Consider the following 57,370-nt stretch of genomic DNA (forward strand, 5'->3'; position numbering starts at 1 on the left):
TCTCGCGCCAGCCAGATGCACGCGATTATTCGGAGTGAAACACCGGATCTTTCTGGTGGCATCCACTTTTTGAAGACGGACCGTCATGCGGGATATTGTGATGCCACAGCGCACACCAAGTATGTGAAGAAGCTTTACAAGCGGATGGGCTGGACCTTCCCTGAGGATATTCGCTTCAAGCGCGCTGCGCCCAAGCCAAAGGGTTCGTCGAGCGCAAAGAAAGCGGAGGTTGCTGCATGAGCACCTATCGTTTTCACGGGCGCACGGCGGTGATAACCGGTGGTGGGGGTGACATCGCCGGGCACATCGCCAAACGCCTGCACGAGCGAGGGATGAATCTTGTTCTGGCAGACAAGAACGGCCGCGCCGCGCGGGAGCTCCAGGCGCAACTGGACAGTTTGCGAGTGCATGTGTTCGAAGGAGATTTGACACAACGCGAGGAGATGACCCGACTTTTACGCGAGGTGGAGGAGAACTTTGGTGTTTTGGATGTGCTGATCAACAACATGGCGATCACCAAAGTGGATCGGTTTCATGAACGCACACCAGAAAGCATTGAAGAAGAGATCACCATCAACATGATCTCCCCGTTGGTCTTGAGCCGATTGGCGGTGCCTTATCTGCTGAAAGGTGATGATCCACGCATCATCACGACCACTTCGCTTGGCGGCATCCAGCCACTTCGGGAAACCCCGATTTATGCGGCGACCAAGTTTGGCCTACGCGGTGCCATGCTTTCCTTTGCACTGGATGAAGACTTGCACGGCATCAAGGTGAGCTGCGTTTTACCGACAGCCACGGACACCTACATGTTGCGTCAGGAAGCGTTGGAAGGTGGCAGCGTGCTCAACTTCATTGATGAGCCGCAGTCGCCGAGCGTGGTGGCTGATCAGTTCGTGAAGCATCTGGAAAAGCCATGCCTGGAGCGTTACCCAAAAGCCAGTGACTCCTGGCTGACACGACTGGCCATGGTGCTGCCCAATATGATGCCGCGCATTTTGCCGTTCTTTGAGAAGAAAGGCCGACGGGGCATGGCAAAATATGTGGCCTCGCTGCGCAGGCAAGGATTGCTGGTGGAAGTTGACGGCAAGCTTTATCAACGGCAACGGCTGTATCTGGACAAACCTGAAATGGAGCAAGAGCTGGAGAAAAGCTGAGTGCCAACGACATACCGCTAAGAATGAATGCAAGACGCTCAGTCCTTTAAGACAAAACGCCAATCACATAACTTAAAGACCTGAATGTCCTTATTGGCCCCATCGCCACATGCAGGATGTCTTAAATGTTACAGTACACGCATAAGTAGGCATCTATGGTTGGTATCAAATTTATAACATTGGTGCCCCATGTCTATTTCGAACCTAGCTTCATCCCCAATCCCCGCTTCCAGCGGACAGGTGCAAAACACCTCTGATGTTCGCGCTGTGGAAACTCAAGACATCTCTCAGCAGAGTTCTGATCCAAAACCTGCAATAGACAACAAAACCGGATATTTTTATGCTCCGTTCGTCTCTGATGACGTCCTCAAAATGGTTTCTGGTGCTAACTTATCACGCTTCACCGCAAGCAAAGAGCTGCGCCCTCTCATTGTCGCAACCAATGCTGACAAGGCGAGGTTTGAAGCACTCAAGCATGAGCTTGCTGAGCAGAACTATAAAGAGGCTGGCGATCTTGTCTCTGGTTTTAACTCTTACATGGCAGCGAATGATCTTTCAGAAACAGGCTTCATAACCGCAGTCGGCCCAATAAAATTTGAAGATATGCTCAAGGCTGCAAGTGACCATGCATGGCGGGCAGATGCTCTACTGCGTGTGAAGGTTATCAGTAATGAAGAGACCGGAATTCTTGGAAATCTGAAAAGAGAAGAAGATAAGCTTTATATTGCAGGACATGGGCGGCAGGGCGAAGATGGCATCACCTCAAAGACAGGTTCTGAGGAGAAAGGCTGGGAAGTCGCATGGTCGAAAGACATAGCAAAGCAACTTGCTCAAGGAGGGTTGGACAAATCCTTCTCGGACATTCGCGTCACATCCTGTTTCAGCGCTGATGCCCGAATACCCAAATCTTTTGCACCTGAAGATTTGAAGGCCGCCTCTGAGACAAAAACGACGAGCTTCCTGTTCTTTGAAGTTGAGCGAGAGCAATCCTTTGCTCAGTCCTTGGCGAATGATCTAAAAAAGGCTGGCTTCGAACAACCTGAAGTTTCCGGATACCACGGCCTCGGCAAAGTGTTCTCCGGCGACACCCATCAATACCGAGCTCTTGGTGAAGCAGATGGCGCTGAAACCGTCAGAAGTTCATCGGTGCGGGAGGTCTTCATACCGGTCTGAACTTGCTCTTAAAGCCTGTCCCGCAGGCTGTAGTAGAGCATGCCGAGGACCATCAGGGGCCATCGTAAATGGCGACCACCGGGGAAGACGTGGGTTGGGACTTTTTCCATCACGTCAAACCTGCTGGCTTGACCATCAATGGCCTCTGCCATGAGCTGACCTGCCAGTGTTGCCATGGCGACACCATGACCAGAGAAGCCGCTGGCGTTGAGCATGTTGGGGGCGAGTTTGGCAAAGTATGGCATGCGGTTGAGTGTGATGCCCAGCGTTCCGCCCCAGCCATATTCTATGGGTACGTCCTTGAGCTGCGGGTAGACCTGCAACATGGGCTTACGGACGAAAGCTTTGATATCGCGCGGGAACTGGAAGCTGTAGCTTTCCCCTCCGCCGAACAAGAGGCGATTGTCAGCGGACAGGCGGTAGTAATTGATCACAAACCGAGAGTCTGCCACAGCCACATCATTGGAGATCAAGGAACGAGCCAGATCTTCGCCCAAAGGTTCGGTGGCAATGATGTAATTGTTGATGGGCATGACCCGCGCTGCCACACGCTTTTCAAGGCTATCAATGTAACCGTTGCAGGCGAAGACCACGTAGCGTGCTGTGACTTGTCCATTGGCAAGCTTCAACTTAGCTGGCTCGCCCTTTTCGACCTCCAGTACTTCAGAGTTTTCAAAGATCTGCACGCCAGCATTCTTGCAGGCGTCAGCAAGGCCCAGCACGAAGTTGAACGGGTGTAAGTGAGCTGCCCCCATATCCAGCGTGCCACCGTGATACGCCGTTGTATCTAGCATCTCTTGTATTTCGGCAGTGCCTACAAAGCGGATATCTGCATAATTATAAGTGTTTGCCAGCTTTTCTGCATAGGCCTTGCTATGTTTCACATAGCTTTGTTTGTGATCGGCATGGAGGATACCCGGTTTCAGATCACATTGGATCTGGTATTTGGCAATAAGGTTTTTCGTCAGGGATTTGGCGGTTTCAGCAAGGCCCCAGAGTTCTTTGGCGCGCTCCAGCCCGACAAGACTTTCCAGCTCGTCCTGGTCTTTCCGCTGGCCACTGCCGAGTTGACCGCCGTTGCGGCCTGAGGCTCCCCAACCAACACGGTGAGCGTCTAGGAGATGAACTTTGTAGCCACGCTCGGCCAAATGCAAAGCAGCAGACAGCCCCGCGTAGCCAGCGCCGATGACACAGACATCGCAGGTATGCTCACCTTCCAGCGTTGGAAAGGAGAGTTGCTTGTTTGCAGTAGCGGTGTAGTAGGAGGCAGGGTATTGCCCTGCCTTATCATTGGCGTGAAGAAAACCTTGCGAAATAGCCATGTACATCCCTGAGGAGGCTCATGGCCTTTACCCGAGCCTCTGAAACACTGCAGGACAGGAGTTAGTGCCCTTCTTGCTTTTCTTTAACTGCTGCCTGCTGAATGAAGTTTACGATCATGTGTGCGACCTCTCCAATTTGCATTGGCGCTTCCGAGGAGGCGATTGCATGATCGGCAATGTCTTCAGGCAGTGTGTCACCGCGGCGTTCTTTAAACAGGGCTACAGAGTAGTCCTTATTGAACTCAGGGTGCCCTTGGAGGGTGAGTGCCCTGCCCTTGTAATCAATCGCAGCAAACTCGCAGAAATCAGATGATGCGATGACTTCACCATCTTCCGGCAGTTTTGTCACCTGATCCTGATGATAAGCTTCAATGGAAAAGCTGGTCAGGCCTTCTGGCACCCAATTGGGGTTTTCCAGAACATAGTAAGTGAAGACGCCGCAGCCCCAGCCTTTGTTGGACTTTTCAGCTTTACCGCCCAGCGCTTCTGCAAGGATCTGATGCCCGAAGCAGATACCGACAATCGGCACATGCTCGTCATAGGCGTTTTTCAGAAAAGTCTTAAGCCGGTCAATCCACTCAAGATCATCATAGACACCGTGTTTGGAGCCTGTGATCAGCCAGCCGTCGCAGTCATGAACGTTTTGAGGCAGTTGGCCATCCACCACGGGGTAAGACATGTAATGCCAGTCGCCCCCCTGATCCTTCAGGAGCGTTTCGAACATTGACGGGTAATCACCGAATGTCTTGCTCAGGTTTTCGGGTGGTCGGCCAACTTCCAGAATTCCAAGTTTAAAGGTCAAAGAGCACTCCAAAATTCAAAGAGGCAAATGCCGCATAATACATCTGATTGGACTGCTTAGTTATATCCTGTCGGCTTTGCCTCTGTAAACTCTTGGAGGCCACATCTGGCAAAATCTCATGCTGCACTTTTGTGCTGCCTCGCCGAGATCGGTTTGCTCAGCTGGAAGGCAGGCAAGTGACTGATCGCATGCTTCAGGGCTTCCTGCTCTGGCGTTGCTTCAAAGTCAGGTAGCAGTTCGTCAAAACGGGTTGTGTCCATCCAGTGCGGGGTCTCCCAGAGATATCGCATCTCCAAAAGGTGTTTTGCCAGGGACCAGAAAGGCTGGCTCAGGCGGATCATCCACCAGTTGAACTGTTTGATGGTCACATTCTGTTTGGTGACAGTCGTGAGCGCTTTGCTGAGTTCGTTGCCCGTCCAAGTGTAACCGGGGAAGGAGATGTCCTCGTAAGCGTTCAACTGATCTCGCATTTCCAGCAGTTGAACGGCAGCACGTGCCATATCCGGTAGATAGGCCCAGGCATGAGGAACATCGGTTTTGCCAGGGTAGATGAGCTTCCCCTTCTCCAGCTTGGTGGTCATGATCAGATCAAACCAATTACCGCTGGCGGAGATGTCGATGAAATCCCCGGCTCTGAGCAAAATAGTCCGAACGCCAGATGTCTTATAAAGGCGTTCCAGTTCTATTCTGATCACGCCCAGTTCATTGGTTGCATTGTGGGGTGTATGGGGGCCGATGGGTGAGTGCATGCCTGGGCCAAAACAGTAGTTGTTTCCCGGGATGATGACCGTGGCATTGGCATGTTTGGCTGCTTCTATCACTTGGTGGGTAAACGGCAGCACATCCCGCTTCCATTGCGGGTATTGCGGGTTTGCACCATTGACGATGACATCAACGCCTTCTGCCGCCTTTTTCATATTTTGGTTTGCACGATCAAAGGCTCGGGTTTCACAGCCAGCAGCTTTCAACTGCTCAATCATGTTTTTTGAAAATCTGCCAGAGGCACCTAAAATCAAAGCTACGGGTCTCATGACCGCTCCTGTCCAACACACTTTTCTAAATTGCGTATTCTTATCCGAAGACCGGCAACCACTTTTCGGAAATACGCTTTACGCATGATAGTAGGCGCTTCATTTTCTATGTAAATTCGAATGAATTGCAGATATGATATTCAATTATGAATAGTAGATTACATCATCTTTCCTGGGATTTGATCGGTGTTTTTGTGGCCGTTGCGGAGACGGGCAGTCTTTCGGCTGCAGCCAAGCAGATGAACCAGAGCCAGCCGACAATCGGGCGGCAGGTGAAGGCGATTGAGGCGGAGCTGGGCGTCTCTTTGTTCTACCGTCATCAACGCGGGCTTGGCTTGACTGAAGATGGCCAAGCATTGCTGCCACACGCCAAGGCTATGCATTCAGCAGCAGCACAGTTTCTGCTTCATGCAGAAGAGCGCAAGCAAAGCGGGTTTGCTGGGCCTGTGCGCGTCACGGCCAGTCAGGTGATTTCTAACTACGTGTTGCCAAAGCTGATCGCTGAGTTTCGGCAGAGCTATCCTGAGATCCAGATTGACCTCCTCCCCTCTGACGATGCGCAAAACCTGTTGTTTCAGGAAGCTGACATCGCGGTGCGCATGTTTACGCCGACACAGCTGGACATCGTTGCCAAGAAGATTGGTGAGACGCCGCTAGGGTTATTTGCAAGTCGCGCGTTTATTGAGCGGGTTGGTATGCCGACAACGCGAGAGGAGCTGTTTGCGCTGGACTGGATCGGCTATGACCAATCTGACCTGATCCTGCGCGGGATGCAGGAAGCTGGCCTGAACGTCAATCGGGACTTCTTTAGTGTGCGCTGTGATGACAGGGTGGCTTATTGGGAATTGGTGCGTGCCGGATGTGGTGTTGGCCTCGGTCAGATCGGAATCGGCCTGGAGGATGACAGCCTTGTACGCCTCGATTTGGAGGATCCATTGCCTGCTTTGCCCGTCTGGCTGGCTTCGCCGCATACTCTCAAACAAATTCCACGCATAAAGCTTCTTTTTGACTTTTTAGCCGAGAAACTGCCTAAGCTATTGTGATTGAGAGGTTCTGGGTGCTGAACCTCACGGGTCTCGTCTTTTACCCCTAAGAATGCATGGGATAACTTGCCGTAGGGGAAATTATCCCACTATCCCCTTTCGTACACATGCTCACTCTCAAACTTTTGGATATGTCGGTTGGGGGAGAAATGCTGTGTTCATTGGGAAACTTGCGATTCCGAACAATCAGAATTTTAAGGCGCTGATCTTATAGCGAATGCCTTGGCAAATACACTCCTGCTATTTTTGCCCCTTTATTTGACAGTACAAGTTCCCGAGATTGCCACATTTTACTCAGGGTGTTTTCTTAGATCTCACAAGAACACCGAAACTTCTTAGCGAGAACTGAGAGACTTATTGATACTAGTAATGCGTTGTATCTCTTAATCTTTCTGCTTCTCGCAAGAAGACCAAACAAAGCGTGGCCCCTCGAAAAAATCACAATAATGAAACTGCGATTACTGTCATAAATCAAGGGAACACGCCGTGAGTGATTTTCGCTTGTCCAGCCCTCATGCCCTCAATCCTGAGGAAGGTAGCCATCCAATGCATGAGGTGCTGGACGCCCTGCTTGAAAGCGTCGCTTATGTCTCCCGCGCCCATGGGAACTTTCTCAGTAAAACAGCGGTGACCGCCGGGCTTCCGCTGATCAATGGGCGGTTACAACTCTCTCAGGTTGAAAAAGCATCAGAGAATTGCGGGTTACATGCCAACAAGCAACAGCTTGCTCTTAGCAAGATCTCCAACAGCAGCCTTCCCTGCTTGTTGGTGTTTCATGACAAAGCCTTGCGCCTGCTGGTGGGCTATGACGCCGCCACACGGCAAGCCAAGCTGCTGGATCCGTTGGACTTGGAAAGGCCGCAGTATCTCAGCTTAGATATTTTACAGCGGGCGTACTCCGGGTATGCGATCTTGTTTTCATCTCTTCATGCCCGAGACAGCAGTGGGCAGGTTCACCAAGACAACAAGCATTGGTTCTGGTCGGAGTTCACACGGTTCTGGCCTGACTATGGTAACGTCGCGCTTGGGACCTTGCTGATCAACTGCCTTGCCCTCGCCTCTCCACTTTTCATCATGAATGTTTATGACCGCATTCTACCCAACTTTGCGGTCGCATCCTTATGGGCATTGACCATTGGTGTGGCATTGGCTCTGGCGGGAGATAGTTTGCTGAAGGTGGCGCGATCGTCCATCCTCAACAGCCTTGGTAAAAAGGCAGATCAGCGGCTCGCTTCCAAGATCTTCTCTCATGTGCAGAACATTGACTTTTCTGCCAAAACCAAGAGTGCCGGAGAATATGCTGGGACTGTTCATGACTATGAAAAGCTCCGTGAGTTCTTCAGCTCAACAGCCTTGATCGCCCTGCTGGACTTCTGCTTTGTCGGGCTTTTCATCTGTATCCTGTTTTTCATCGTTGGCCCCATTGCCTGGATCCCTCTGCTCGCTGTGCCCTTGGTTTGCCTGCTTAATCTGGCTGCTCAATTGCCTTTGGAGCGAACTGTTCAAGCCTCAAGCCTTGAAGGGAACAAGCGGCAGAACATTTTGATGGAGACATTGAGTGGGCACGAGACGGTGCGTGCGCTCAATGCAGAGGCCCACATGCAATCCCGCTGGGAGCAGTCCGTTGACCGCAGCAGCGAGATCCTGTTGCAGAGCCGTCATTGGTCCAATCTGGCGATGGTGGGAACAGGGCATGTGCAAGGCATGGTGTCGGTGCTGATTATTGTCTGGGGTGTCTATCAGGTTGAGGCAGGTGCTGTGAACATGGGCGGCCTCATTGCTGCGATGATGCTGTCATCCCGTGTATTGGCGCCAATCTCTTCTATTACCAATGCGTTGGTCCGGTTTCGTCAAGTCCTGCACAGCTATCGTCAGCTTGGAGATCTCCTAAGCCAGCCAACAGAACGCAAGACAGGTAAAGCAACTGCGAACCTGCGTCACTGTCGTGGTGAAGTCCAGTTTCAAAATGTCAGTTTCTCCTATCCGCTCAGTGAAAAAGCCAGCCTGACCCGCTGCAATTTCTCGATTGAACCGGGAGATACGATTGGGCTGGTTGGGTGTGTCGGGTCCGGCAAATCGACTGCGGGGCGGCTGATGAGTGGGCTTCGGTATCCTTCAGAGGGGGCTGTTCTCATCGATGGAATTGATACGCGCCAGTTTGATCCCACAGACCTGCGCCATTTTGTTGGATACCTGTCTCAGGACAACACGTTGTTTCAAGGCACGTTGAGAGACAACCTTTGCCTTGGGTTGCCACACCTTTCCAACGAGGAGATTGAGGAAGTTTGCCATGTAACGGGGCTGCATAGCCTCGTGAACAAGCATCCGGCTGGTTACAATCTGATTGTAGGTGAAAACGGGGCTGCGCTTTCTGGAGGGCAGCGGCAATGTGTGGCTTTGGCTCGTGTTCTTTTGCGCAAACCTAAGATCCTGTTTCTGGATGAACCCTCCAGTCAGCTGGACCTTTCCGCTGAGCAGCGGTTGCTGCGTGGCTTGCGGCGTTATAACAACGGATCACTGACGCTCATTATCAGCACGCACCGTCCGTCCCTCCTGAAACTCACCAATCGGCTGATCGCTCTGGATCAAGGCCGTATCATTGCAGATGGGCCGAGCGAGGAAGTGAAGCAGTCCATGCAGCAACCGCGTCTGCATGAAGTGCCGCAGCCTGCACAGGTGCCGATTGAGGAAAGGCTGAGAGCATGAAGGGCTGGTCGCTTCCCGTTACACCACTGCATTTGCCGGAGTTTCACAGCCCAAAGCAGTCCAGGGTTCTGATCTTCACGTGTGCCGCGATTATGCTGCTGTTGTTCGTCTGGTCCGCGTTTGCACATGTGGAGGAAGTCACGCGAGGCAACGGGCGCATCATCCCTTCGCGCCAGATGCAGGTTGTGCAAGCACCCGAGCGCGGGATTGTCTCTGAGGTATTGTTCTATGAGGGTGAAATCGTAGAACAAGGGGCTGTTCTGGTGAAGTTGGACAATACCGGCTTTTCCTCGCAGCTGGGGGAACTTCAACAGAAGAAATATGCATTGCAGGCTCGCCTTGCACGGTTGACCGCTGAGGCTCGTCAGGCAAATCTGGCTCTTGATCTTTCAAATACGCCTGCCGACATTGCCGCGTTTTTGCAGCGGGAACTCGCGGTTTACAAGGCCCGCAAAGAGCAGCTCACCGCAGAAGTTGCGGTGCTTCGAAGTCAGTTCAGCCAGAAAGAGCAGGATCTCAAGCAGCTTGAAGCTGAAGCGCAGATGCTAGGTGCCAACCTCACCCTTATTGCGCGGGAGCTGGAGATCAACCAGCAGCTCTATAAACGTGGTGTGCTGCCTGAAATCGAGTTTTTGCGGCTCAAGCGGCAGCACACAACTCTGGAGGGGGAGCGGCAGATGCTAGTGGCTTCTCTTGCTAGTGCTCGCTCCGCCAAGGAAGAAGTTCTGCAGAAGGTTGCGTCTGCACAAACAGCATTTGCCTCTCAAGCACAATCAGATCTGGTGGCAACCAAAGCAGAGCTTGCGGTGATTGAGGAGCGGCTGCGCGGGGCGGAGGATCGGGTGCATCGCAGTGCGTTGGTGGCACCGGTGCGTGGGGTGATCAACAAACTCAATGTCAGCACCATTGGAGCGGTTGTTCAAACAGGTGAGCCATTGATTGAGATTGTTCCGCTGGAAGACACGCTGCTGATTGCGGCTAAAATCCAGCCGCAACATGTGGCCTTCCTTCATCCCGGTCAGGATGTGAGCGTGAAGATTACGGCCTATGATTATTCTATCTATGGCGGACTGGATGGTGTGCTGGAGCGGATTAGCCCGGATACATCAGAGGACGAGCGGGGACAGGCGTTTTTCAAGGTGATTGTGCGGACCAAGCAGAACCATCTGGGATCAGAAGAGAACCCACTGCCCATCACGCCGGGCATGACGGCCAGTATTGACATCCTGACAGGCGAGAAGAGCGTGCTGAGCTACATCGCCAAACCGCTGCTCAAGGTGAAGGCAGAAGCACTTCGCGAGCGGTAATGCGAAGGGTTCCCCCGCAGAAAACTAGAGCATATGCGAGAGGAACGAAAAGGATTTGTAGTCTGGTGCGATCAGCAGCATATCACCTAGACCGGTGTTTTGCAGAGAAGCCACGGACTGTTGAAGTCCCATCAGGGCAGCTGGATTGGACAGGCTCATGCGCAGCACTTCTTCTGCCGGGAACTGAAGCTCAGTTATCATGCGAGCTACAGAGTCCAGCATGGTGACATGTGCCCCCGCCAAAGATCCGGCTTTGTTGATGAGCTTGCCGTCTTCCAGATAGACCTGATGACCGTAAAGGTTGAAGTTTTCCGGTCCGCCGACAGTTGGCATAGCATCGCTGATGATGATCATGTGATCTTTGACAGGACGCGCACGTATGGCAAGGCGAAGCATGTCGTCTGCCACATGGTGCCCGTCTACGATCAACGAGCAATAAGCGGTGCTGTTGATGCCGGTTCCAACTGCACCGGGCTCGCGGTTAACCATCTGGGACATGCCGTTGAACAGGTGTGTGAAGAGGTTTGCCCCCTCTTCCAGAACTGGTTTGATTTGCGCTGCGCCTGCATCGGTGTGACCGATAGAGACCACTGCACCCATCTCAACCAGTCTGGCAACATCACCTTTTGCAACACCTTCTGGTGCGACTGTCATCAAGACAGGAATGTCCCGATCCCGCAGATCGCGGACCAGTTGTAAACTGCGCTCGTTGAGTGGGCGAACCCAGCTCGCTTCGTGGGTGCCTTTGCGTTCCACACTGATGTGCGGGCCTTCGATGTGAATGCCTTTGATGCCATGGGTGCCGTAAGCATCCTTCATGGCTTCAACAGCTTCCTCCAGCACATTTGGTGCATCGGTGATGACTGTTGGCAGCAAGGCTGTGGTACCGAACTGACGGTGCGCATCCGCAATGGCAGCCAGACCTTCTGGAGTTGGAGAGGTGTTGTAAAGAACCCCGCCGCCGCCATTGATCTGGATATCAAAGAAACCCGGAGTGATGAGGCCAGAGAGTTTTTTCACGGTCGCATCGGCGGGCAACTGGTCTGCTGAAGACAGGCCAACGCATTTGCCATTCACGAGATGAATGGCGGTATCGGTCAGCAGGTTCTGGCCGTCAAACAACTGATCTGGACACAGCCAGATATCTTGGTTGCCCGGTGCGGTGCTCATAGAGCCTCCTCAAGCTGAGGTGCCTCAACTCTCTCAAAGAAATATGGGTCCAGTGCCTGCTGGATTTCAGCAAGCACCAGCGCCTTCTCTATGCCAAAACCGTGGCTCTGCAAAGCCCGTGCACGTTCAACAGTGCGAGATGCAAACAGTTGAAGCAGCAGTACCTTTGGAATCTCATGGGTTTGTAAGGCAGCAAAGAGTGCCTTAAGGGCATCCTGCACCTTCTCCTGAGGCCAGTAATACCGGATGCGATCTGCATAACTGAAGTGGCGCAGCAAGCGCAGTTCCTGATCAGATCCCTGATAGTGAGAGCGCCAATATTTGGGTTCTGACAGCATTTCTGTTTCCAAAATCTTCGAGATTTTTGGTGCTGTTCGTTTGTCTTCTTCCAGCCAATCCAGCATCTGGTCCAGCGCGTAGATGGCCTGCCTGTAGGCGAAAGTGAGCGCAGGCCCGACTTTCAGGATCGCAAAGCCCTTGTGGGCAAGGCGTGGGAAAGCGCTATCCAGCTGGTAGTCGGTGCTGTGCGCTTCGAAGACTACATTCTGGAACGGGTCAAGCGCTGCTCGCAGAGCTTTGCCGTCATCTGCTGGTAGATGGTCGATGTGGAAGGGTGAGAACTCGACGCCCGGCTGCACGACAAGGCCGCAGATGCGGTCTTTGGCATCCTGCAGGCCCAGCTCGTCGAACTTATCAAAATGCATTTGCAAGGTACGGGAGGCACGCGCGGGTGGGGTTGGCTCAATGCTATGAGCCTCGCCTTCTTCACGCGCGCCTCCGGGAGGAGGAACTTCCGTACCGACGATGTAGTTGAGACGGCTTGGATCTGGTGCATATTCTTCACAAACCGCTGCCAGTTCCGCAGCACGACTGGCGCTCAGTTCGTCACCGACCTGAGCCTCTTCGCCTGCGCACCCTTCTGAGCAATCCAGATGGATTTTAGTGAAGCCAGCCTGAACGTAGGCTTTCATCAACTCCCTGGCTTTGGCCATGGCCTGATCAGCTGGCATGGAGCGCCATGCTTGCGGGCCGAGATGGTCACCTCCGAGGATGAGTGCGCTTTCCGGCAATCCGGCAGTGGTGCAGATGCTTTTGACGTAGCTGACGAAATCGGCTGGCTTCATACCTGTGTAGCCGCCGTCCTGATTGACCTGATTGCTGGTGGCTTCCAGCAGCAGAGTCGTGCCTTGTTCTGCTGCGAGCAGAGCAGAGGCGAGGATAACGTCCGGCTGCGCGGAACAGATGGAGGGAAGCGCGGCCCTGGCGCCTGCACGGTTGGCAGTGATCACCTCAAGCAAAGGGTTGCTCATGACGGCTCCTCCAGTATTTGATAGTTTTGGACAGCAGCAAGCGCCGCCCCACGTGTACCGCTGCTGTCGCCATATTCCGCAACACGGATTTCCGGTGGCTCAGTTTGGTCCAGCAAGTGGCCCGGCAGAGCTTGCGCAATGAGACGATCAATGTTCGGGATCTTAGAAAGGCCACCACCGAGCACAATGCAGTCCGGATCTACCGTGCATTGAAGCGCCGCGACCAGTTCAGCCGCGATGTGTGCCCACATGCGTAAGACCTCTTGCATCTGCGGATCACCAGCAGCCGCTGCCGTGGTGATGGTCTTCGCATCAACGTCTTTGCCTGTGACGTGTTTGGCAAGGCGGCGCATGCCGGGGCCTGCCAGATACGTCTCAAAGCAGCCTGTGCGACCACAGCCACATTGGATGCCGTCGAGCCCGAGTTCCTTCATGGTCATGTAGGGAATGCCGAGATGACCAAACTCACCAGCTGCACCGTTGAGACCGGAGATCAACGTGCCGTTGGAGCAGTAGCCTCCACCAACACCTGTGCCGATGATCAGGCCGAAGACGCTGGCATAGCTGCGCCCAGCGCCGAGCATGGCTTCAGAGAGGGCAAAGCAGTTGCAGTCGTTTTCAAACGCGACGGCTCTGCCCAACTTGTCAATCAGGTCCTGATGGACGGTGCGGCCTGAGGCCAGCAGGTTGGCGGTGAGGAACTTGCCGGTTCGTTTGGAATGGAAACCGGGAATACCGACGCCAACCGGCAAGCCTTTTGAGCCTGCGGTTTCTTCCAGCCACACGACCATCTCGCAGAGAGCATCAACCAGATTTTCGTAGGAATCCTGAGGGGTTGGGATGCGTTTGGTTTCAACTACAGCCCAATCACTATCAAAAGCGGTTGCCTCGATTTTGGTGCCGCCCAGATCAATGCCGCCAGCTCGAACCATATCAGGCCTCTTCCAATGCATAGAGCTTGACGCCCGAGACAACGCGGGTCAGCGTGCCCTGCCCTTCAAACGGATTGTCGACGTTGAAGCCAAGCTGATCAGACCATGCCACACCCAGCCATTGGGCAATGAGTACATGGAGCACAGACATCCAGCCATCCTCCAGTTTGCATGGAATGTGCACATCTGCCTTTGCAGAATTGCCAATGGCGATGACCGTGTGCTCGCCAAACTGCGCCCTCACCTCGTCTGCCAGATCTTCGTCATAGCGGCGGGAATGCAGGCTGTTGGAGAGGAACACGAAGACCTTGGTCTGTGCATCAACAAAAGACTTTGGTCCGTGACGGAAACCGAGGGAACTGTCCCAGATAGACGGGATTTTTCCTGCAGCCAGCTCCATCACTTTGAGCGCACTTTCGCGGGCAACGAAGGCAAGCGGGCCGGAGCCTACGAAGACGGCGCGCTGGGGGATGGTGAGTTTGTCTGCCAGTTGATCCGCTTGCGCCAGAACAATCTCAGCTGCATGGCTGATCTCATTCATGTTGGCGGTGAATTCTTCCGGCGTTTCCTGCCCGAAAACTGCCATGGCTGTCAGGATCATGGTGGTGAAACTGGAAGTCATAGCGAAGCCGCTGTCGTGGCATTCATCTGGCAGAACGATCACGCGTTGGCTGGCCTTTGAAGCAGGCTGGCGGGTTGCCAGAGCGCTGTCCTTGTTGCAGGTGATGTTCAGCCGTGGGGCTTCGGGGAAGATCGCATCCAGCAGGTCCAACGTGCCGATGGACTCGGTAGAGTTGCCGGAACGACCGAAGGAAACGACCAGCGGAATGACACCGTTGCGTTTAAACGCGTGCGGGGCACTGACAAGATCTGTTGAAGGAACTGAGCGCATTGGCAACACGGAGGTTGCATCCAGTGCTCTGCACAGAAGGTCGCCGATATAAGCGGATGTGCCTGCCCCGCAGAACCAGACTTCCGTGGCCCCGGAGTTGGCCACCCACTCGCTCAGCTCACTTAAGGATGCAGCGAGTTCCTGTCCCCAATTTGCCCAGATTTGCGGTTGCGCCTGAATTTCGCGCGTAGTTGCCCATTTGGTCAGATCGACCATCGCAGCATTCCTTCATAAAATCAAATAGTTACAGTTATCTTAGAAAGTGTTTCCGGTTGGTCTGGGTCCAGACCCAACTGGAGAGCAGTTTCTAAGATCACTGGGTACAATGCACGCAGCAGCATGGCCGAGCTTGCTGCGGGGGTAAGGCCCTGCGCACCAACGGTTTCTGGTGTCAGGCGGAAAACATTTGCGCCGACAGAGCGGAACCGCTCTTCTGCCAGGCTCAGACTCTGGTTGCTGACAGTTTCACCTGTATCCAGAATGAGGACACACAGCGGTTTTGTAGCCAGTTGCAGAGGGCCGTGCAGCACTTCAGCGGCGGAATACGCTTCTGCATGAATGGCTGTTGTTTCCTTCAGCTTCAGCGCCACTTCCTGCGCTGCCCCGAAGCCGCAACCGCGTCCGATCACATACACATGCGGCGTGGACTTCACGGCTTCGATGATCTCGTCAGCCTGTTCGAGCTTAGCCTCAGCGCTGGCCAGCATGGCCTTTGCTGCTGCTTCACAGGCTTTGGCATAGTCCGGTTTGAGCGCGGCCAGAAGCGCCATTCCGGCTGCTATGGTGCAGATAACTGTTTTGGTGGCTGGAACGGCTTGTTCCAGACCTGCTTTGATATCGACACAGGCGTCCGTCTCAGTTGCCAACGGAGAACCCGGTGTGTTTGTGATGGCGAGCGTTTTACCGCCGCCGCTTTTAAACCCGATTGCAGCACTGACCAGATCCTTACTTCCTCCAGATTGGGAGAAAATAAGTGCGCCAGCATTGCCCAACTGCAATCCATTCCCCAGGCTGAACACAGAGGGCGGCAGTGTTGTTACCGGCTTTTGCAGTTCGGCCATCAGTTCATAGGAGATCAGGTTGGCGGCGGCGTCTGAGCTTCCACGTGCAATGGTATAGAACGTGTCGAGCTTGTCTAAGGCGGCTGCTTTCACACTCTTCGAGAGGTCCTGACGGACCCCTTCAGCGAATGCCGGAATTGCCTGATCTATCTCAGCACGCATGTACGCGCCGGGGTGTTTGGTCACTGTATTGATTCCATCTTTTTTGTTGTTGCTGCGGTTTCCCGCAGGTTGAAACTATCGAATTTTTGCCAATAGGACGTCAGGTCCACGACCTGACCAGTTGTGCGCGCCTGATCGAGTGCCAGTGCGGCAACGCCTGCTTCCAGCGCATCCACGACGGAAACTGGCAGGCTGTCCATTTCACCGCGCAGATAGGCGCAGAGGTCCTGACACATCATGTCATCAGCGCCGTAGTGCGCGCCGGGGCGGTCAATGGACTTGTTGTAATCTTCGTCCACCAATGTGCCGCGGGTGTGGGCATCAGTCACTTTCAAGTAACCGCGCACGAAGTCACCTTCTGCCATACCCTTGGTGCCAATCACGCAGAACCGGCGGTGTTCGTCCGGTACGTTGATGTTGGTGTGGAAGGCCATGGTGGCCCCGCTCTCGTATTCGAGGATCGCGGTCTGGTGATCGACGATATCGCCATCGGAGAGGAACGGGTCATCCGCAGCTTCCCAGATGGACTCTTTAACATGATACACTTGCGTATCTGTTTCTTTTGCTGGTGCATTGCTTGGGACAAAGGATTTTCTGCCACCAAAGCTAGCTACACGACTTGGGCGTGAGCCGGTCACCATGTTGTAGATATCAAGATCGTGGCAGCATTTTTCCAGCATAAAGCCGCCGGAGTATTTCTCGTGACGGCGCCAGTCGCGCATGAAGAAGGCCCCATGATATGGCGCGATATGCTCGTTGGCTTCAATGGAGACTACATCGCCGATCTGTCCGGCCGCTTGGGCGTCCCTCAAGTCTCTTGCATGCTGGGCATAGCGAAGAACCAGACCGATGAGCACCTGATCCGCACCATGTTTGGAAAGCAGCTCTGCCAGTTCCATGGTCTCGCTCATGGAGATCACGACTGGCTTTTCTGCGAACATGCGGATGCCAGCTTCCAGCCCGAGGCGGATGTGCTCAAGATGCATATGGTTGGGAGAGCTGACGAACAGAAGGTCCGCTTTCTCATTTGCCAGCATCTCTTCCAGAGTATCGTAGGGTTTGATCGCCTCATGATTTCTGAGGCGTTCAATCTGGTGCGGTTTTGGGTCTACATAGGCCACCACTTCCGCTTCACTCATGTGCGCCTGCAGTCTTTCCAAAACACTGACAGCCCGCAAACCCAAGCCAACAACGATGATACGCATGTGTTTCTCCTATGCCAGTTCCAGAGCGCCAAGGCGTTGCAGTGCAACACCTTTTTCGTCAAAGACGTAGGCATCTTCCGGCTTGATGTTGAGTTTGATGGATGTGCCTTCCGGGATCTCTGCCATGCCAGGCAAAGATGCACAAAACGCGCCGTCACCTTCGACTTTACCGTAGGCGATGGAATGCGCTCCCAAGCGCTCCAGCACTTCTACATGCATGGAAACTGGTCCATTCTCATCAAGCTGCATATGCTCAGGGCGGATGCCGATATCCACGTTGTCACCCGCTTTCACGCCCTCAGAAAACACTGGCATGCTCATGACGCCACCACTTTCGAGCTTTACGTGCAGCATGCGGTCTTCAACACGGCTGACGATAGCGGGCAGGAAGTTCATTTTAGGATGGCCGATGAAACCAGCTACGAACTTGTTGCGTGGGTGCAGGTACAGGTCCATCGGGGTGCCGCACTGCTCCACCACACCGCCGTTGAGCACCACGATGCGGTCAGCCATGGTCATGGCTTCCACCTGATCGTGGGTTACGTAAATCATTGTGGTGTCGAGGCTTTTATGGAGCTTTGAGAGTTCCACGCGCATGTCCCCGCGCAGCGCTGCATCAAGGTTTGAGAGCGGCTCGTCAAACAGGAACACTTTTGGATTGCGGACAATGGAACGGCCAATGGCAACGCGCTGGCGCTGACCGCCAGAGAGCTGCCCCGGCTTATGGTTCAGGCGCTCTTCGAGCTGCAGGATTGCAGCGGCCTTGTTGACGCGATCTTTAATCTCCTCTTCCGGGCGTTTTGCAACGCGCAGCGGAAAGGCGATGTTTTCAAAAACTGAGAGGTGAGGATAGAGCGCGTAGCTCTGGAACACCATGGAGATGCCACGGTCAATAGGGTGGTCATCGGAAACGTCTTTTCCATCAATGATGATGGAGCCTTCGGAGGCAATCTCCAAACCTGCCACGATGCGCAACAAAGTTGTTTTTCCGCAGCCAGAGGGGCCAACGAATACGACGAACTCCTTGTCCTCGATGGACAGGCTGACGTCCTTCAATACGGTTGTTGGTCCAAATGATTTTACGATGTTCTGTAGCTGAAGCGTGGCCATAATATTCGTCTTCTCGCACTTGATAACGGGGAGAGGCTGCAGGCAGCCTCTCCGGGTTTGGCTCAGAAAAGTCGTTGCCGCGTCTTCTTTTTTCGAAAACCGGTATCCACTTTTCGGGAGTACGCTTACTTGAACTCTTCGAGTTCTTCAGCGGCGATTGCCACCAGGTTTTCAGCAGTATCGTCTTTCAGGATGATGCCCTGAATCATGGAGTTGATGGTTGTCTGCATCGCTTTGTAATCAACAAAGAGAGGCTCCGGACCACCTGTTGGGATGGAGTCCACGAAGACTGCCCAGTATGGATCATCCATGTAGTAAGGCTTCTCGTAGCCCAGCTCTTCGTATTTCAGGATTGGTGTCAGACCCCAACCGTCTGGTTTGTCCAGCGTGTACTGAGAGTCGCCTGTGGTCATCATGCGCGCAAATTCCATCGCCAGATCTTCATGGCCAGAGCCTTTGAAGACAGCGAGGGAGTCAGTAATGAGAAGCGTACCACTTACACCACTTGGACCTGCCGGAATTGGTGCAGTCTTGGTGTTGATACCTTCTTTATGCTGACCGTGTGCCCAAGGGCCGTCGATGTACATGCCGACTTTGTTGTCGTTGAACAGATCACGGACCTGCGTACGCTCAAATGCGGTCGGGCCTTCCTGAGCAACTTCCACCAGTTTGCCGTAGAACTTCAGAGTTTCCAGAGTGTTCTTGGAATCCAGAGTGATTTCGTTGGTGGATGGATCGATGACCTGACCGCCGTTGGAATACAGGTAGTTCAGGAACTGGTGCATGGTGTTGTCGAAGTCTTTGCCCGTCAGACCCACACCTGCTTTACCGGTTTTGTCTTTGATGGTCTTCGCCGCTGCGTACATTTCGTCCCAGGTCTTTGGTGCTTCGCATGCAAGACCGGCTTCCTCGAAGATGTCACAGTTGAGGAACAGACCCTTGGTGGAAAACGCACGTGGGAAGCCCCAGAACTTGTCGCGGTAGCTCACGGTGTTCAGAACGCCCGGCTGATAGGCTTTCTGCTGATCTTCCGAGATCTTCACATCAACAACGAGATTGTTGTCTGCCAGCTGCTTGAGCGTACGAGAGCCCATGTAGGACACAGATGGCGGGCTGCCTGCGGATGCAAGTTTCAGAGACTTGTCCTGACATGTGCCCCATGGAAGGCTTTCCATGTTGACGGTGTTGCCTGGATGGGCGGCTTCGAATGCAGCGATAACCTTGCGATCTTCATCCAACCCGTTGTCCCCACAACGGATGAAATGTAGCTCAGCTGATTGTGCAGATGCTGCTGCCATCATTGCGCCTGCCCCTGCAGCCGCTGCAAATAGTAGTTTGGTTCTCATGGTTTCTCCTCCCAGTAGTAACCATTGACACTTTTGAAAATCACTCCTTGATTGCACCGGCTGTGAGGCCGGCCACCAAGTAGCGCTGTAAAAATAGGAAAATTACGAGTACGGGCAGTATTCCAACAATGCTTGCTGCCATCATCTGGTTCCATTTGACTGACTGATAGCCAATGAACTCAAGGATGCCCGCTGGCAGAGGCATGAACTCCTTGACGCTGTTGAACGTGATCGCGAACAAGAACTGCTGTGCGTAGGCTGACAGGAACACAGCCACACCCACCACAATGAGACCGGGAACCGCCAAGGGCAGAACAACGCGGCGCAGAGTGTACAGACGGCTGGCGCCATCCATGAAAGCTGCTTCTTCCAGTTCGCGCGGGATTTTCTCCAGATAGGATTTCAGGAGCCAGATTCCCATTGGCACCAGAAACGCTGCACCGGGAACAATCATCGCGAAGTAGGTGTTCAGCAGGCCGTAGTTTCTCAGGAGCTTGTAAAGCGGAATGAGCAGAACAGCACCGGAGAACATGTTAACCGCCAGAAAGATGCCGAGGCTGAGTGATTTGCCTTTGAAGTCAAACCGGGCATAGGCATAAGCGGCGGGAATGACGAACGCCAAAGCCAGAGCTGTCACCGAGATGGAGATCAGCATGCTGTTTGCGATGTAGCGCGGCAGCATTGGCACTGTCTCCCACATCTGGGAGTAGGCTTTGAACGAGAAGTCGTCTGACCAGAACTGGTAGGGCGAGCGGAACAGGTGCTCCAGTGGCCGCAGTGAGGTCATGAACATTTCGAAGAACGGCAGCAGAATGAAGCCGAGGAAAAGCACCACGCAGAAGTAGAGAAATACTTTATGTGGCAGCGAGTAACGATCCATCATTTTAGGCTGCCTCGAAACGTTTTTTGATCTGGTGAAGAGCGAACAGATAGACCAGTGAGAACACGCTGAGCAGTGTCACCACGATCACAGCACGTGCTGCCCCCTGCCCGAACTTGAAGTTTGCAATGGCCATCTTGTAGGTGTCGATGATCAGCGTTGTGGTTGCGCTGCGTGGTCCGCCTTCCGTCAAAATCCAGATGATTTCGAAGGAGTTGAAGGTCCAGATGATCGACAGGATCGACATGGTGATGATCACCGGCAGGATTTGCGGAATGGTGATGCGGCGGAAGCGATACCAACGGGATGCCCCGTCCACATAGGCTGCTTCATAAAGATCGCGCGGCACGCCCTGCATGGCGGCCAGCATGAAGATGGTCACCATGGGCAGGCCGACCCAGACATCGGTGACAACGGCGGAGTAAAACGCGCTTTGCTTGTAGGCGAGGAACTCAAACGGGCCATCCAGAATGCCGATATATTGCAAGGCACCGGAGATGATGCCGAAGTGGCCGTTGTAGAGCCACAACCAGCCGAAACAGCCAATCGCAACAGGCACGATCCACGGCGGCATGACCAGCATACGGAACAGAGCCCGTCCCGGGATTGCAGCGTTGAGCAGCGTTGCGCCGATCAGACCGAAAATGATTTTGAATGAGACAGACAGGAACATCCAATAGAACGTTCTGGAAACTGTCTGGCCGAATTTGCGAGAGCTGAGCAGCTTCTCATAGTTGGCAGTGCCGATGTAGGCTTCGCCGCCAATGTTGGCGTTAGTAAAAGACAAACGGACTGTCTCAACCAGCGGCCAGGCCACGACTAATACGAGATACAATGCTGCCGGAGCAATCAGTAGCCATGCAAAGGTTGCCTGTGAGCGCATGAGCCCTTGCAGCATCCCCTGTTTCTTTTGTGCTGAACCGCCGCGCTCGCCCTGATAAGGCAGCAGGTCCTCTGACGCATGTGTCATGCGCTCTCCCCAATTCCCAAAGGTGATCGCTTGTCACTCGCCGCTTGCGTCTTGTTATCGCCAGGGAGACGAACCGCGTGTTTTTTGCGAGCACCAAAATAATACCAAAACAAATCCATTTGTCTACCATTTCAGTACCTCCTGTGAAATATTTCTGTTTCAGGCGAAAAAACTTCGATTTTTCAAGAAAATCGCGAGGGGATAAGCTTTATTTCTTTCATTGGTATCCCATCGGTATTGTTTTGCATTGGTATCAAAAAGGTATTATAGATAATACGGATTCACATAAAGATGAGCAGAATGAGCGCACAAGAAGATACCCATACCGATCTGTTCTCAACGACATCCTGGCAGCAGAGGAGTGGCGGTCCACGCTACTTACAACTTTACCGACACCTTGAATCTGCCATTAAAGATGGGCGGTTAGCAGCAGCGACCACTCTGCCTGCCGAGCGTGAGCTGGCGACATTGACCGGCTTGTCCCGTGTGACGATTCGCAAAGCCATTTCGCAGCTGGTGGTGGATGGTCTGGTGATTCAGCGCCGGGGCTCGGGCTCTTATGTCGCCCCTCAGATGAAGCGCATGGAGCAGTCATTATCTGCGCTCACCAGCTTTACCGAGGACATGCAGCGGCGCGGGAAAACATCTTCCTCCGAGACGCTGTCCTGTGGGATCTACCTTCCCTCACCTGAGGAGATTGTTGCGCTTGGGCTTGCGTCTGACGGTCAGGTTTCGCGGATTACCCGTCTGCGCCGTGCGGATGGTATTCCTCTGGCGATCGAGACCAGTTCGCTCTCAACCGAGTTTGTGCCTGATCCGTCACGGATTGAAACGTCGCTCTATGAGAAATTGTCGTTGGAAGGGATGCGCCCTTCCCGCGCTATTCAGCGCATTTCGGCCTGTAAACTGACAGAAGAACAAGCTGCCTTGCTGGAAGTTTGTGAGGGGGATGCCGCGCTTTACATTGACCGCACGGCCTACCTGCCGAGTGGTCGGGTGATTGAGCTGACAACGGGCGTGTACCGCGGTGATATCTATGATTTCGTTGCAGAATTGCGCAACGCGTAAAATGCAAAAAGCCCCGCTGCCAAGGTTTGGAGCGGGGCTTTTGCTGTTTAGTCTCTTACATCCTGACGCCACCCGATAGCCGAGAACAGCTTGCTGTAGCATGCCGCCTTTTGCGTGATCGTCTCTGCATCCGGCTTGTTGGCGCGGGCTGCCCAGCCAATTTCTGAAATACCCAGAATGCGCGGGGCCATCATGGTTTCCATGTTGGCATCCCGTAGGACGACCTCTGACCACAAGCAGCCCTGGGCGCCAATGATCTTGCCTTCCAGCTCTGGTTCATTTTCCGGCACCGGATCCCAGTTCACACTGTCTGCAAGGCTGGTGATGCCTGCCCAGTTGAGGCCGATCTCGTTGAAGTTGCTGGAAGGTGCAATATCCCAATAGGCGTGCGCAGCTGGGGTCATAACAACCGAGTATCCTTTACGAGCTGCTTCCAGCCCCGGTCCCTGCTGGGTCCATGAGAACAGGATGGCGTTGTTGTTGATGCCGCCATTTGCACCTTTGGCAGCTTCTTCCCAAGCGGCGGGACGTACGCCCAGCGCACGGACGTAGGACGCCAGCTTGTCCATCATCCAGCCCTGCACATCATCAGCAGTTTTAAGGCCTTGCTCTGCTTTCAACTTATCGATGGTTGGAGATTTGGTCCACGCAGCAGGCGGGCGCTCATCACAACCGAGGTGGAGGTGAGAGAACGGGAAGATGCCGGAAATTTCTCTGGCCAGAGCTTCCATGTAGGTCCACGCTTCTGGCAAGGCTGGATTGATGGTGTTGTTCAGGTAGCCATGAACAGAGATCTCACCGCTTTCATCCGCTGCATCGCGCAGTTCCGGGTGGATTTGAAGCACAGCCCAGGAGTGAGCAGGCACTTCGATTTCCGGTAGAATTTCGATGTTCAGCTCTTTTGCGTGGGCGACCAGTCGCTTGGCAAAGGCAATGGAGTAAGTACCGCCTTGCGGACCATCTGCTGCTCCATAAATGCCGGGAACGATACGTCCTTCGCCGCGCATGCCAGACTTCTTCCAGAGCTCAGGATAACTCTCCACCTCAAGACGGAAAGCCTCATCATCGCAGAAGTGCCAGTGGAAGCGGTTGAGCTTGAACAAGGCCATCATATCCACCAACCGCAGCAGGGTTTCCGGCTCGTAGTAGTGGCGTGCACAGTCCAGATGCTGGCCGCGCCACTCAAAGCGGGGAGCATCTGCGATATGGCCACAAGGAATGGTTCCACCATAAATCAGCTTGAGATTGAGGAGTGTGATCGCGCCATAGAATGCACCAGCAGCGGCGGACGCGGAGAGTGTGATGCCCTCTGGCGTAATTGTGAGCTCATAGGCATCCTCCGCAAGATCTTCGTTTATGGCAAAGCGGAGGATGACGCCATCCTCGTGCAGGAATGGTCCGATGTTGTTACGCTCTGCGAGAGCTTCAACGGAGGCAGCACTGTCGGTTTCGCCGTCCCCCTCCCATGAGCGATCCAGCTTAAAACCGGCACTCACGTCCAACTGATTGCCAGAGGGTTTCCAGCTTTGCGGGGCTGGGACGAGCATGAGTTCATCTGAAGACGGGTCCGCTTGCTGCTCTGGCAACTTGGTGCTGAAAGCCTGATCGATGCCGCGTGGTGCAATCTGCACTGGCAGGATGCTGCCGTCCTCCAGACGCAGATAGGCGCCTTTTGGAAGCCAACTGCGGTTGGACGGGTTCATATTGCGCTTGTACTTGAGTGTAAACGCGAGTGCTTGGCCTGTTCCAAGAACATCTCTGTCGAAGCCAAGCTCAATGTAGCCCGCCGTTATTTTCTTGGAAGTGGCGCCTTCAACTACTTCGCAAGGAGCCAGCATGCTGAAGCACAGGGTGTAATTGGAGATGGGCGCATCACACTTGGCAGAGAGAATGCAGTTGACCTGCCGGTCCTCCGTTCTCCATGTTTCCATTCTGATTGTAGTATCAGCACAGGTTACAGCTTCCATGCCTGCGACTCCTCACCAATTTCTGGATGTTGCAGTGAGCACGCCGAATGCAACGGGTTGCCTGAGTGCATGTGCTAACTGCTTGAATTTGCGTCTGCTCTTGGCAGATTTTTGCATTTCACTTCTGCAAGAACAAACACTAGCATAACTTCTTCTCAACTGGATCTGTCAATACCTTGTCACGTAAATAGATCCATATTTTAGAATTGGTATTACATTTGAAATAAGCAGATAATTACTTTAACTCTTTCAAATAAAACCTATCAGAACATTCCTGGTCATATGACAACTCCAGGCTTTTCAGGTTTTGTAAGCCTTTGACTGCAATTCTGTTTTCCAACGTGGCACGCATTCCCGTTTTTGCATCGCTGGAACAAGGTGTGGCGGATGAAAGAGCTTGGCTGCTGTTATGCAATCTGCCTGCAAAATCTAGGACCAGTTATTCAAGGTGAAACCCTTCATTTCGCAGTTCAGGTCTTATTTGCGGCTGAGTAACAGGTTCGGCCTTATACTCGCAGTGGAGTGTTGAGTTGTCTGCGAAAGGCCAATGAGGATGGAACGCAAGACTGTACAGACCCGCGATGGCGTGGAGCTCTCCTACCTGACAGGAGGGCAAGGACGACCTGTCTTTTTGCTGGGGGGCTGGTCGCAAACTGCAACTGTTTATGCGGGGCAGTTCGCGGATTTTTGCCAGAGTCACACGGTCTATGCTCTTGAAAACCGGGGGCATGGAGACTCGCAAAAGCCTTCTGATGGCTACCGGATTGAGCGGTTTGCCAAGGATCTGTTTGATGTGGTGGAGGCTCTGGACCTTCGCGACTTCGACGCGGTTGGACATTCTCTTAGTGTTGCAATGCTTTGGGATTATATGGAAATGTTCGGGACCGAGCGCCCTGCACGCCGTCTGATTTGCATCGACGAGCCTGCTGCCCTCATGGCAAGGCCTTCCTGGACAGAAAAAGAAACCAACGAGGCAGGTTCTATCCATCCCAACTTGGAGTCACTTGATGAGATGGTGACGGCTATTCGCCAAACACGCAGTATTGAGGATCATCTCGAAATCATTGGCGGGATGTTCACGAGCAAGGTCAATCCAGCCGCTTTGCGTCAGTTGGCTGCCGAGAACCTGAAGCTGCCCAGAGAATATGCTGCTTCTCTTATAGAAAACCTCATGATGCAGGACTGGCGCCCTCTGCTGCCCAACATTCACCAGCCTACTCTGGTGTTCACCGGGGAACTCAGCTGGCATCCGTTGGCATCGCAACAGTTCATCGCAGACACCATGCCCAATGCCTCTCTGGAGGTTTTCAGCGAGGCCGAAGGTGGCTCTCACTTCCTGATGTTCGAGAACCCAGCGCTCTTTAATGAGAAGGCTCTGGGTTTTCTGAATTCGTGAATGAGCCAGTTCAGCATAATACTCCATTGTCAGGCACAGAACTCACCATCGTTTCTGTTGTTTGCTCAACCTCCTGCATTCTGGATTTCCAGTGACTAACTGTCTCAGAGAAGCTAAGAAGCGCGTCTTGCAACTTTATCTGTTCCAGCATTTTGAGAGGGTGACGCCACACCAAAGCAATAATATCCTGCTCAATTGCAAAGCATGCGCCCTTTGTCTCGTCCCAACTAAAGTTTGCATTGAGCAAGCGCAGCAGAAAATCGGTATTTCTGGTTTGCGAGTCCAACGTGATAACAGGAGCGAAGAGAACCAGCTGCTCAGTAAATGGACAATAATCTGCTGAGGCCGTTAGGTCTTGCGAGAAAACAAGAAGCCAACTGGCATCGTCTAACTCACGACAATGGGCGCCCTGCCAGGAAGCTGCAAGTTTTGCCATAGTCTCATTGAAGAAAGCTTTGCTCATTTCTTCCTCCAAATATCGTGGGGCAGCCGTCGTTTGCTAATCATATCGCTTTCCACGCTTCTGTTGTCAGCGACGGCTGGCTGGCTTCTATCAACTGGTGCAGTTTAAGGACCGTTGATGCTTTAAACACTGCAAAATCTTCGCCTCCTTCAGGAGTTTCAAAGCGCAACTCATTCCCAAGGGTCAGCGCAAGGTATTGCTTTTTACTATCAAAATTTGGCAGTCGGTCATCAACACCAACAAGCGAAAGCGCTGTGTTGGTTACACTTTGAGAGTTCTGTTCTGAAATATAGATATGCTGCTGCAGCCCGATATTAGTACCCCCATTTTCATTTTGTGACGGTTTCATCATCTCATGGGTAGGAAGATTGGCTGGAGAGTTAAGATACTCCAACCGCGCTGAGAGAGCATAAATATTCTGACCATAAGCGCCTGGTTGAGGATTGGTCGATACCCAAGCTCCCGGTGCACCTGTTCCTGTTTTTGGCTGAAGCTTTTTGATTTTGCCTTCAGAAGCGACACCAAACAAACCATCTTCCCTGGTGCAGTGATAGTACTTGGGAATATTCACAGTCTGACCTGCATCAGCTTTCTTTTCCAGATCAGACAGAAAATCGTGAGCGCGCTTTTCATCAGGAGTTGAAAGATCAAGACCTGCTTTCACTTCGCTGAGGACTTCGCTCTGCGTTTTAATTCCAGTTTCGCCGTATAAAAGCTTTTCCGAGAGAGTATCAACTTTCCCTCCAGTACGAGCCTGGACGGACTGAGCAAACTGCGCATACTGGCTTCCCTCCCAGCTTGCCTGCTTATGGTGAGCTTTGTCATCTGCAAGGTTGCTCAAAACATCAAGACCTTCCAAACGGCCTGTGATAGACGCACGATGAGCATCGGTTAGTGTCTGCGACTGAGCAACCAGTTTGTGAAGGTTTGACAGTTTGTGCAAATCAGAGGCTCGATCCAAGCCACCCTGATTTTTCTCAATCAAGCTGACCAGTTTATCCAGCTTCTTATAAACACCAGCTTCCTGCTTTAAGTCTGGCTGGGAATTGCCCGATATACCGGATGCATCACTGACAACAAGTTTGTGCTTGTTACTCAGTAAGGTACGGTGGGAGGTTTCCAAGTCAAAATCCAGCTTGGCACCACCGTCGGACTGAAAAACTCCAAGTTGGGTGATGGCTGCACGTACGTTTTCAACGGTCAAAGTATGCTCCTAAATCAAATCGACAGATATCTTGATCTGAAAGAAAGCATTCGTTGCAGAATCGGTCAGTTACAATCAGCACACTTAATAAGAAACTGACAGCTCAATTCTTGGTTGAGGTTATTTGAAATAGCCCCTACTGCGTTTTCAGTGTGCTTTTGGAGATCATGTAAGCGGCACCTGCCAATGCTGTGCCGGCGAAGGCATCCATGGCGGCGCGGGATCGGGCAGAGACGGCGAATTTCGACGCGCGGGTTCCAAGATAGGCGTAGAACAGCAGAGCTGGGTATTCGAGGGCGATGTTGAAGACGGCCAGAGCCATCATCCGCAGTGCCATGCCATCACCTTCCCCGGCAAACACTGGCAGCATAGCCCCGAAGGACAGGACGGATTTTGGGTTGGCGCCTTGCATTGCAAAAGAGGTGAGAAACAGTTTCAGAGCCGATGCTGGTTTCTGTTCTTTCGCTTCGCCCAGCGAGGCTGAGAAGGCAGCTTTGAAGGAGCCATATGCAAGATACAATAGATAAGCTACGCCAATCCATTTGACCGTCTCAAACAGAACTGGGAAAGACAATAACAGCGCGCTCATGCCTCCGGCAGCGAGGAGCGCGTACATGAGGTTGGCTCCGAACACACCGGCCATGCTGGCGTGGGTTTTACCAATACCGTTTGTGATGCTGTCACCAACCACTTTCAGGACTGCGGGACCGGGTGTGAAGTTGAGCGCCATGAAGGTGACAACAAACCCAAACACCAAAGTGGCATCAAAAGACGTGAGAAGCTCCATGGTTTTTCCATTTCAACCCTAGAAACACATAAAAAACGCAAAGCAACGCACAAACGAACGCAAACCAGAAATGGGAATGCGAAGGGGAGATGACTGATGGTTCATCTCCCCTCGCGCGCGGATTAGAAATTCACTTGCCGTAAGCCTTAAGGCCCGCCTCTCCAAACGTGGCATTGTGAGTTTCCCTGGCTGCCCCCTCTCCGCGCGCTGTTTGTGCAAACTCTGTTGGTCCGCATAAACGCAAGGAGCATGCCAAATTATTGAGGGTGTGCGAATTTCCTCATAAGGCATTGGTAAATATGATTATATGTCGGTATTAGGACGTCTTTCGTGTGTGTCTTACGAGAATTGAAAATCGATAATACTGCCCATTGTTTGATCAGTCTGCCTGCCTGCTAAGCAATCAGACATAAAGAAACCCGGCGTTTCAAGCACCGGGTTTGTCGTTCTCTGAGATGTCGCGGATCAGCTCAGGCAGGTTCTGCGATCTGTACTGGTTCGGCCATTTTGCATGTCTGGCTGATCAGATTGCGTAGTTTCTGTCTGGTTTCAGAGCAGGTTAGCTGACCGCTCTCATCAGTCTTTGCTGCCATGTTGCCGACAGCGACATATCGCGGATGCACCCAACAGCCGTGATCAGCTGCAAACGACGACAGACGTGGTAGCATTCTTACTCCCCCGAATGGACCCGGTGCTGCGGCGAACAGGCCAACTACTTTTCCCTCAAGGACGGAATGGGATTTGCCAGCTGCGCGTCTGGAAGCCCAGGTGAAAATGTTATGAAGATGGGGGCTAAGGAAGCCATTGTACTCAGGAGAGGAGATCAAAATTACATCAGCAGCTTCAATCTGTTGTCTCAGTAATGAGAGCTGGTTCTGTACGGCGGCATCCTCTTCAAGCTCAAAGTGATAGAGGGGAAAAGAGGCGAGTTGGCGCGACAGGCTGGTCGTCTGATGTTTTAAGTTATGCGCTTCTTCTGCGACGGCATCCAGCAGACTCTTATTCAACGAGCCTTCTCTGGTACTTCCGGAGATGAGGAGGATGTTCATGGGAGACTCCATATGACAATACTTTTGTTTTTATATACATTTTCATTTCTTTATTCTGCAAGCATAAAAAAAGCGGCGCTGAAATTCAGCACCGCTTTTTGAAGTTTAATCCCGAACACTTCTTTATTCTAGCGAACTCATAGGGTTTGATTGGCCCAATCAAACAGAACCCGCTTTAGGAGAAGAAACGCTCAGTGATCTGCAGCATGATCTGATGACCACCCCAAACGCCAAGGATCGCTACACAACCAGACAGAACTGGTGGAGCCGGAATAGGCAGTTTGATTGCGGTAAAGATCGCTCCAATAATGAAGCCAGCAAGTGTTGACATAAGCAGTTCAGCCATGGTGTCTCCCGTTAATTCTTTCTTATTGTTCAGAAAACTCTGTTTTCTTTGAACTACAGCCCTTGCTTCTACTGCGCGCCCATACCCCTGCAGTCCCCTGGGTGTATGACCGAAAACCGTGAAGGACAGCCAGCTAAGGTCCTTGAATAAATATTTGGGTCGCCCGACAAGACGGGCCCTACCCTGTAATTGCACTTTTAACGCAAAAAAAATCATTTGCAGAAAAAATATTCAAAATGCGATCAGTTGCCGCACTGTCATTTTCATTAATTCAGTAATATCAATGTGTTGATCAGCAATCATTTATGTTAGTTCTGCGCAAAACTCCTGCGTTTTATTACAGGACTTCTACTTATCGCCATTTTCATGAGCTCAGATTTGTGTTGTCAGTCCATCCCTCTGCCTTTACGTTAAAGTCAACATAAGCGCCTTTGCGGTCCTTTATTGGTATTCGCTCAGGCCTGCAGCTCTAAGCTTTTTTGTTGCGCGATCATTCTTTGGAATGCAGTGCGAGGGGGAATAAAATGGCAGAGTATAATGTGACAGCGCTGGCTATTCCGCTGTTTCTGTTTTTTATGCTGATGGAATACGCCTATCTGCGCATGAGCGGGCGGGACCTGCATCGGTTTAGCGACAACATTGCCAGTCTTTCTATGGGCGTTTGTCTGCTCGTTTCAGATGCATTGCTAAAAACCTTTACATTCTCGGTATTTATCTGGGCTTGGTCGTCTTATCGGCTGTTTGATTTCAGCTCTACCAGCTGGATCACGTGGGTCCTGTTCTTCTTCGGCGTGGACTTTTGTTACTACTGGTTCCACCGCATTGCACACAGCTACAACTTCCTTTGGGGCGCTCATGTAGGGCACCACCAAAGCGAGGAGTATAACCTGACAACAGCCCTGCGGCAGAGTGCGTTTCAGTACGCCTTCTCGTGGGTCTTCTATTTGCCTCTCGCCTTCCTCGGCTGCCCGCCAGAAGTGTTCCTGATCCAGTTTATGCTGCTGAAGGCCTATCAGTTCTGGCTCCACACCCAGGCGATTGATCGTATCCCCCTGATGGAAGGTGTTTTTTCCACGCCCTCCAGTCATCGTGTCCACCATGCCAAGAACCCGATTTACATCGACAAGAACTTTGGCGGAACGCTGGTGATCTGGGACAGGATGTTTGGCAGCTGGCAGCCAGAGGTGGCAGAGCATCCTTGCCACTATGGCACCACAACGCCGCTGAAAACATGGAACCCGGTAAAGGCCAATCTTCAGCACTGGTCCATGCTGTTTCGCGATAGCCTTCATACGCACAGCTGGTGGGACAAGATCCGGCTGTGGTTCAAACCAACGGGATGGCGACCAGAAGACAGACGGCGGGCCACTAACAAACTGCAGAAAACCGGCGTCACCAACCGCCCTAAATTTGATCCTGTGATCTCACCACTGACCAAGCTGTACTGCGGTATTTCGTTTGCGCTGCTGGTGTTGTTGGTGACAATGTTTATCTTCTTGTCCCCTCAGCTGAGCGCACGGGAACTGGCGTTTGGTGTGTTGCTTATTCTAGCTGGGCTCGTAATGATCTCACAGTTTCTGGAGGGCAAGTTTCAGCTGCGGTTTGTCGAGATCGCGCGTGTTCCAGCTCTACTCTGGTTTCTTGCCGTGCTTTGGACTTTGCCAATTTCTACGCAGGTTTCGCAGCGGATGGATGTGGCAACAGGGGTTTCGCCTGAGATCGAACTCTTTGAAGAAACAACGCTTTCTGCATTACCATGGCTGGAGAAGCCTGCAGTATTGGATGGCAGCACACCTGCGGTGCAGCAGGTAACCTGGCATCCTGATGGGGAGCAAGGACAGCTGGAATACACGCTGCGCTATGAGCTCTCGTCTTTCCCGGAGCATGTTGCGAACATCATATCAGCTCGCAATGCTCTGGAAGAAAGCAGTCGGGTCTGGTTGGAGGAGCAGCTTTAGGTCGCTCTCTTATCCCCCATGTGGGGCGGTGACAAAGGGAAGGTGTCCGGACTTGATCCAGAGCTTCGCGCCCTCCTCTCCAGCTGTGATGTTGAGGTCATAGCCGATGGGTACACGGAGCCAAGCATGTTTGGGAAGGTCCTCTCCATCTTCGGTTATTGAACCCTCCAGCACGAAGATTTCTGCGCCGCCTTCTGCCTCAACCGTATGGTTTACGCCTGCCTGCCAGTGCTCCATGCGCACGTTCTCACGTTCATCCTGAAACAGAGGCGAGACGGCGACGCCTTCGCGTGTGGCATCGTTAACACGGCCAAGTTTGTTGGTGTCCACGCGCACATGGGTGCGGTCTGCAAGGTCGAACTGCCAGAGCTTGACGAGGATGGTACAGCCGGGCTCAGAGGCTGGTGTGTGTTTGGATTCAGGTGGGTTACGGATGTAGGAGCCAGCCGGGAAATCCCCGTGCTCATCCTGAAATACTCCCGCCAGTACAACAAACTCTTCTCCGCCTGTATGGACATGCTCAGAGAAATGGCTGCCCGGTACGAAGCGAACAACGGTGGTTGCTCGTGCAACTTCATCTCCCAAACGATCAAGCGGTCTACGCTCAACGCCTTTCATTGGGGACGCGACCCAAGGAATATCATCGCTGAACTCAACCACTCGCTTTGAAAAATCACCGTTGATCTTCACTGAAGCCTCCATCACATGATGCTCTCAAGTTAAGCACTCTTGTCGCTCATTTACAGATGTTAGCATGTTGTTAGGGATCACTTCATTGTTAAGCTGTTTGTTGCATTCCGTTCCCAACAGTCCCTTGCTAGGGTTCCGGCGATTTTCTGATGCACTTTGCGCTGCGCAACTACAGGACGCCTGACCATGAGCCTGCTGGCAGATTTGCTTTCTACTCTTTTTGACCGTCGTTACGTTTTTATGGGCAAGCGGGATGAGCGCCCACTAACCGAGCTTTGCAATGCCTTGATGAGCAGTCAGGGAGATGTTTCCGGTGCTGTCATTGCCCACGAGATATTGGACGGGTATGCGACCACAGATACTGACGGAAAGCGGGCGTTTTTTGAGTTTTTGAACCGCGAGATGGACATTGATCCAGACCAGCTGGAGAGTGTTGTTTCCTCTTATAAAACAGAACGGACGGAAGCAAATTACCGGAAGCTGGTGGAAGCTGCGGAGCCTAAGCGGCAGGAGCTGGCGCGGCGGCTTAATCAGGTGCCCGGCGCGACCCATCAACTGGTGCATATGCGCAAGGACTTGCTGGGTTTCATGAAGGAGCAGCCGAATCTGGCACGCACAGATCTGGATTTTCAGCACCTGTTCAACTCGTGGTTCAACCGTGGTTTTCTGGTGCTGCGGCCTATCAGTTGGGATAGTCCTGCACAGATACTGGAAAAGATCATCGCCTATGAAGCCGTGCATGCCATTGATAGTTGGGATGATTTGCGGCGGCGCTTGCAGCCTGAAGATCGGCGCTGTTTCGCGTTCTTCCATCCGTCTTTGCCAGATGAGCCGCTGATCTTTGTGGAAGTGGCGCTGACCAAAGGGGTTCCCTCCTCCATTCAAGGCGTGCTTGCAGAAGAGCGGGATATTGTGCCGGTTGATGACGTGGATACGGCGGTTTTCTATTCCATCTCTAACTGTCAGAGTGGTCTTGCGGGTGTTTCCTTTGGCAACTCTCTGATCAAACAGGTGGTTCAGGATCTTTCGCGTGAACTCAGCCAGTTGAAGACGTATGTCACACTGTCTCCGCTGCCGACCTTCTGTAAGTGGGTTAAAGAGCAAGAGATTGAAATGCCGGAGACTGATGCAGCTTTGAAGGAACTGGCCGCCTATTACCTTCTTGAAGGCAAGCGGAAGAACGATATGCCGTTTGATCCGGTAGCACGGTTCCATCTTTATAACGGCGCACTGGTGCATGATGTGCATGTGGGGGCGGACACTTCCGAGAACGGCAAAAAGCAATCGGCAGGAGTGATGGTGAACTACCTGTATGACCTGCAAAAAATCTCGCAGAACCACGAAGTGTTTGCGAATAAAAAGGAAATTGTGGCATCTAAACGCGTACAGGCGCTCGCGAAGGCTGGTGTTGTGCAAACAGCGTCTCAGCCCAAGAGCGATGTTGCCTAGCCGACAATCTTTCTGAGTGCTTTGTTCAGTGGGGCAAGCCTGCGCGGCATGGGCAGGTAGACATCCTCAAATAGTTTCTTGTAGAGCTGGACCGTTTTCGGGTCCGGCTTAAACACTTCATTCTGCCGTGTCATGGCTTTCATGGCCTGCGTGAAGTCGGGATGGACTCCAGCACCCACACTTGCGGCAATGGCAGCGCCCAGACCTGCGGTCTCAAAAGTATGCGGGCGCTCAGTTGGCAGGCCGAAAATATCTGCGGTGATCTGCATAATCGCGTCAGATTGAGAGCCGCCGCCGGAGACACGTAAGACTTTGATCTTCTCACCGCTTTTGCGTTCGATCCGCTTCAATCCACGATGCAGTTCCAGCGTGATGCCTTCGATGATAGCGCGGTAGATGTGGCCTCTGGTGTGCACATCCCCAAAGCCGATAATCGCGCCTTTGACTGGCGTGGAACGTCCGTTGTCACGGCCCCATTTGGGCAATAACGTCAAGCCATGGGACCCGGGAGGTGTGCTATTGAGCAGGTCGTCAAAGAACACTTCGACCGGGCTGCCAATCTCTTTGGCTTTTTCCTGCTCTGGGTGGCCGAACTCTTCCTTGAACCAATTGACCATCCAGTACCCCAGAATGACAGAGGTTTCTGGCGTGAACATACGCGGCATTCCGCCAGCATAGGCAGGCAGAGGGCGTTCCACCTCAAAGTACTTTCTGGAGTGAATGGTCGCCGTTGCCCGTGTTCCGTAGCTGAGGCAACCGACGCTAGCATCCACTGCGCCGCAGCCGACAGCCTCACACGCTTTGTCAGCAGCAGCGGAGATGACCGGTAAGCCTTCTGGAAGCCCTGTATGCTGCGCAGCTTCTTCACTCACATATCCTATTGGATTTCCGGGTTCGATAAGCTCTGGTAACTGGCTGCGTTTGAAGGCGAAAAGCTTCCAGAGAAAATGATTATCACTCGCCCATTGCTGCTTTTTGTAATCAAAGGGAACATAACCAACCTGTGCGCCTGTTGAATCGCGAAAAAGGTCCGTCAGCTTGAAATTGAGGTAGCCGGAAACCTGTAGGAATTTATAGGTTTTCTTCCAAATTCCGGGTTGGTTCACTGCGATCCAGTTGACCTCACATTCACTGCGTACACTCTTGATGGACCGAGACAAGCCTGCCACGCCGAAGATTGTTTTCCAAAGCAGCGGCAATGGTTTCTGCTGGTCTTCAATGCGCTCATCCATCCATGTGATCGCAGGGCGTAGAGGGATGCCTCTCTCATCAACTGCAATTTGCGTGCCGCGCTGTGTGGTGACACTCATGGCTTTGACGGCGGTCGGGTCAGCCCCTCTGTCCCACAGCTCACGGCAACAGCGGCCCAGCAACTCCCACAAGATAAGCGGGTCAATCTCCGACCAACCGGGATTATCGCTCCGATAGTCCGTGATCGGCTTTTGCACCTTGGACAGGAGCGTCCCGTCTGGAGAGAACAGCAAGGCCCGGATGCTCTGACTGCCGCAGTCGATGGCGAGAAGTGTTTCCGTCATCCAGCAGTCACCTCATGCATCATGTCCTGCTCTTGCGATGTACATGTTGACGGCAAGCTGTAGTGATCTCGCCAAATCTTCCGATATCGCGACCACTCGTCCTGCCATTTTTCCATGGACCACCCCAATTTATCTCTCAGCCGTGTTTCCAGCTCACCAGCTAATGCTGTCCCGCCTTCTTCCAACACTAAGCCAATTCGCGTGCGGCGCAAAAGGAGATCGTCCAAATGCACGACTTCTTCATGCATGATGGCCCATTCAAGCTCTGCCCAAGTACGATTTGTACCGCTGATGAAGGAAAGGCCATTGGGAGACATTGCTGCAATAAGTGTTGGAAGATCAGCGCCATAGTAACCCTGAAGCCGTTTGAGTTCTGCTTCTGGCAGGTCCCTACTGGCTTTGTCGTCAAGAGTGCTTTGCTGGGGTTCGAACACATAGTCTCCAGCACGCGCCGTGTTCTTCCCTTCCAGATAGGTCGCACAGGTTTCCAGCACTTGCTCTGCCATCACGCGGAAGGTGGTGAGCTTGCCGCCTGTGACAGTGATGGTGCCATCATCATCCCACACCACATGGTCGCGTTTGGCTTTTGACGGATGTAATTCTTTGGGGTCTTCGTCTTTATTACCTACGATTGGCCGGACGCCAGACCATGTTGAAATGACGTCTTTCTCAGTGAGCTTTGTGCCGGGGAAGTTGTGGTTGGCACCAGCTAGAAGATACGCCACCTCCTCCGGCTTGATCGCAGCTTCCTGATCCAGATCCTCCGAGTGATCCAGATCGGTCGTTCCAATCACCGTGCGGCCCAGCCATGGGTAAATGAAGACGCCGCGTTTGTCCTGCGGGTGCAGATAGGTCAGGCATTGATGCACTGGCATGCGCCAGGACGCAACGACTATGTGGCTGCCCCGTAGAGGGCGAATGCGTTTGGTCTGGCCCAGCTGCTCACGCAGGTCATCCGCCCAGACCCCGGTCGCGTTGATGACTGTTTTGGTTGAGATTGCGAAGACTTCGCTGGTTTCCTGATCTTGCACCTCAAGGAGTTTTGATCCTCCCCCGTCACTATGGATCATCTTCACAGCAGCATAGTTGAGCGTGGTTGCGCCACTTCGTCTGGCATCAGCAAGGACGCGGAGGACAAGGCGGCTGTCATCTGTGAGGGCATCAGTATATTGCGCTGAGCCCAGCAAACCATGTTCATTGAGCCCCGGCAAAGCAGCAATGGTCTGGTCGCGGTCCAGATATTTGTGGTCGCGTTTTCTGGCGAAGTATCCGTAGATGTTGAGGAGGACAGAGAAGGCGCGACGGGTTGGGAATTGCTTTTCACGGAACGGAAAAAGGTAGCTCATGGGTTCAATGAGGCCGGGAGCTTCCTGCATCAGTCTTTCGCGCTCACGCACAGATTCCCGTGCCAGCCGGAACTCGCCCTGAGACAGGTAACGTAAGCCACCATGTACCATCTTGGAGGAGCGACTGGACGTGCCCCATGCATAATCCTGCTTTTCCAGCAGCAGAACATCGAGGCCAGCTCGTGCTGCCATCAACGCAACACCAGCTCCGGTAATGCCACCGCCAACAACAACCATGTCCCAAGGCTTACTGCGCTGTTTTATGAGCGACAGTTTTTCGTGCCTGCTGAGTTGCCCTGTATTTGCCATTGCACCCTCCTCCAATATTGAGAGTTATGCGGGTTCTGTGTTGCCTACGGTTTCCTCGGAGATCAAAACGCCGGGGTTCATGCGCTGGTCAGGATCGAAATTGTGGCTCAGTGCTTTTAAGGCACTCATGCCCAGTGCGCCTTTTTCTGCAGGCAAGTATGGTGCGTGGTCACGCCCGACACCATGCTGGTGGCTGATGGTACCGCCATGGGCAACCACGGTTTCAGATGCGACTTTCTTGATGATTTTCCAGCGTTCCAGCGTCTCTTCGTAGGTGCTGGCAACGGGGAACAGATAGGTGGTGTATGCGCTGGAGCCCTGCGGGTAGACGTGAGACAGATGCGTGAAGGCGAACACGGGAATGCCTTGTTCCTTCAATGCTTTGGTGACGCTCTGTTCAACCACGTTGATGTAGGGGCGCAGGGCTGACCAGTCCATTGCAGTCTCAAAGGTATCGACACCCACGCCATGTTCCCATAATGGGTGGCGCAGGTATGGTCCTTTGAAGCGGCCTTCCTTCCATTTGTCGCCCAGCATCTTGGAAAGAACGCGCTTGGCGCCGTGCTGCTTCAGGCAGGTGTTCGCAAGTTTCTGGTTTACGGAAACTTGCTTCTTTGATCCTGTCAGCCCGAATGTGAGCATGCATTTCTGGTCAGTCAGACCCTTGAGCTTGAAGAGCATGTTGAGCTTGGAGAGCTTCTTCTCCGGCACCGCCAGCTTCAGGCTCACATCGGTTTCTGTCGCATTGCTCAGGCGCATCATAGAGAGCGGAATGCGGCCCTGCGTGACGGCCTGGACAGCAGCGACGCCACTTTCCCAATCCGGCATGAAGACCGTATAGAACTGCTCTGTTTCAGCCAATGGCGTGACGCGCAGTTTTACTTCAGTGAGGATGCCTAGCGTGCCTTCTGAACCGAGCACCATCTCGCGAAGGTCAGGACCAGCAGAGGATGCAGGAAGACTTGGAATCTCCAATGTGCCTTTGGGCGTTTCCAGCGTGCCACCAGCAAAGAGCTGTTCAATGCGGCCATACCGCAGAGATTGCTGACCAGAGGAACGTGTGACGACCCAACCGCCAGCGGTGGAGAGCTCAAAACTTTGCGGGAAATGACCGAGGGTGTAACCGATGGCTGCCAGCTGAGCTTCGAGATCCGGCCCGCGCACGCCAGCTCCGAAAGTCGCGATCTGACTTTCCTTGTCGAAGTCCAGCAGGCGATTCATGCGTGTGAGTGCGATGGTGATCTGCGGTTTCTCACTCGCCGGACACGCCAGATGCCCGACAACGGACGTGCCTCCGCCATACGGGACGAGGATCACGTCTTGCTGCGCTGCCCAGTCCATAAGCTCTCGAACTTGCTGGGAGGTTTCCGGGAAAGCGACAGCATCGGGGATGTTTTCAAACATGCCACTGCGCATTTGCAGCCAATCAGAGAAGCTCTGGCCAGATGCATGTCTGATGCGTGTTGCGGGCGTTTTATCCAGCAAGGGATGGTCTGGCGCACGAGACACTGGAACGCGGTCAATGGCGCTTTGCAAGGTGGCATCAGATAGCGGATGTGTTTCGCCTAAAAGCTCTGCGATCAAGGCCTTAGCAAAATCGGCCAACTCCGCCTGGTGCGTGTCATCGCCCCAACCGTTCCATCTTCTCATCTTAGTCGCTCCCCCACACGTATAAACTGTGCTGCGTGACGCATGCTACACAGAGTTTACGCATAGGGAAACTATGCAAGTGGATTATTTTGAGTGATGGCTAAAATACGCCGCGTTACACGACAATCTTCTGGCTCATCTGCTTACCAACCCCAAAAACGCGCTTGTAGCGTTCAATTTCTTCCCGTGATCCCATAGCTTTATTGGGATTGTCGGAAAGCTTGACTGTTGGCTTGCCGTTTGCAGAAATGGCCTTACAGACCAGTGAGAACGGAGCCAGCGCATCATCTGGCACCAGCCCGCGGAAGTCGTTGGTCAGCATGGTTCCCCAACCAAAACTGCAACGAACGCGACCGTGGAACTTACGCTGGAGGTGGGCAATCATGTCTTCGTCCAGCCCATCTGAGAAGATGACACGCTTCTTGGTCGGGTCTTCACCGCAGGCTTTCCACCATTTGATAGCGGCTTCTGCGCCTTTGACTGGGTCACCGCTGTCGATGCGGATGCCTGTCCAGGAGGACAGCCAACCCGGAGCGCGTTTCAGGAAACCTTCGGTCCCAAACGTGTCTGGCAGAATAATGCGCAGGTTACCGTCGTGCTCTTCCTGCCAGTCATTCAGCACCTGATACGGTGCCTCGGCAAGTTCCTCGTCACTTTCTGCCAGAGCGGAATAGACCATCGGCAGCTCGTGCGCGTTGGTACCGATTGCTTCCACTTCGCGGCGCATGGCGATCAGGCAGTTGGATGTGCCGACAAACTTCTTGCCGAGGCCTTCCATCATGGCTTGCACGCACCAGTCCTGCCACAGGTATGAGTGGCGGCGGCGGGTGCCGAAGTCTGCCAATGAGAGGTCTTCAACCTTGCGCAGGCATTCGACTTTTTCCCAGAGTTTGGTCATGGCACGGGCATACAGAACCTGCAATTCGAACCGGCCCATGTTTTTGAGCACGGCCCGGGAGCGCAGTTCCATCAGCACAGCGAGAGCCGGGACTTCCCAGAGCATCACGGCAGGCCAGTCGCCTTCAAAGGTGAGCTCGTACTGATCGTCTTTGACTTCCAGATGGTAAGGCGGCAGGCGCAGGTTTTCGAACCACTCAAGGAACTCGGCACGGAACATGGACCGCTTGCCGTAGAACATGTTGCCGCGCAGCCATGTGCTTTCCCCGCGAGACAGGGAGAGTGTGCGGATGTGGTCCAGTTGATCGCGGAGTTCCTTCTCATCAATGAGCTTTGCCAGCGGAATGTGCTGCGCTCTGTTGATGAGGCTGAAGGTGACCTGCGTGTTCGGCCTGTTCAGATAGACCGACTGCGCCATGAGCAGCTTGTAGAAGTCGGTATCGATCAGGGAACGAACAATCGGGTCGATTTTCCAATTGTGGTTATAAACGCGGGAGGCAATATCAATCATTGTGCAACCATCTCGCCAGAGAATTTGACACCGTGGCTTTGCATCTCATTCAAAGCCTCTTTGAGGGATCCGTTCAGATCGATCGCTCTGCAGGCATCCAGATGAACAATCACGTTGAACCCCAGTTTTGCCGCATCCACGGCTGAGAAACGCACGCAGAAATCCGTGGCCAGACCAACCATGTGCAGCGTATCAACACCACGCTCGCGCAGGTAGGCCGACAGGCCGGTTGGGGTGGTGTGGTCGTTCTCAAAGAAAGCGGAGTAACTGTCGATGTGCGGACGGAAGCCTTTGCGCAGGACAAGGTCGGCACTGTCGGTATTCAGGTCTTTGTGAAATGCGGCACCGTTTGTGCCCTGCACGCAATGGTTTGGCCACAGGACCTGCGGGCCATAGGGCATATCCGTCATATCATAATGCTGCTTGGCGTCGTGATTATCCGCAAAGGATTTATGATGCTGCGGGTGCCAGTCTTGCGTCAACACTTTGACGGCAAACTCGTTTTGCAGCTCATTGACCAGAGGGACGATCTGCTCACCGTGCTTCACAGCCAGAGCTCCGCCCGAACAGAAATCGTTCTGAATATCAATCATAATCAGAGCTTCGTTTGCCGGTCGTGTCATGGTTGCTTCCTGTTCGCGATGAGTAGTCCTGTCTAAAGCAGTTCACATCTTAGTTGAAGCAGTCGAACTGCTTTAGTCTTTGTTCTCGCGTATCTTCATCCGAAAACCGGTGTCCACTTTTCGGCGATACGCTAAAAATTTCGCAGAGCAAAATGCGAGGACGTTTAGATACACCGAAGTGGCCAGCGCGAAATATTGCGATAATCTCCGCCAAACTCAAGCAAAATATGCGGGATTAATCAGCAACCAGAGGTAAAATCTATAATTTAGGCAATGTGTGTCTTGGCCGCCTTACTCCAAGGGCATCTTTATGCACAAGTCACTGCGGGTACTCCGTCAGGATGACTGCTTCCAGAAGGCGAACTGAAAGCCGACAACGAGCTGACGAAGGCCGATAGCGGCTCCAGCGATGATGGAGAGCATGACCACCGGCGCGCTGATTGCGAGTGTCGAGAAGGCTGATATGCCCTGCCCGATAGTGCAACCCAGAGCAATCACTCCTCCAGTGCCCATCAAAAAACCACCAAGGATCTGGCGTCTGAGTTCACGCGGGTCGTCACAGGCTTCCCATCTGAAATGGCCTTTTATGAGTGAACCAAGAAACGCCCCGCTGAGGACGCCGATGACTGACCCCACGGCAAAAGACAGGCCACCACCAGATGCGGTCATGAGATACATAAGAGTATCGCCCACCGGAACTGTGAAGGAGTGACTGGCAACTGCAACTTCCTCAAAGCTTTCTTCAAAGAGATAGCTGGTTGCAACCCAACCGAGGAGGATCGCGACAGCGACAGCCAATGAGGCAATGATAGCTTTGGGGCTTTGGCGGAACTCTTTGTTGCTGACAGCGAAAAGGCCAATGGCTCCGGCAATGATCAGGGCGATTGTCAGTTCGGAAAGCTCCAGCCGTTGGGCAAGAGCGTGTGCGATGCCTGTTGAGCTTGCTTCCGAGACTTCAGTCGGGAACAGGAACACACGCAGGTAGGCTGTTGGGCCACCCACGGCCATGGCTGCTGAAATGGCGATCACCAGGGAGAGAACGAAGTACCGCATATCTCCGCCGCCCAAGCGCGCTAAAGCACCGAAACCGCAGGATCCGGCCATTGCCATGCCATAGCCAAACATCAAGCCGCCGACGATGCAGGCGAGCGGGTTCCAGCTTTGGGTGAGGTAAATGGTTTGGTCCAGCGCGATCAGGCCAAGGTGAGCCAGCAGAAACGTCGATGCGATGGAGATGGCAATGGCGAAGGCCCACATGCGCATGCGCAGCCACTCTTTGCCGTAAAGAGCATCTTCAATTGCGCCAAGTGTGCAGAAGCGGCCAAGACGTGCAGCAAGGCCAAGCAAAACACCACCCGCAAGGCCTGCGAGTGCCGCCAGAATATCCTCGGACATTTGATCCCTCCCAAGACCAAAACGCCGGAGCTTAAATATTACTTATCGCTGTTTTCTTCGGTGCAGAACAACTCAAAAATCAGGTCCAGAACCCGAGCTGCGCGTTCATCTTTGAGGCTGTAATAGACTGCCTTACCGTCCCTTCGGCAATTTACCAGACCATCCAAGCGCAAACGTGCAAGTTGCTGACTGACCGCAGACTGACGAGACGACAGAAGCTGCTCCAGCTCCGTTACTGACTTTTCGCCCGTAACGAGATGACACAGGATCATCAATCGGCCTTCGTGTGTCAATGCTTTCAGGAAATCAGTTGCATCCTTAGCATGGCCAACCATGCGTTCGATGTCTTCTTCTTTCATCCCACGTTCAATCATGGGTATAGCCATTAAACCAAATCCTGCAGACCATTTGGAACGGAGTGAGCAAGGTCAGTTAAAGTTGAATAAATTACAGCTGACCTTACAGCACACCTTTGAAGTGGTGGCATACGCTGAATGCAATCATTTTTCAACCATTGCACCGCGAATACCTTTTAGAAGTCCAGCAAATCCGAGATTTCCTCTAGGCCACTTTGGGCACATTCCTCATCAACTTTTGGAGAGGGCGCACCGGAGACACCAATTCCACCAACGATTGCACCTGCAGATTCGACTGGGAGGCCACCACCCAATGCCACAGCACCCGGGATGTCACGCAGACCTGCCGACAGATTTCCTGCCTTGATCTCCTGCTGAATTTCCAGTGTAGAGCCACGAAAACTGACAGCCGTCCATGCTTTTCCGCGTGCTGTGTCGACTGTATGAACGCCAGCATAACGATCTCTGATTGCTGCTTGTGTCTGGCCGAAGCGATCGACGACAACAGCAGAGATCTGATAGCCGCCTTCGCGGCAAGCTTCCATGGTGGCAACAGCGAGCTTCATGGCAATTTCCGGCTTCAAAGATTTGAAGCTGACAAAGGCGGATTCATCTTCTGCCTGCGCAACGCTGAAGCCTGCGGACATTGCAAGCAATGCCGCCCCTGTGATGAATGATTTCATGGAGTTCTCCCAACTGAATTATGCCCCGGATTGACCGGGAAAGATGAATTTCTTTTCAATATTATTATTGAGCTGACTGAAGCATCTGGTTCAGGGCGGGGTAGAAGAAATCTTCTCCCGGGTAACCTTCAATCCGCTGGACTTCGGCGTCGTCAATTAAAAGGATGAAGGTTGGCGTAAACCGCGCCTTTCCTTTCAGGGTCACGTTTTTGGGAATCGGATCATCAATATCCATTCGCATCAAAGGAGCTTTTTGCCCCTCCTCTGTTTTGCCGTAGGCTCCACCAATTTCCTCTTCCCAGCGTTCGCACCAAGGGCAGATTTCGTCCTCGACCAGAAGCAATTTCATGGTCGAACCAGCCGCCTGGGCACTGCTGAAAAGAAGGGCGAAAATGACAAATGAGATCCAACCAAAATTGCTCATGATATCCACGATTGACATTTTAAAATCTATGATATCTAAATATTCTAATAATAGAATGTGTTTTTAGCAAGTGCCCATATGTATCCAGATCTAACTATCATTGCGGCGGGGAGCGCGGGGTTACTCTCGTTCCTTTCGCCTTGTATTTTACCGATTGTGCCGTTCTACCTTTGCTACATTGCAGGCATTGGAATGAATGAGCTTTCCGGTGACGGGGTCACCCCTGCCATTCAGCGACGCGTTGTTTTTACATCGTTTTTCTTTGCTGCCGGTATTCTCACAATCTTTGTTGGCCTTGGCGCGACAGCAACAGTCTTCGGCCAGTTGCTGCGAGACTGGTTTGACGTGCTGCGCTACATGGCTGCTGCTGTCATCTTCATTCTTGGCCTGCATTTTGTCGGCATCATCCGGCTCAATCTGCTGCTGAGAGAAGCCCGGCTCGACAGCTCTTCAGCCCCAGCTGGAATCATTGGCGCTTACTTTGTGGGACTGGCTTTCGCCTTTGGCTGGACCCCCTGTGTTGGTCCGGTTCTGGCAACTATTCTATTCACGGCAGGTGCCAGTGATGATGTTTCTCAGGGCATGTTGCTGCTGTTTGCGTATGGGATCGGCATGACGCTGCCGTTCATTCTGGCAGCTTTTTTTTCAAAGCCATTCCTGAGTTTCATGGGCCGTTTTCGGAAGTACCTTGGTGCCATCGAAAAAGGCATGGGCGTTCTTTTGATTATTTTCGCGGTGTTGATTGGGACGAACACCGTTTCCTGGATTGCAGAGCAAATGATTGAGTATGCGCCAGGACTGACATCTTTAAGCTGAGGCGTATCCATCTCTTGAAAACCATTGAGGGGTTCTCGGGAGTGGTGCGTTATGGGAGGGATCGATGCTTAAAAAATTAATGCTTGCTGCAGCGATGATTTTCGCCAGCATGACACTGAGCTTTGCTGAGGTTGGAGAGGACGGTCTCCACAAACAGCCTTGGCTTCGCTTAACCTTCAAAGACCTTAAAGAGGACCTTGCTGCTGCCAATGAAGAAGGCAAACGCATGGTTATTCTCTTTGAGCAACGCGGCTGCATTTATTGCTCACGCTTGCATAAGAATGTCTTCAGCGACCCAGAGGTTCGCAAATTCATTGAAGACAACTACTTCGTGGTTCAGATGAACCTGTTTGGCGATGAAGAGGTGACGGACTTCGACGGGGAAGTTCAAACCGAGAAGAACATCGCACGTCGCTGGGGCGTTGTGTTCACCCCCACCTTCCTGTTCCTGCCTGAAGAGGTTGGGACTGGCAAAACAGCAGGGACTGCCTCTGTGCAGACCATGCCTGGTTCATTTGGAAAATGGACCACCCTCAACATGCTCCGCTGGGTCAAACAGAAGGGCTATGAGGGCGAAGAACATTTTCAAAAATTTCATGCACGTGAATTTTTGAAACAAAAAGAAGCCTCAGAATAGCGTTTTCACTCAACTATTTAGACTAAGGTCGATATATTAACATATTCAATTATGTGAATTTTAAGTTGAGTGTTTCTACGTATCTGAGTAGCATAAAAAAATTGAATCGCTGTAATTGGGAGGGAGCAATGAAGGCGATTGCCAAAACTATAGCGGCTGCAACGCTGCTAATTTCAGGAAGTGCCGTTGCCGGAGTTGTTGCTCCAGGTGACGTTCAATTTGTCGAGGCAGCAGTGCCGGTGTCTTTGACCGGTGCAGTTGGTGACCCAGCCAAAGGACGGGAATGGTTCGCCAATCGCAAACTGGGAAACTGCCTTGCCTGTCACGCGAATGATGATCTTGCCGAAGAGCAGTTCCATGGAGAGATAGGTCCGTACCTTGAGGGTATCGGAGACACCTACACCGAAGCGGAATTGCGGGCGATTGTTATCAACTCGAAGGAAGTCTTCGGGGAAGCGACAATTATGCCTGCCTTCTACAAGAGCGAAGGTTTGAACCGCGTGGCAAAGAAGTTTGCGGGAAAGACCATTCTTTCAGCAGAACAAGTTGAAGACATCGTCGCTTATCTGGCGACTTTGAAAGAATAGGCGCGTTTGCCTTGAGCGTGCTGCGTTGCTGATCAGTTCCGCACCACGCCCAGAATTATTGCTTAAGCGTATTTTCCCAAAGAGTGCTCAGCGCCTGGTGGGGAGATACGCTCCAAGGAGGATTTTTAATGACTGTTACCAGACGTGAAGCGCTTGGTTTGGCAGTGGGAGGCGCAGCCGCTCTGACGACACTGCGTTTTACCGCGCCTGCGTTTGCAGCAGGCAATGCTGTTGAAGATGCAATTATAGAGTTCACTGGTGGCGCGAAGCCGGGAAGCGGTGACATTGCCATTGGTGCACCAGAGATTGCTGAAAACGGGAACACTGTTCCGATTGAAGTGTCTGCGCCGGGTGCAGCCTCCATCATGCTGCTTGCAGCAGGCAACCCGAGCCCGGGTGTTGCGACATTCCATTTCAGCGCTCTTTCCGGCGCTCAGGAAGCCAAGACCCGTATTCGCCTTGCGAAAACGCAGGACATTGTCGCCATTGCAAAGATGCCGGACGGGTCCGCCATCATGACAAAGCGTAGTGTCAAGGTCACCATCGGTGGCTGTGGCGGTTAATCAGAAAAGGCATTGAGAAACACATGGCAAAGGTAAAACCACGCGTCAAAGTGCCTAAAAAGGCAAGCGTAAACGAAGTCGTGACCATCAAGACACTGATCTCGCACCCAATGGAATCTGGTCAGCGCAAGGACAAGAAAACCGGCGAGACCATTCCACGCAAGATCATCAATAAGTTTGCTGCCAGCTTCAATGGCGAGCCCGTGTTCATGGCAGATATTGAACCTTCTGTTTCTGCGAACCCTTACATCGAGTTTCAGATGCGGATTCCAGAGTCCGGTGCGGTTCGGTTTGAATGGACGGATGATGACGGCTCCGTCTACGACATGGAAAAGAAAATCACGGTCGCCTAGGCAGCCATTCTTTGGGAGGAGAAGGGTATGAAAAGGACGGTTTCAATACTCGCTGGGGGGCTTCTTTTCGGCACACTTAGCACTGCTGCGCTTGCAGATGACGGACGCGAACTTGTCATCGATGGCGAAACAATTGCAACAACTGCTGTTCCGGCGGATGACCATCCACTGGACGAGCTGATTTCAGGTTGGCGTTTTCGCTCTGCTGAAACTCAGGCACTGCAAATGGATGACTTTGAGAATCCTGCGTTTGTCGCCATTGAGTATGCTGAGGAAATTTGGGAAACGCCCGCTGGCAAATCCAATCAATCCTGCGCGGATTGTCATGGAGATGCGGATAACTTTGCCGGTTTGCGGACCAAGTTGCCGCGCTGGAATGACGAGATGGGCAAGCCTGCCACCATGGAAATGCTGATCAATGCGTCCATCGAGACACATCAGGGAGCAGAGCCGTGGAAGTGGGAGAGCGCCGAGATGCTGGCCATGACGGCTCTGATCGGTTTGCAATCCCGTGGCATGCCAGTCGCTATGAAGACCGACGGACCAATTGCAGACTGGGTCAAGAAGGGTGAAGAGCTTTACTACACCCGTGTTGGCCTGCTGAATATGGCCTGTGCCAACTGCCATGAAGACAATTACGGCAACATGATCCGTGCTGACCATTTGAGTCAGGGTCAGATCAACGGGTTCCCGGTGTATCGTCTGAAATGGGGTGGGCTCGGATCCATTCACCGCCGGTTTAAAGGCTGCATGGATCAGGTGCGAGCTGAGCCTTACAAGCGCGGGAGTGATGAGTTCATTGCTCTGGAAGCTTATGTAACATCTCGCGGGATGGGACTTTCAGTCGAGACCCCATCTGTTCGTAACTAAGTGATTTTGGAGGTTGCTCACTTATAGCAACCTCCTGATCTAAAACAATTTTCGAAATTCTAATAACCTACGGAGGGTGCGGAGATGATCTCGCGCCGTGATTTCTTGCAGGCTGGTGTCGCTGCAGCCGCTATTTTTGGGGCTGGGAGTTTTCCAGTGCTGGCCGCGCGTCAGGCCCTGACACAGAACCAACTTCTGGACTTCAAAACCACCGGCAATGTGACCATCATCCACTTTACGGATTGTCATGCGCAGGTGAAGCCTGTCTGGTTCCGTGAGCCCTCCGTGAATATTGGTGTGGGTGCCCAAAAGGGATTGCTGCCGCACATCACTGGTCAGGACCTGCTGAAGGCGTTCAACTACCAGACCGGAACGCCGGAAGCCTATGCCCTCACCTCTGAGGATTTTGTCTCATTGGCCCGTAGCTACGGCAAGATGGGCGGGTTGGACCGGGTGTCGACTATCGTGAAGTCGATCCGGGCAGAACGTCCTGATGCGCTGTTCCTTGATGGTGGTGATACATGGCATGGGTCGATGACGGCCACGAAGACCCAAGGCCAGGACATGGTCAACCTGATGAATGCCTTGAGCCCCGATGCGATGACCTCGCACTGGGAGTTCACCTACGGCATTGACCGGGTGAACGAGATTGTTGAGGAACTGCCCTTCCCGTTTTTGGGTGCCAACATCTTTGACAATGAATGGGACGAACCAGCGTTTGAACCCTACAAGATTTTCGAGCGCGGCGGTGCCAAAGTTGCTGTGATCGGTCAGGCCTTCCCCTATATGCCAATCGCCAATCCGGGCTGGATGTTCCCGAACCTTTCCTTCGGCATCCGCGAAGCACGTATTCAGGAAATGGTTGCGGAAGTGAAGCAGGAAGGCGCTGATGTTGTTGTCCTGCTCAGCCACAATGGTTTTGATGTAGACCGCAAGGTGGCACAGCAAGTTTCCGGCATTGACGTGATCCTGAGCGGTCACACTCATGATGCGGTGCCGGAGCCGGTGAAGGTTGGCGAGACCATGATCATCGCATCTGGCTCCAACGGTAAGTTTGTGTCTCGTCTGGATCTTGACGTCGACAAGAACGGCATCAAAGACTTCACTTACAAGCTGATCCCGGTGTTTGCCGATGTGATTGCTCCCGACCCTGAGATGGCAGCTCTGATAGAGAAAGAGCGCGCGCCGTTCAAGGAGGAGCTGGAAGAAGTCATCGGCACAACCGACAGCCTGCTTTACCGCCGTGGCAACTTCAACGGTACGTGGGATGACCTGATCTGTCAGGCGCTGATTGAGGAGCGGGAAGCAGACATTGCGCTGTCTCCGGGCTTCCGCTGGGGACCATCCCTGCTGCCGGGTGATAACATCACCCGCGAAGACATCCACAATGCCACCAGCATGACCTACCCAAATGCCTACCGCTCTGAGATGACCGGGCAGTACCTGCATGAAATTCTGGAGGATGTGGCCGACAACCTGTTCAACCCGGACCCTTACTACCAGCAGGGTGGTGACATGGTTCGCGTGGGCGGCATGGGTTACTCCATCGACGTTTCCAAGCCGGTGGGTGAGCGCGTGACCAACATGACGCTGCTGAAAACCGGCGAGACCATTGATCCTGCCAAGACCTACGTGGTTTCGGGTTGGGCCTCTGTTGGAGAGGACACCGAGGGGCCTGAGATCTGGCAAGTGGTTGAAGATTACATAAGCCGTAAAGGCACCATCACAATGGACCCCAATTCTACCGTTCGCGTTACAGGCGTGTGAGGCGAACCCTGACAGATTTTGAGATGACGAGTAATTGACATGAGTGAAAGACTAAAGTCACCTACCCGCCGAAACCTCCTGAAAGGCGGGGCCTTACTGAGTGGAGCTGCCTTGACTGGCGCTGCACTTCCAGCACGGGCGAATGACCCGGCCATCACCAATCTGCAGCCGTGGATGCAGGAGCTGGGAGACGGTGTTGATGCCATGCCTTATGGCGTGCCCTCGCAATATGAGGCGCATGTGAAACGGCGCACTGTTGAATGGCTGACGGCTGACCGCGTGAGTTCCATCAACTTTACGCCGCTGCATGAACTGGACGGCATCATCACGCCGAACGGCCTGTGCTTTGAGCGTCACCATGGCGGGGCCGCTCATATTGACCCTGCCCAGCATCGTCTGATGATCAACGGTCTGGTGGACAAAGAACTTGTGTTCACCATGGAAGACATCCTGCGGTTTCCACGAGAGAACCGGATCTACTTTCTGGAATGTGCTGCTAACTCCGGCATGGAGTGGCGCGGGGCACAGCTCAATGGCTGTCAGTTCACCCATGGCATGATCCATAACGTGATGTACACTGGCGTTCCGCTTCGGCTTTTGCTGGAAGAAGCCGGCCTGAAAACCAACGCCAAGTGGTTGATGCCGGAAGGTGCTGATGCCTCTGCCATGACCCGCTCCATTCCACTGCAGAAAGCCTTGGATGATTGCCTTGTTGCCTTCAAGATGAACGGTGAAGCTCTACGCCCTGAGCAAGGCTATCCGCTGCGTCTGGTGGTTCCGGGTTGGGAAGGCAACATGTGGATCAAGTGGCTGCGCCGCATCGAGGTGGGTGATGAGCCGTGGCACCACAGGGAAGAGACCTCCAAGTACACCGACCTGATGGAGAATGGGAAAGCTCGTCGCTTTACCTGGGAAATGGACTGTAAGTCCATCATCACCAACCCAAGCCCGCAGGCTCCTATCCTGCATAAGAGCGGTCATACGGTCCTGACTGGTCTGGCATGGTCTGGCCGCGGCACTATTCCGCGCGTAGACATCACACTAGACGGCGGCAAGAACTGGCATGCTGCCCGTATGGATGGCCTGAGTTTCGACAAGTCCATGCACCGCTTTTACTTTGAGTTTGACTGGGATGGTAAGCCGCTGCTGCTGCAATCTCGCGCACACGATTCCACGGGCTACGTACAGCCAACAAAAGATGAGCTTCGCGCTGTTCGCGGCGAAAACTCCATCTACCACAACAACGGAATCCACACCTGGTACGTTGACGAAAATGGTGAGGCGGAAAATGTTGAAATTTCTTAGTGTGCTTGCGACTGGAACGTTACTGCTCACCAGCGCGGCGACAGCTGGTTCTTTCAATATTGGCCGTGCAGCCACCCCTGCTGAAGTTGCCGCATGGAATATTGATGTGCGCCCTGATGGACAGGGCTTGCCTGCCGGACGCGGAAACGTGGAGCAAGGCGAAGAGATATTTGCAGAGCGCTGCGCCGTGTGCCACGGAGACTTCGCGGAGGGTGTTGATCGTTGGCCGGTTCTTTCTGGCGGGGACGGAACACTGACTTCCGCACGCCCGGTTAAGACCATCGGCTCTTACTGGCCGTATCTTTCAACCGTGTTTGACTATGTGAACCGTGCCATGCCATTTGGCGAGGCCCAGTCTTTGAAGCCAGATGAAGTCTACGCAATCACGGCCTTCCTGCTTTATGCCAATGATCTTGTTGAGGATGACTTTGAGCTGAGCCAGGAGAACTTCACCTCCGTACGCCTACCAAATGAAGACGGCTTTTACATGGATGACCGCGAAGAGTCGCCGGTCTTCAAAAAGCGCGATGTCTGCATGAAAGACTGTAAAGCGGACGTGAAGATCACCGCACGGGCTCAGGTTCTGGATGTGACACCGGAAGAGACGAAAGCAGCTGAGGAAGCAGCAGCTGCAACTGAAAAGCCCGAGGCCGAAGTTGTGACTGCGGCTGAACCAGCGCCTGCTGCAGAGACTGCTCCAATGCCGGAACCCGTTGCTCTTGATGATGCACTCATTAAGAAAGGCGCCAAGGTTTTCAAAAAGTGTAAGGCCTGCCATCAAGTGGGTGAGAAGGCCAAGAACAAGGTTGGTCCGATCCTGAATGATATTATCGGCCAGCAGGCGGCTGTGGTTGCCGGCTTCAAATACTCAAAGGCCCTTAAAAAGCTTAATGGTGATGGCCTTGTCTGGTCTGACGAAAATCTGGATGTCTTCCTGACCAAGCCGAAAAAGTTTGTGAAGGGCACCAAGATGACATTCGCTGGCCTCAAGAAGGAAAAAGACCGCATTGCCCTTATCGAATTCCTGAAGAGCCACTCCCAATGAGAGCACTGATACCTGCCCTCGTCCTCGCGTTTGGCTTCCTGTCAGGGGCAACTTCGGTTGCCTCTGCTCAGGATATTGCGCGTGGGGAACGCCTGTTCAATGCTTGTTTGCGATGCCATGACGTTGGCAAGGACGCAAAGAACCGCATTGGCCCTCACTTGAATGGCGTGTTTGACCGGAAGGCTGCAACCATTGAAGGCGCGACATACTCAAAGGCCATGAAGCGTGCTGGTGCTGATGGTCTGCGCTGGACAATCGACACGCTGAACATTTACATTCAAAACCCTAAAAACCTCGTCTCCGGTACCCGCATGAACTACCGGGGTATGAGAAAGGAAAAGGATCGCTCTGATCTGCTCGCTTATCTGCGCCAGTTTTCCGTGAGCCCTGCCAACATCCCAGAGGCTTCTGCCAGTCTCTTACGACAGGATGCGCCAAGCCTTCACGAGGAGACTTATCTGGATGGAGATGCTGAGTATGGCGAATATCTTTCTGGCGAATGTACCAGTTGCCATCAATCCAGCGGAGCAGACAAAGGGATCCCTTCCATCACAGGTTGGCCGCAACCAGACTTTGTGATTGCACTGCGGGCCTACAAAAAGGGACATCGGCCTCATCCTGTGATGCAGATGATCGCCAAGCGGCTCTCGGAGGAGGAGATTGCTGCGCTGGCGGCCTATTTTAAAGAATTGCATTAGAGCGGGGCCCTTTTGGCAGGCTTCGCTCAAATTATTGTTTTCACGCGTATTTCTATCAAAACCGGAGATACTTCCGGGCATACGCTTTAGGGGAGGAATTGACATATGAGACTGAACCGACGTCGTTTTCTGGGAACAGCAGCTGCAAGTGCGGCGCTCTTGTCCTCTCCTATCGCTGTGGGGCAAAAGCGGCCCCGTGTGGTCATCATTGGCGGCGGAGCTGGCGGGGCAACCGCTGCCCGCTACCTTGCCAAAGATTCGGATGGTGCTATTGAGGTGATCCTCATTGAACCCTCCCGTACTTACTACACCTGCTTCTTCTCCAACCTGGCCATTGGCGGTTTCCAACCTATGTCCAAGCTGGCACACTCCTATGGTACATTGGCCAGCGAATATGGCGTAACCGTCGTGCATGACTGGGCTTCTGCCGTAGACCGCGAGAAAAAGGTGGTCCGGCTCGCCGGCGGCGACGCCATTTCCTATGATCGCCTTGTCCTGTCTCCGGGTATCGACTTTGTAAAAGGGGCGATTGAAGGCTGGGACGTAACGGCCCAAACCAAGATGCCTCATGCTTATAAGGCTGGCACGCAGACCCAGCTGCTGAAGGCACAGATTGAGGCCATGCCGGAAGGTGGCACCTTTGCGATGGTCGCTCCACCTAACCCGTACCGCTGTCCTCCCGGCCCCTATGAGCGCGTCTCCATGGTTGCCCATGTGTTGAAACAGCGGAACCCGACTGCCAAGATCCTCATTCTTGATCCAAAAGAGAAGTTCTCCAAGCAGGGCCTGTTCATGGAAGGCTGGGAGAACCATTATGCAGGCATGGTGGACTGGCTAACGGACGAGTTCACCGGAGGTGTTCAGCGTGTTGACCCGGACACCATGGAAATTGTGTTGGAAGACGAGACCATCAAAGCGGATGTTGTGAACGTGATCCCAGCCATGCAGGCGGGCAGCATTGCCCAGCAGGCTGGTTTGACCAATGAGGCAGGTTGGTGTCCGATCGTTCCGGCAACGCTGCAGAGCCGGATGGATGAAAACATTCATGTGCTTGGTGATGCGACCCAGAACGGCGACATGCCGAAGTCCGGTTATTCTGCCAACAGTCAGGCCAAAGCTGCTGCCATGGCAATCCGCCACGCCCTCACCGGCTCACGCGCGTTCAAACCACGGTTCTCCAACACCTGCTGGTCGCTAATCTCACCAGACAACGGCGTGAAGGTTGGTGCGAGCTATGTGGCCACGGATGAGAAGATCGCAAAAGTGGACGGCTTCATCTCCCAAAACAACGAGGACGACGCCCTACGCAAGCAAACCTACGAGGAAAGCCTCGGCTGGTACGCTGGCATGACTGCGGACATGTTTGGGTAACGGATGCAAGTGTGGAGCGCTCCCCGGGTTTGTTGGGGTGTTCGGCAAGTTGCTTGGTATGGCTAGTTGTACCTAGCTACTGACGGGTGATAAATGACTTGTGAGAGCTTAAGGTTCTGGGCGCAGTAAGCCTCGCCTCTTGAGTGTAACAGGATAGTCACAGCAGTTGCTTTTAATGCGTATTAGGACGGCACTAAGTAACTTCAGCAAGTGTGAGGAACTCAAAAACTGGCAAGATGGAGTTGGGCAGTTGCTTGATAACAGCATCCGAGATTTGAAAAGCTCAAATCACTTATCCTCGGAGTGCATTACATAGCGTTTCAACAACACCATCCGAGGTAGGGGGATAGATTTTTTCTATCCCCTTTTGTGGCTTGAGTGCAGAGCCGATGTTTGCTGAAGTTATCCGACAGACATAAAAACGCAATCTCAACTCCAATAACACAAACGAACGCAGATAAGAACGTAACACCATTTCGACTGCGTTTAGTACTACACATACTGTACTACGCCGCTTCATGCGCAGACATCCGCTGCCTATCATTTGCGTTGATCACTTAGACGTTCTGCTTCACCAACAAGGAGATCGCGACGCAGCTTGGGACGCTTCCGCCGGGCCGGGCGCCGAGCAAAGCTGAATGGCGACGGCTGAGCCAGCAATTCAAGGTACATCAGAACGAGCGCCTCGCCCGCATGGAGCGTTTGAGATCGCAACTGGAAGGCTGTATGGGATGCGGTTGCCTGTCTCTGGACAAATGCGAGCTTTACAACGCTGGCGACGCCGCCTCCAGCTACGGCCGTGGCCCCCGCTTCGTCTATGGCGACAAGTCATTCAGAAAGGACAGCTAGGCTGCAATTATACGTGTTGTAATGTTTTCAGAATCTAGGCAGCAAAAAACCCGCTAAGCTTTTGGCTTAGCGGGTTTAATATTTGTTTACGGGGGTAAGATTTGAACTTACGACCTTCAGGTTATGAGCCTCTAATGTAGCAAACTCTACTATTATTATCTTTCAATAAGTTAGCCCACAAGCGGCTGATACCACTTAGCAACTTTCACAAAACGTTAACGAAATACACGACAACAAACGGCGTTATGTACAGCTTAAAATGCGTAGGGCGGTTGACGTAGTGTTGACGCAGAACTTTTAGTTTCCGTCATCCCAACGCTTGAACAGGACGTAAAGGCAATCAGGATACTCTTGCGACACTAACTCAGGTGAAACGAGCATCATCTCAATCGTGAGCCTTTGCCAGCTTTAATGCACGCATTTGACTATCGCTGAGTTCTTCGTCTTTCACTGCATTCGACCATGCGACTTTGAAGGCTTGATTGTTAGAGCTCTGGCACCAAGACAATGCAGTTGCACCAAGCGCTGTCCAACCGATGCCATCACACATCTGAGCCCATCTTTTCGCAGGGAAAGTTTCCAGTTTCTTCAGAAGGCTTAGATCTGTTTCGTCAATACGGGTCTGATTTTCGTTGCCACCGTCAACGCCCGCAGATGCAATCCAGAGAGGTTCGCTGGCGTGTAGGCCTTGCCATACATCCACTGGTGTGAGGCCCTCCCCCAAGTCGAATGCCCCGATCTTGTTATCTTCTTTGCTAGCCATCAAAAAACACATTCCCTGATCCTGCCGCAGCAGAACCACCACATCCAACGCTGTCACTGACCCGACATGCTGCACGGCCATTTACGAAGACAGTTCCGGAGCCCGCAGCCATAGCCCTGCCATGTGACGGGCATTTCTTGCATCCGTGAGCAGCAACCCCATCTCCGACCCGCACAACAGCAATTTTGTTGACGAACACATTAGGACTCCCAGCAACAGATGGCGTGGGCGGGAAACACCCGTGACCGGAGGCAATATCCCCCTTACGATATGCTGCAGGCATACACATTTCCTCCAGAACTGATAAATTAGTGATGTTGGTTAGCTCTGGTTTTCCAGTAGCTTTCTTGAGCATCTATTAAAAGCTGATGAGTAAACTCAGCGTGCTCCTTTGTGCCAAACCGATAGTCATTTGAGTACTCGGTCGTCTGAACAACACTTGTGTTCACGGTCCCATCATCCCCGATGGTCACCATAACCGAAACGATCAGAGGCAGTGTCCCTTGATTATCTTCTAGCTCAAGATCTACAGAGAACTTGAAGAGCTCGTTGTAGAAAGTAATTTGTTCGAACTTTTGCAAACTACTTCGTTCCACTGCCGTGAAGCGATATTGAGAATCCGGCGCGAAATTATCAATAAACGTCTTTGCATAATATCCAGCGATGTTCTCTGCTCGATTTGGGTCTGGTGGAGGCCCGAGGTCTTTTGGAGTTTTTCCGCTAGGTTTTATGATAAAGACATGTGCACCTGAATTTCCTAAGTTGTCGCCAAGATCATTCCAAAAATCGAATTGCATTCGATCACGACGACCGTCTGGTGGCACCACTTTTTCCCAGTTATCAGGCATGTAGTATTTGAATTTAAATTCGGGATCGTTCTTAAATAAGTATGCAACCTCAAGAGAGGTAACAATGGGGTCCTTAGAGGACGTATTAGAGAGTTCGATTGATCCAACAAAGGTCGCAATTGCGTCTTTATATTGATCAAAGTAGTCAGCATCGAATTTGCTGCGGATGATGAGAACTTGCTCTCCTCGACGCATGACAGAGATGCGATTGACGAACATCACACCGCTTGAGTTGTCTCCACCCAATACCTCTCCAAAGTCATGATCATAAGTGACTTCCCCAAAATTGAGTGCACCCCATTTAGAAGCCAGAAGCCTGCCATATCCAACACCAAGAGCAACTCGTTCAGGAATGATTTTGGCCGTATATAATCGAATCTCCAGTCGGTCCCGATTAAGAGGATCGTAGCCGATATATTCTTCAGTAAGTTCGCTAAAGACCTGAGCTTTATCTAAAATTTTGACAGGTGTATTGGTCTTGTTCCAGATAAAATCTTTCGGAGAGCTACTCGAAAGATTCAGTGAGCTTCCCGCAAAGCTAAACTTAACTTTGTTCTGATCCGATTGGGCAAGAGCGAATTTGATGGCATCATCATCAGCCATAGTGCTGTTTCCTAAACTCATAAAAATAATGAATACCAACAAAAATATTGGAGAGTGTTTCGCCATGTTTTCTTGTTCCTAATTACCACCAGTCTGGTTTCCAGTTGCAGGTTCCATCCAAGTATTTGTCAACTCCAGTCGTACCCAAACCAACTTTAAAACCACCACCAACGCCAGCGGTCGCTTTTGCTCCAGCTTCAGCCCGCAGGTTACCCTTCTCATGACCTATTTTACCATCGGCCTCAGCCCCAAACCCCACTTGACCAGATGCTTTAGCGTCTCCTGTAATGCCGATATCCCAACACTCATGCAGCGGTTCCACATCATCTTCAACGAAATAGTTCCAAACCTGAATCGCAGGATCGACCACGCGTTTGGGGGTAATAGTCACTTTGCCCGAAAATGCTGCCTCAATCAGGTGCACACTTGCCCCAAGTTTTCCACCTAATGTGGCTTGCTCTGCCGTTAAGACGACTTCTGCTTTAGCCTCGGCTTTTGCCGATACAGCAGAGCCTTCAACTTTGCCACTCATCAGATTGTCTTCATCTGTTCCAGCAGAGCCTTCAAGAAAACTTCCCTTCGCTTCAGCGCCAGCTTGTGCTTTCAGCCC

The 57,370-nt window shown here is 52.8% G+C and carries 54 protein-coding genes (2 of these 54 running past the window's edge); 21 read left to right on the forward strand and 33 right to left on the reverse strand.

All coding sequences use genetic code 11. The features are described 5' to 3' along the window. From BM231_RS06250 to BM231_RS06260, 3 genes are all read left to right on the forward strand, one after another. A protein-coding gene (locus tag BM231_RS06250; RefSeq protein WP_093517693.1) for a flavin-containing monooxygenase crosses the window boundary here: on the forward strand, positions 1–240 show its final stretch. 1,143 nt of this gene lie to the left of the window's left edge; the window shows 240 of its 1,383 coding nt (coding positions 1,144–1,383); the start codon falls outside the window, past its left edge; the stop codon is at positions 238–240. After that, a complete protein-coding gene (locus BM231_RS06255) occupies positions 237–1,157 on the forward strand; it encodes an SDR family NAD(P)-dependent oxidoreductase (protein WP_093517695.1) in 921 nt (306 codons plus the stop codon). Before BM231_RS06250 ends, BM231_RS06255 begins: the two co-directional genes overlap by 4 nt. Before the next feature lie 189 nt (positions 1,158–1,346). Further along, positions 1,347–2,330: a hypothetical protein gene (locus BM231_RS06260; RefSeq protein WP_093517697.1), complete on the forward strand. Its 984-nt coding sequence runs from the start codon at positions 1,347–1,349 to the stop codon at positions 2,328–2,330. 8 nt (positions 2,331–2,338) lie between these two features. Here the strand turns inward: BM231_RS06260 and BM231_RS06265 are convergent, their stop codons facing one another. The 3 genes from BM231_RS06265 to BM231_RS06275 form a co-directional block, all read right to left on the reverse strand. Then, complete coding sequence (locus BM231_RS06265) at positions 2,339–3,652, reverse strand: NAD(P)/FAD-dependent oxidoreductase (RefSeq protein WP_093517699.1); 1,314 nt, start codon at positions 3,650–3,652, stop codon at positions 2,339–2,341. 61 nt (positions 3,653–3,713) lie between these two features. Next, positions 3,714–4,454, reverse strand: a complete 741-nt coding sequence (locus BM231_RS06270; RefSeq protein WP_093517701.1) for a glutamine amidotransferase-related protein — start codon at positions 4,452–4,454, stop codon at positions 3,714–3,716. A gap of 116 nt (positions 4,455–4,570) precedes the next feature. Then, positions 4,571–5,485 (reverse strand): Rossmann-fold NAD(P)-binding domain-containing protein, encoded by a 915-nt coding sequence (locus BM231_RS06275; protein ID WP_093517703.1) that lies wholly within the window; start codon positions 5,483–5,485, stop codon positions 4,571–4,573. A gap of 146 nt (positions 5,486–5,631) precedes the next feature. Between BM231_RS06275 and BM231_RS06280 the strand changes: the two genes are divergently transcribed. The 3 genes from BM231_RS06280 (at position 5,632) to BM231_RS06290 (ending at position 10,541) form a co-directional block, all read left to right on the forward strand. Further along, complete coding sequence (locus tag BM231_RS06280; protein WP_093517705.1) at positions 5,632–6,528, forward strand: LysR family transcriptional regulator; 897 nt, start codon at positions 5,632–5,634, stop codon at positions 6,526–6,528. Between the two features lie 486 nt (positions 6,529–7,014). Continuing rightward, on the forward strand, positions 7,015–9,234 hold the full coding sequence (locus tag BM231_RS06285) for a type I secretion system permease/ATPase (RefSeq protein WP_208860125.1): 2,220 nt from the start codon (positions 7,015–7,017) through the stop codon (positions 9,232–9,234). Beyond that, positions 9,231–10,541: an HlyD family type I secretion periplasmic adaptor subunit gene (locus BM231_RS06290; protein ID WP_093517709.1), complete on the forward strand. Its 1,311-nt coding sequence runs from the start codon at positions 9,231–9,233 to the stop codon at positions 10,539–10,541. The genes BM231_RS06285 and BM231_RS06290 overlap by 4 nt, the downstream gene beginning before the upstream one ends. Positions 10,542–10,565: 24 nt before the next feature. Here the strand turns inward: BM231_RS06290 and nagA are convergent, their stop codons facing one another. From nagA to BM231_RS06340, 10 genes are all read right to left on the reverse strand, one after another. Continuing rightward, complete coding sequence (gene nagA / locus BM231_RS06295) at positions 10,566–11,711, reverse strand: N-acetylglucosamine-6-phosphate deacetylase (protein ID WP_093517711.1); 1,146 nt, start codon at positions 11,709–11,711, stop codon at positions 10,566–10,568. Continuing rightward, complete coding sequence (locus tag BM231_RS06300) at positions 11,708–13,021, reverse strand: class II D-tagatose-bisphosphate aldolase non-catalytic subunit (protein ID WP_093517713.1); 1,314 nt, start codon at positions 13,019–13,021, stop codon at positions 11,708–11,710. The genes nagA and BM231_RS06300 overlap by 4 nt, the downstream gene beginning before the upstream one ends. Continuing rightward, positions 13,018–13,953 carry an ROK family protein gene (locus tag BM231_RS06305; protein ID WP_093517715.1) on the reverse strand — a complete coding sequence of 312 codons (936 nt, stop codon included), beginning with the start codon at positions 13,951–13,953 and terminating at the stop codon, positions 13,018–13,020. Before BM231_RS06305 ends, BM231_RS06300 begins: the two co-directional genes overlap by 4 nt. A 1-nt stretch (position 13,954) precedes the next feature. Further along, the gene (locus BM231_RS06310; protein WP_093517717.1) at positions 13,955–15,061 is read right to left on the reverse strand and encodes an SIS domain-containing protein; all 1,107 of its coding nucleotides are present in this window, start codon (positions 15,059–15,061) and stop codon (positions 13,955–13,957) included. 20 nt (positions 15,062–15,081) lie between these two features. After that, positions 15,082–16,092: an SIS domain-containing protein gene (locus tag BM231_RS06315; RefSeq protein ID WP_093517719.1), complete on the reverse strand. Its 1,011-nt coding sequence runs from the start codon at positions 16,090–16,092 to the stop codon at positions 15,082–15,084. Further along, positions 16,089–17,273, reverse strand: coding sequence for a Gfo/Idh/MocA family protein (locus BM231_RS06320; RefSeq protein WP_093517721.1), 1,185 nt, complete (start codon positions 17,271–17,273; stop codon positions 16,089–16,091). Before BM231_RS06320 ends, BM231_RS06315 begins: the two co-directional genes overlap by 4 nt. A gap of 9 nt (positions 17,274–17,282) precedes the next feature. Beyond that, positions 17,283–18,383: an ABC transporter ATP-binding protein gene (locus BM231_RS06325; RefSeq protein WP_093517723.1), complete on the reverse strand. Its 1,101-nt coding sequence runs from the start codon at positions 18,381–18,383 to the stop codon at positions 17,283–17,285. A 125-nt stretch (positions 18,384–18,508) separates the two neighbouring features. Then, positions 18,509–19,729 carry an ABC transporter substrate-binding protein gene (locus tag BM231_RS06330; RefSeq protein ID WP_093517725.1) on the reverse strand — a complete coding sequence of 407 codons (1,221 nt, stop codon included), beginning with the start codon at positions 19,727–19,729 and terminating at the stop codon, positions 18,509–18,511. A gap of 40 nt (positions 19,730–19,769) precedes the next feature. After that, positions 19,770–20,612 carry a carbohydrate ABC transporter permease gene (locus BM231_RS06335; protein ID WP_057463806.1) on the reverse strand — a complete coding sequence of 281 codons (843 nt, stop codon included), beginning with the start codon at positions 20,610–20,612 and terminating at the stop codon, positions 19,770–19,772. 1 nt (position 20,613) lies between these two features. After that, on the reverse strand, positions 20,614–21,507 hold the full coding sequence (locus BM231_RS06340; RefSeq protein ID WP_425287811.1) for a carbohydrate ABC transporter permease: 894 nt from the start codon (positions 21,505–21,507) through the stop codon (positions 20,614–20,616). A gap of 372 nt (positions 21,508–21,879) precedes the next feature. Between BM231_RS06340 and BM231_RS06345 the strand changes: the two genes are divergently transcribed. Then, positions 21,880–22,647: a GntR family transcriptional regulator gene (locus BM231_RS06345; protein ID WP_063309772.1), complete on the forward strand. Its 768-nt coding sequence runs from the start codon at positions 21,880–21,882 to the stop codon at positions 22,645–22,647. Positions 22,648–22,694: 47 nt separating this feature from the next. Here BM231_RS06345 and BM231_RS06350 read toward each other — a convergent pair whose 3' ends face one another. Next, on the reverse strand, positions 22,695–24,614 hold the full coding sequence (locus tag BM231_RS06350; protein ID WP_093517729.1) for a beta-N-acetylhexosaminidase: 1,920 nt from the start codon (positions 24,612–24,614) through the stop codon (positions 22,695–22,697). Between the two features lie 553 nt (positions 24,615–25,167). Here BM231_RS06350 and BM231_RS06355 point away from each other — a divergent pair. Continuing rightward, on the forward strand, positions 25,168–26,010 hold the full coding sequence (locus tag BM231_RS06355) for an alpha/beta fold hydrolase (protein ID WP_208860126.1): 843 nt from the start codon (positions 25,168–25,170) through the stop codon (positions 26,008–26,010). Positions 26,011–26,020: 10 nt separating this feature from the next. Here BM231_RS06355 and BM231_RS06360 read toward each other — a convergent pair whose 3' ends face one another. The 5 genes from BM231_RS06360 to BM231_RS06380 form a co-directional block, all read right to left on the reverse strand. Then, complete coding sequence (locus BM231_RS06360) at positions 26,021–26,446, reverse strand: type III secretion system chaperone (RefSeq protein WP_159437951.1); 426 nt, start codon at positions 26,444–26,446, stop codon at positions 26,021–26,023. Positions 26,447–26,513: 67 nt separating this feature from the next. Continuing rightward, positions 26,514–27,677 (reverse strand): hypothetical protein, encoded by a 1,164-nt coding sequence (locus BM231_RS06365; RefSeq protein WP_093517735.1) that lies wholly within the window; start codon positions 27,675–27,677, stop codon positions 26,514–26,516. Between the two features lie 136 nt (positions 27,678–27,813). Further along, entirely contained in the window at positions 27,814–28,464 is a 651-nt protein-coding gene (locus BM231_RS06370; protein WP_208860127.1) for a LysE family translocator, read from the reverse strand. Between the two features lie 470 nt (positions 28,465–28,934). Continuing rightward, a complete protein-coding gene (locus BM231_RS06375) occupies positions 28,935–29,513 on the reverse strand; it encodes an NADPH-dependent FMN reductase (RefSeq protein ID WP_093517885.1) in 579 nt (192 codons plus the stop codon). Between the two features lie 175 nt (positions 29,514–29,688). After that, the gene (locus BM231_RS06380) at positions 29,689–29,859 is read right to left on the reverse strand and encodes a XapX domain-containing protein (protein ID WP_057463812.1); all 171 of its coding nucleotides are present in this window, start codon (positions 29,857–29,859) and stop codon (positions 29,689–29,691) included. A gap of 524 nt (positions 29,860–30,383) precedes the next feature. Here BM231_RS06380 and BM231_RS06385 point away from each other — a divergent pair. Next, a complete protein-coding gene (locus tag BM231_RS06385) occupies positions 30,384–31,817 on the forward strand; it encodes a sterol desaturase family protein (protein WP_093517736.1) in 1,434 nt (477 codons plus the stop codon). 9 nt (positions 31,818–31,826) lie between these two features. Here BM231_RS06385 and BM231_RS06390 read toward each other — a convergent pair whose 3' ends face one another. Continuing rightward, a complete protein-coding gene (locus BM231_RS06390; RefSeq protein ID WP_093517887.1) occupies positions 31,827–32,507 on the reverse strand; it encodes a cupin domain-containing protein in 681 nt (226 codons plus the stop codon). Between the two features lie 186 nt (positions 32,508–32,693). On the opposite strand from BM231_RS06390, the gene BM231_RS06395 reads away from it, so the two are divergent. Then, complete coding sequence (locus tag BM231_RS06395) at positions 32,694–33,956, forward strand: malonyl-CoA decarboxylase (RefSeq protein WP_093517737.1); 1,263 nt, start codon at positions 32,694–32,696, stop codon at positions 33,954–33,956. Here the strand turns inward: BM231_RS06395 and BM231_RS06400 are convergent. The 9 genes from BM231_RS06400 to BM231_RS06440 form a co-directional block, all read right to left on the reverse strand. Continuing rightward, on the reverse strand, positions 33,953–35,491 hold the full coding sequence (locus BM231_RS06400) for an FGGY-family carbohydrate kinase (protein ID WP_093517738.1): 1,539 nt from the start codon (positions 35,489–35,491) through the stop codon (positions 33,953–33,955). The genes BM231_RS06395 and BM231_RS06400 overlap by 4 nt on opposite strands. Beyond that, the gene (locus tag BM231_RS06405; RefSeq protein ID WP_093517739.1) at positions 35,488–37,146 is read right to left on the reverse strand and encodes a glycerol-3-phosphate dehydrogenase/oxidase; all 1,659 of its coding nucleotides are present in this window, start codon (positions 37,144–37,146) and stop codon (positions 35,488–35,490) included. Before BM231_RS06405 ends, BM231_RS06400 begins: the two co-directional genes overlap by 4 nt. A 24-nt stretch (positions 37,147–37,170) precedes the next feature. Beyond that, on the reverse strand, positions 37,171–38,796 hold the full coding sequence (locus BM231_RS06410) for an FAD-binding oxidoreductase (RefSeq protein ID WP_093517749.1): 1,626 nt from the start codon (positions 38,794–38,796) through the stop codon (positions 37,171–37,173). Positions 38,797–38,911: 115 nt separating this feature from the next. Next, on the reverse strand, positions 38,912–40,204 hold the full coding sequence (gene pncB, locus BM231_RS06415) for a nicotinate phosphoribosyltransferase (RefSeq protein WP_093517751.1): 1,293 nt from the start codon (positions 40,202–40,204) through the stop codon (positions 38,912–38,914). Beyond that, on the reverse strand, positions 40,201–40,827 hold the full coding sequence (gene pncA, locus BM231_RS06420) for a bifunctional nicotinamidase/pyrazinamidase (RefSeq protein ID WP_057463817.1): 627 nt from the start codon (positions 40,825–40,827) through the stop codon (positions 40,201–40,203). The genes pncB and pncA overlap by 4 nt, the downstream gene beginning before the upstream one ends. A 336-nt stretch (positions 40,828–41,163) precedes the next feature. Further along, the gene (locus BM231_RS06425; protein ID WP_093517753.1) at positions 41,164–42,222 is read right to left on the reverse strand and encodes a YeeE/YedE family protein; all 1,059 of its coding nucleotides are present in this window, start codon (positions 42,220–42,222) and stop codon (positions 41,164–41,166) included. Between the two features lie 38 nt (positions 42,223–42,260). Beyond that, a complete protein-coding gene (locus tag BM231_RS06430; protein WP_063287076.1) occupies positions 42,261–42,608 on the reverse strand; it encodes an ArsR/SmtB family transcription factor in 348 nt (115 codons plus the stop codon). Between the two features lie 146 nt (positions 42,609–42,754). After that, the gene (locus tag BM231_RS06435) at positions 42,755–43,261 is read right to left on the reverse strand and encodes a GlcG/HbpS family heme-binding protein (RefSeq protein WP_063287075.1); all 507 of its coding nucleotides are present in this window, start codon (positions 43,259–43,261) and stop codon (positions 42,755–42,757) included. 64 nt (positions 43,262–43,325) lie between these two features. Beyond that, on the reverse strand, positions 43,326–43,703 hold the full coding sequence (locus BM231_RS06440; protein WP_244310563.1) for a thioredoxin family protein: 378 nt from the start codon (positions 43,701–43,703) through the stop codon (positions 43,326–43,328). A 60-nt stretch (positions 43,704–43,763) separates the two neighbouring features. Here BM231_RS06440 and BM231_RS06445 point away from each other — a divergent pair, with 60 nt between their 5' ends. From BM231_RS06445 to BM231_RS06495, 11 genes are all read left to right on the forward strand, one after another. Then, positions 43,764–44,501: a cytochrome c biogenesis CcdA family protein gene (locus BM231_RS06445; protein ID WP_208860128.1), complete on the forward strand. Its 738-nt coding sequence runs from the start codon at positions 43,764–43,766 to the stop codon at positions 44,499–44,501. Between the two features lie 64 nt (positions 44,502–44,565). Further along, on the forward strand, positions 44,566–45,138 hold the full coding sequence (locus BM231_RS06450; RefSeq protein ID WP_093517755.1) for a SoxW family protein: 573 nt from the start codon (positions 44,566–44,568) through the stop codon (positions 45,136–45,138). Positions 45,139–45,266: 128 nt separating this feature from the next. Beyond that, positions 45,267–45,725 (forward strand): sulfur oxidation c-type cytochrome SoxX, encoded by a 459-nt coding sequence (gene soxX, locus BM231_RS06455; RefSeq protein WP_093517757.1) that lies wholly within the window; start codon positions 45,267–45,269, stop codon positions 45,723–45,725. 128 nt (positions 45,726–45,853) lie between these two features. After that, entirely contained in the window at positions 45,854–46,288 is a 435-nt protein-coding gene (gene soxY, locus BM231_RS06460) for a thiosulfate oxidation carrier protein SoxY (RefSeq protein ID WP_093517759.1), read from the forward strand. 23 nt (positions 46,289–46,311) lie between these two features. Further along, positions 46,312–46,641, forward strand: coding sequence for a thiosulfate oxidation carrier complex protein SoxZ (soxZ, locus tag BM231_RS06465; protein WP_057463825.1), 330 nt, complete (start codon positions 46,312–46,314; stop codon positions 46,639–46,641). 27 nt (positions 46,642–46,668) lie between these two features. Then, positions 46,669–47,511 carry a sulfur oxidation c-type cytochrome SoxA gene (gene soxA / locus BM231_RS06470; protein WP_093517761.1) on the forward strand — a complete coding sequence of 281 codons (843 nt, stop codon included), beginning with the start codon at positions 46,669–46,671 and terminating at the stop codon, positions 47,509–47,511. An 84-nt stretch (positions 47,512–47,595) separates the two neighbouring features. After that, entirely contained in the window at positions 47,596–49,278 is a 1,683-nt protein-coding gene (gene soxB, locus BM231_RS06475; protein WP_093517763.1) for a thiosulfohydrolase SoxB, read from the forward strand. A 39-nt stretch (positions 49,279–49,317) separates the two neighbouring features. Next, positions 49,318–50,583 carry a sulfite dehydrogenase gene (gene soxC, locus BM231_RS06480; RefSeq protein ID WP_093517765.1) on the forward strand — a complete coding sequence of 422 codons (1,266 nt, stop codon included), beginning with the start codon at positions 49,318–49,320 and terminating at the stop codon, positions 50,581–50,583. Continuing rightward, on the forward strand, positions 50,567–51,628 hold the full coding sequence (locus BM231_RS06485; protein WP_093517767.1) for a c-type cytochrome: 1,062 nt from the start codon (positions 50,567–50,569) through the stop codon (positions 51,626–51,628). Before soxC ends, BM231_RS06485 begins: the two co-directional genes overlap by 17 nt. Beyond that, positions 51,625–52,326 (forward strand): c-type cytochrome, encoded by a 702-nt coding sequence (locus tag BM231_RS06490; RefSeq protein ID WP_093517769.1) that lies wholly within the window; start codon positions 51,625–51,627, stop codon positions 52,324–52,326. The genes BM231_RS06485 and BM231_RS06490 overlap by 4 nt, the downstream gene beginning before the upstream one ends. Positions 52,327–52,431: 105 nt before the next feature. Beyond that, on the forward strand, positions 52,432–53,697 hold the full coding sequence (locus tag BM231_RS06495) for an NAD(P)/FAD-dependent oxidoreductase (RefSeq protein ID WP_093517771.1): 1,266 nt from the start codon (positions 52,432–52,434) through the stop codon (positions 53,695–53,697). A gap of 1,234 nt (positions 53,698–54,931) precedes the next feature. On the opposite strand, the gene BM231_RS06505 is transcribed toward BM231_RS06495, so the two are convergent. From BM231_RS06505 to BM231_RS06520, 4 genes are all read right to left on the reverse strand, one after another. Next, positions 54,932–55,309, reverse strand: coding sequence for a hypothetical protein (locus tag BM231_RS06505; protein WP_093517773.1), 378 nt, complete (start codon positions 55,307–55,309; stop codon positions 54,932–54,934). Next, the gene (locus tag BM231_RS06510; protein ID WP_084403809.1) at positions 55,302–55,592 is read right to left on the reverse strand and encodes a PAAR domain-containing protein; all 291 of its coding nucleotides are present in this window, start codon (positions 55,590–55,592) and stop codon (positions 55,302–55,304) included. The genes BM231_RS06505 and BM231_RS06510 overlap by 8 nt, the downstream gene beginning before the upstream one ends. Before the next feature lie 25 nt (positions 55,593–55,617). Further along, positions 55,618–56,760 (reverse strand): hypothetical protein, encoded by a 1,143-nt coding sequence (locus tag BM231_RS06515; protein ID WP_139226336.1) that lies wholly within the window; start codon positions 56,758–56,760, stop codon positions 55,618–55,620. An 82-nt stretch (positions 56,761–56,842) separates the two neighbouring features. Then, positions 56,843–57,370, reverse strand: partial view of a hypothetical protein gene (locus BM231_RS06520; RefSeq protein ID WP_093517777.1) — the 3' portion only. It continues 759 nt past the right edge of the window; only the last 528 of its 1,287 coding nucleotides appear in the window; the start codon falls outside the window, past its right edge; it ends in the stop codon at positions 56,843–56,845.

Origin of the sequence: Pseudovibrio ascidiaceicola, from assembly GCF_900114245.1 — a bacterium.
In the GTDB taxonomy this organism is placed as follows: Bacteria; Pseudomonadota; Alphaproteobacteria; order Rhizobiales; family Stappiaceae; genus Pseudovibrio; species Pseudovibrio ascidiaceicola.

Bases quoted from the DNA above. Each gene is read 5' to 3' on its own strand.
- BM231_RS06255 (WP_093517695.1), top strand. From the start codon at position 237: ATGAGCACCTATCGTTTTCACGGGCGCACGGCGGTGATAACCGGTGGT.
- BM231_RS06260 (WP_093517697.1), top strand. From the start codon at position 1,347: ATGTCTATTTCGAACCTAGCTTCATCCCCAATCCCCGCTTCCAGCGGA.
- BM231_RS06265 (WP_093517699.1), bottom strand. From the start codon at position 3,652: ATGGCTATTTCGCAAGGTTTTCTTCACGCCAATGATAAGGCAGGGCAA.
- BM231_RS06275 (WP_093517703.1), bottom strand. From the start codon at position 5,485: ATGAGACCCGTAGCTTTGATTTTAGGTGCCTCTGGCAGATTTTCAAAA.
- BM231_RS06280 (WP_093517705.1), top strand. From the start codon at position 5,632: ATGAATAGTAGATTACATCATCTTTCCTGGGATTTGATCGGTGTTTTT.
- BM231_RS06290 (WP_093517709.1), top strand. From the start codon at position 9,231: ATGAAGGGCTGGTCGCTTCCCGTTACACCACTGCATTTGCCGGAGTTT.
- nagA (WP_093517711.1), bottom strand. From the start codon at position 11,711: ATGAGCACCGCACCGGGCAACCAAGATATCTGGCTGTGTCCAGATCAG.
- BM231_RS06300 (WP_093517713.1), bottom strand. From the start codon at position 13,021: ATGAGCAACCCTTTGCTTGAGGTGATCACTGCCAACCGTGCAGGCGCC.
- BM231_RS06305 (WP_093517715.1), bottom strand. From the start codon at position 13,953: ATGGTTCGAGCTGGCGGCATTGATCTGGGCGGCACCAAAATCGAGGCA.
- BM231_RS06310 (WP_093517717.1), bottom strand. From the start codon at position 15,061: ATGGTCGATCTGACCAAATGGGCAACTACGCGCGAAATTCAGGCGCAA.
- BM231_RS06320 (WP_093517721.1), bottom strand. From the start codon at position 17,273: ATGCGTATCATCGTTGTTGGCTTGGGTTTGCGGGCTGTCAGTGTTTTG.
- BM231_RS06325 (WP_093517723.1), bottom strand. From the start codon at position 18,383: ATGGCCACGCTTCAGCTACAGAACATCGTAAAATCATTTGGACCAACA.
- BM231_RS06330 (WP_093517725.1), bottom strand. From the start codon at position 19,729: ATGAGAACCAAACTACTATTTGCAGCGGCTGCAGGGGCAGGCGCAATG.
- BM231_RS06335 (WP_057463806.1), bottom strand. From the start codon at position 20,612: ATGATGGATCGTTACTCGCTGCCACATAAAGTATTTCTCTACTTCTGC.
- BM231_RS06340 (WP_425287811.1), bottom strand. From the start codon at position 21,507: ATGCTGCAAGGGCTCATGCGCTCACAGGCAACCTTTGCATGGCTACTG.
- BM231_RS06345 (WP_063309772.1), top strand. From the start codon at position 21,880: ATGAGCGCACAAGAAGATACCCATACCGATCTGTTCTCAACGACATCC.
- BM231_RS06350 (WP_093517729.1), bottom strand. From the start codon at position 24,614: ATGGAAGCTGTAACCTGTGCTGATACTACAATCAGAATGGAAACATGG.
- BM231_RS06355 (WP_208860126.1), top strand. From the start codon at position 25,168: ATGGAACGCAAGACTGTACAGACCCGCGATGGCGTGGAGCTCTCCTAC.
- BM231_RS06360 (WP_159437951.1), bottom strand. From the start codon at position 26,446: ATGGCAAAACTTGCAGCTTCCTGGCAGGGCGCCCATTGTCGTGAGTTA.
- BM231_RS06370 (WP_208860127.1), bottom strand. From the start codon at position 28,464: ATGGAGCTTCTCACGTCTTTTGATGCCACTTTGGTGTTTGGGTTTGTT.
- BM231_RS06375 (WP_093517885.1), bottom strand. From the start codon at position 29,513: ATGAACATCCTCCTCATCTCCGGAAGTACCAGAGAAGGCTCGTTGAAT.
- BM231_RS06380 (WP_057463812.1), bottom strand. From the start codon at position 29,859: ATGGCTGAACTGCTTATGTCAACACTTGCTGGCTTCATTATTGGAGCG.
- BM231_RS06385 (WP_093517736.1), top strand. From the start codon at position 30,384: ATGGCAGAGTATAATGTGACAGCGCTGGCTATTCCGCTGTTTCTGTTT.
- BM231_RS06395 (WP_093517737.1), top strand. From the start codon at position 32,694: ATGAGCCTGCTGGCAGATTTGCTTTCTACTCTTTTTGACCGTCGTTAC.
- BM231_RS06400 (WP_093517738.1), bottom strand. From the start codon at position 35,491: ATGACGGAAACACTTCTCGCCATCGACTGCGGCAGTCAGAGCATCCGG.
- BM231_RS06405 (WP_093517739.1), bottom strand. From the start codon at position 37,146: ATGGCAAATACAGGGCAACTCAGCAGGCACGAAAAACTGTCGCTCATA.
- BM231_RS06410 (WP_093517749.1), bottom strand. From the start codon at position 38,796: ATGAGAAGATGGAACGGTTGGGGCGATGACACGCACCAGGCGGAGTTG.
- pncB (WP_093517751.1), bottom strand. From the start codon at position 40,204: ATGATTGATATTGCCTCCCGCGTTTATAACCACAATTGGAAAATCGAC.
- pncA (WP_057463817.1), bottom strand. From the start codon at position 40,827: ATGACACGACCGGCAAACGAAGCTCTGATTATGATTGATATTCAGAAC.
- BM231_RS06425 (WP_093517753.1), bottom strand. From the start codon at position 42,222: ATGTCCGAGGATATTCTGGCGGCACTCGCAGGCCTTGCGGGTGGTGTT.
- BM231_RS06430 (WP_063287076.1), bottom strand. From the start codon at position 42,608: ATGGCTATACCCATGATTGAACGTGGGATGAAAGAAGAAGACATCGAA.
- BM231_RS06435 (WP_063287075.1), bottom strand. From the start codon at position 43,261: ATGAAATCATTCATCACAGGGGCGGCATTGCTTGCAATGTCCGCAGGC.
- BM231_RS06440 (WP_244310563.1), bottom strand. From the start codon at position 43,703: ATGTCAATCGTGGATATCATGAGCAATTTTGGTTGGATCTCATTTGTC.
- BM231_RS06445 (WP_208860128.1), top strand. From the start codon at position 43,764: ATGTATCCAGATCTAACTATCATTGCGGCGGGGAGCGCGGGGTTACTC.
- BM231_RS06450 (WP_093517755.1), top strand. From the start codon at position 44,566: ATGCTTAAAAAATTAATGCTTGCTGCAGCGATGATTTTCGCCAGCATG.
- soxX (WP_093517757.1), top strand. From the start codon at position 45,267: ATGAAGGCGATTGCCAAAACTATAGCGGCTGCAACGCTGCTAATTTCA.
- soxY (WP_093517759.1), top strand. From the start codon at position 45,854: ATGACTGTTACCAGACGTGAAGCGCTTGGTTTGGCAGTGGGAGGCGCA.
- soxZ (WP_057463825.1), top strand. From the start codon at position 46,312: ATGGCAAAGGTAAAACCACGCGTCAAAGTGCCTAAAAAGGCAAGCGTA.
- soxA (WP_093517761.1), top strand. From the start codon at position 46,669: ATGAAAAGGACGGTTTCAATACTCGCTGGGGGGCTTCTTTTCGGCACA.
- soxB (WP_093517763.1), top strand. From the start codon at position 47,596: ATGATCTCGCGCCGTGATTTCTTGCAGGCTGGTGTCGCTGCAGCCGCT.
- soxC (WP_093517765.1), top strand. From the start codon at position 49,318: ATGAGTGAAAGACTAAAGTCACCTACCCGCCGAAACCTCCTGAAAGGC.
- BM231_RS06485 (WP_093517767.1), top strand. From the start codon at position 50,567: ATGTTGAAATTTCTTAGTGTGCTTGCGACTGGAACGTTACTGCTCACC.
- BM231_RS06490 (WP_093517769.1), top strand. From the start codon at position 51,625: ATGAGAGCACTGATACCTGCCCTCGTCCTCGCGTTTGGCTTCCTGTCA.
- BM231_RS06495 (WP_093517771.1), top strand. From the start codon at position 52,432: ATGAGACTGAACCGACGTCGTTTTCTGGGAACAGCAGCTGCAAGTGCG.
- BM231_RS06505 (WP_093517773.1), bottom strand. From the start codon at position 55,309: ATGGCTAGCAAAGAAGATAACAAGATCGGGGCATTCGACTTGGGGGAG.
- BM231_RS06510 (WP_084403809.1), bottom strand. From the start codon at position 55,592: ATGCCTGCAGCATATCGTAAGGGGGATATTGCCTCCGGTCACGGGTGT.
- BM231_RS06515 (WP_139226336.1), bottom strand. From the start codon at position 56,760: ATGGCTGATGATGATGCCATCAAATTCGCTCTTGCCCAATCGGATCAG.